This window comes from Streptomyces sp. NPDC002463, assembly GCF_042889835.1.
Taxonomy (GTDB): domain Bacteria; phylum Actinomycetota; class Actinomycetes; order Streptomycetales; family Streptomycetaceae; genus Streptomyces; species Streptomyces nymphaeiformis.
In genome coordinates this window covers 1-57,671 of the sequence record NZ_JBIARL010000034.1, presented here as the reverse complement: position 1 = coordinate 57,671, position 57,671 = coordinate 1, and the positions used below count along the sequence as shown (strand labels likewise).

The following is a 57,671-nucleotide window of genomic DNA, read 5'->3' as shown; positions in this document are numbered from 1 at the left end:
GTCGACACCTACAGCAGGTACCTGGCCAAGGAGCTGGGCGGACGCGGCATCAGTGTCAACACGGTCGCCCCGGGCCCGATCGCCACCGACTTCGGCGGCGGGGTCGTCCGGGACAACGAGGAGATCAACGCGTTCTGGGCCGGTAACACCGCCCTCGGCCGTGTCGGCCTGCCCGATGACATCGGCGGCGCGATTGCCGCACTGCTCTCCCCGGGCACCGGCTGGATCACCGGTCAGCGCATCGAAGCCTCCGGCGGAACCCTGATCTGACCATCTCGGCACGGCCGTGGCCGAGGACACCTCTTCACGGCCCCAGCCCGCGGAGGGCCGGGGCGGCGACAAGGTCGCCCCGAGCCCCGGGCGACCTCCCGGGAACGCACCACGTGAGACGCGGCCGAATGCAGTAGCCGCACCCGTCAGCCCACCTGGCCACGAGAGGATCGGACCATGGACCGCGCTCAGCTCGCCGACTTCCTGCGTACCCGCCGCGAGGCCCTGCAGCCCGAGGACGTCGGTCTGCCACGTGGGCTGCGTCGTCGCTCCCGGGGCCTGCGCCGGGAGGAGGTCGCCCAGCTGGCGGGCATGTCCACCGACTACTACGCGCGCATCGAGCAGCAGCGCGGCCCCACCCCTTCCGAGCCGATCCTCGGCGCGATCGCGCGCGCCCTGCGTCTGACACGGGAGGAACGCGACCACCTGTTCGAGATCGCAGGGCACCAGACACCCGGACCCGCTGCCCTGGCCGACCATGTCTCTCCGGGAATGATGCGCATCCTGGACCGCCTGGCCGACACCCCCGCCCAGGTGCTGACCGCACTGGATGAGGTCCTCGTCCAGACCCGGCCGGCGATCGCCCTCGTGGGCGACGATACGAGCCGCACCGGACTGGCCCGCAGCCTGATCTACCGCTGGTTCACCGACCCCCAGGCCAGGCGGATCTACCCCGAGGACGACCACCCGCAGCACAGCCGCGCCTTCACCTCCGACCTGCGCACCGCCTACACCCGCCAGGGACCGGGCTCCCGCGCGGAGGAGATCACCGACGCGCTGCTCGCCGAGAGCGCAGAGTTCACCGCACTGTGGGACAAGCACGAGGTCGGCGTCAGGCGCCCCGACAGCAAGCGCTTCACCCACCCCGACCTCGGCGTCCTCGAACTGCAATGCCAAACCCTTCTTGATCCGGGGCAGGACCAGACCCTCCTGGTCTACACCGCCACCCCGGGCACCGAGAACTACGACAAACTCCAGCTGCTCTCCGTCCTCGGAGACCGGCAACCCCATCGATAGCCAGGATTGCTGCCCTTCCTCGCGTATCCGGCCAGCCACTGGGGCAACGGCCCGACCCTCCGCGCCAATAGCGGCATCGTCTGACCAGTTCGTGCCCTTCCCCAGAACGGTGACAGCCGTGCGGCGCCGCACGCCCGCGCAGCCACAAGAACCCGGACGGGCCCAGGCCGCCCCCTACCGGCATTCCGCCTGAGCCCGCCCGAAGGACACGGCACAGCGACCACCCCCTGGTACCTGTGCCGTGCCTGTTCCGCACCAGCGGTCTGCCCACAGACCGCCTCCCCCTCCCCCCCCCACACGCAGAAGGACCATTCCTCATGAGTTTCGAAGGCAAGACCGCGCTGATCACCGGCTCCTCCAAGGGTCTGGGCCGGGCCATCGCACTGCGCCTGGCCGCCCAGGGTGCCAATGTCGTCCTGAACTACTCGCGCGACAAGGCCGCCGCCGACAAGGCACTCGCCGAGGTCACCGCACTCGGTGCGAAGGCCATCAGCGTGCAGGCGGACGTCTCCGACACCGCGCAGATCAACCGTCTTTTCCAGGAGGCGCTGGACTCCTTCGGCACGCTCGACATAGTCGTCGCCAACGCGGGCATCGAGAAGATCGACATCCCGGTGACAGAGATCACCGAAGAGGACTACGACCTGCTGTTCCGCGTCAACACCAAGGGCCCGTTCTTCGTCCTGCAGGCCGCAGCCCGGCACGTCGGCGACGGCGGCCGCATCATCAACATCGCCTCCAGTTCCACTGTCCGCCCCCAGCCCGGCATGGGCCTGTACGGCACGAGCAAGACCGCCCCGAAGTATCTGGTCCGTGTCATGGCCCAGGAACTCGGCGCGCGCGGCATCACCGTCAACTCGCTGATGCCCGGCCCGGTCGACGGAGCCGGCATCTTCACCGACTTCACCGACGACAACCCGTACAAGAAGATCCTGACCGACGCCGTTCCCCTGGGCCGCCTGGCCACCCCGACCGACGTCGCCAACGTCGCCGAATTCCTCGCCTCCGAGCAGTCCTTCTTCATCAGTGGCGAGGAGATCCTGATGAACGGGGCTGGCCGCGACTGACCCTGGTAGCGATGACGCTCACCCTCGTCCGCTTCGCGGGCGAGGGTGAGTTCTCCGAACCCCGCTCGAATACCGCTTGCTTCGAGTGACGCGCCCTGCCAGCTGGTGCGAACGGCTGGGACGCGAAGAGGCACGAGGCGTACGCTGCCAGCCGCTCGACGGCGCTCCGGCGGTCCCGGCCCAGCGCAAGGCCCGCCGCGAGTACGAGAACCAGGTCGGCACACTTGCGCCGCCCGGGCCATGATCAATCTCACCGGGATTTCCTGTACCCAACTACTCACACCCGGATTCAGCGGCGGGCGTCGCCCGGCGCGAGCAGGCTGGTCACCTCGGCGATGGCCTCGGCGGAGGGCTTGAAGTAGCGGCGGACGTTCTCCGCCTTCTTGTGCCGGGACTTGGCCATCAGCATCACCTCGGACGCGCCCCGCTCGCCGAGGTGAGTCAGAGAAGAGTGGCGGTACTCGTGCAGGTCCCAGCCGGTCCCCGGCCCCGCCAGCGCGGTGTGCTGGTCGAGCAGGGCGCGGGCCTGGCCGTAGGAGAGGCGGGCCAGGCCGGTGTCCGGGCAGACGTCGCGGGCGGAGACCACCTTGCCCGGCCCGGGGCGGCGGTGGGTGACGAACACCGGCCCGCGGGTGCGGTCCTTCAGCAGACGGGGCAGCAGACGGGCGGTGCCGGCGTCCCAGAACACCGCCTCCAGCACGTAGTCGGAGCGGGCGGCGCCGCGCCGGCGCACCTTCGGCTGGGCGCCCTTGGACTTCACCGGGCAGCGGCGGCCGGCCAGGTCCAGGTCCTCGATGTTGACGTCCAGGATCTCCTCGGAGCGGGCACAGGTTCGTAGAGCATCCGCCACAGGGTCTTCTCCCGCAGGTGGACCTCCCGGCGGGCGATCAGCCGGTCGATCGCCATCTTCGAGCGCACCGGGGTGTCCGAGTCCGGCGGTGCGATCCGCTTCGCCCAAGCCGGGACCGCCGGCCCGTCGTAGCCCCGCTCGGAGCACCAGCCCGTCCAGGACAGCACCGCGCCGCGGCGGGCGTTCCAAGTGTTCACCGCCGAACTGCCCCACAGCAGCTCCAGCGCCTCGCCGAGCTCGTCGTCCGCCACCGAGGCGAGCGGCCGGCCCTCGCCGATCCGATCGGCGGTCTTCCCGACGGCGATGCCGTAGTTCCGCACGGTGTTCGGGTTGGTGAGCGAGTCGAGGAAGGCGTCGGCGGCCGTGCGGACCGTCAGCATCTTCCCGGTCGGCAGCAGCAGGACCGCGGGCACCTTCTCTCCCTTGCCACAGATAACAGGGCCGCTTCACGCAGCGTGTGGAGAACGTCCCCGCAGGTCGCACTCAGTGATGTTGGTAAGGACGGCTGTTGGTTAGGGGTGAATAGCCCCGGGGGCCTGTCGTAGCGGGGTGCGACAATCCGTCCGTGTCCGAGGAGCTCTCACGTTGGTATCGGGGTCGCCTGGTGGGCGGTCCGTTCAGGCCGTTCGACCCAGGCGAGTGCGCCGCACTGGAACGGGAGATCGGGCTGCCCCTGCCTCCCGCGTACCGCTCCTTCCTGGAAGCCGCTGGCGGGGAGAGGCTGGACTACTCGGTCCGCCTCCCCGCGTGTGAACCGGAACCGGTCCAGGGCTTCGACGACCTCCACCAGTTGGGCCGTGACGACGCCGGCGAGTACGGCTGGGGCACCCTCCTGGGGGAATACCGGCGCAGTCGCAACGGGTGGCTCGCCGAGAGCGTCTCCCTGACCGGGCTACTGCCCATCGCCCGCAACGGCGGCAGCGACACCCTGTTCCTGGACCTGAACCCGGCCACTCATGGCCAGCTCCACGCCTTCGTCCACGCCATCGCCTGGCCGGGGTATCTGGGCAACCATGTCTTCACAAAGGTCGCCGACAACTTCGACGCCTATCTCGACAGCCTGTTCATCGACCCCGACATGGCGGAGGACGCCTGGGCCGACGTCGCAGACAGCGACCCCTCGGATCCTTGGCGGAGGACCGTCGAGGGGTGGCTGGACAAGGAACTGCCGGGGTGGCGTGCTGAAGCCTGGGCCACCTCCTGATCTGGAGGAGCTCGCCTCAAGCGTCTTCGGGCCCCCGGGGACTTCGCAGGGCCGCGTAGCCCAGGTAGTCCGTTCCGGCTCGCTCGGCGTAGCGCATCGCTGTCTGAGGGGTCACGCCAAGGGCGTCTGCCAGGACGGCCGGCGGGGCTTCGCGGACCATCTGGATCCAGGCTCTGGAGCGCGTAGCCAAGGCCGGGATCCCGGATTCACGGAGAATCGTCGCAACGCTGTAGACGTGCATCGTCCGCCCGGGCATCCGCCCGGGAAACACCAACGGGCAGTCCGGGTTCGCGGCCGTGCTCAGACCGGGGCGAGAAGCAAGATGGACCCTGATCACGGCGGCTGCCGCCTCCGGAACGTCGATCCAGTCTCTGCCGAGCTTCACCTCCAGCCCGTTCGGGCCTTCGCGGAAGTCGTCCATGCGCATCGTCACGACCCTGGCGAGGGGTTGTCCGAAGAGGACGAGCATGATGCCGATGGCCCGGTGGGCTGCTGGCAGGGTCTGATGGAGAAGCAGAGCGCGGAGCGCTTCGACATGGTCCTTCTCGCTCGCGAGTGGGCCGTTTCCATGAGGCGCCCAGGGAACGGCGAGCTCGCTGACCAGCCGCTGCTTGATAGCCCAGTAGAGAAAGTTGTTCGCGTGCCCGCGCGTGCTGGTGCCGTTACCGAACCAGGCATCGACGTCATGCTGACTGCACTCCTCCAAGCTCCTTCCGCGGTCCCCGAGCCATCGCAGGAACTGGATCGCGACGGTCGTGTGCTGCTTGGCACGTAGGAAGGCGTTGGCAGTCACGGGGTGTTGGTCGGAGTCGGCTCGTCGCATACGTCTCATCACGTGCCACCGCGTGTAGCGCTCGATGAGGCGCCGCTGATCAGCATCGGCGATCGTGTCGAGCTTCGAGGTGAGCCAGCGGCCGTAAGCGATCAGGTGTTCGTCGCGCCAGGGGAGGCAGCCGTGAGCGACGAGCAGACCCCTCAGGTATTCGATCGTTCTGGATCGCGGCAGTGAGTCGAGTGCGTCGTGACTGAGTTCGATGTCTCCAGCAGCCAGACCCCGTAGGAGTTCTGGCACGCGCCGGTTCATGTGGATCCAGGCCCATCCGCTGTTCGGCCGGGGCATCCCCGTGATCGCCTCCGCGAGCGGCCGCAGACTCTCGGCTATGTCCCCGTCCGGACCAGCGAGGAGCTTGTTGATCCTGTCCGTGAGCAGGCAGCGCCAGCAGATGTTGGAGTCGTTAGCCAGGTTCTCCTCGCCGCATCGCTTGCATCGCACGTCGAGCGGCACGTCGCAGCAGTGGACGCAGAGGGGACGCGCTTCGGTGTCGAGCCCCGGGAGGATGCCCTCGTGACCGCAGGCAGCGCAGGTTCCCTGGCGGTTCCGCGCTGCGCGCACGCAGTAGAAGCAGACGATGCCCTCGGGCCAGTGCCGGCTGGCGGGGTAGCAGGAGCCGCAACGCACACAGGACGGGTACCTGCTCGGATCGGACGTGTACTTCCGGGGTGCGGGCATGGTCAGTCCTCGATGATGCGAGCGCGCTCGGGACGGAAGTCGGTATTGATCTCGATGACGGCCGCTTCACCGGCTGTGCGCTTGCGTCGGTCTGCCTCGACGTACGGTTCGATGAGGTCGGCGGGCGAACAGGCGAGGATGTCGCAGAGCGCGGCCAGGACCGGCAGAGACAGGCGCTCGGGCCGGTCGGTGACCAGGCGGTAGACCTGCGCGGTGGACAGGTTGATGCCGCGCTCGCGCAGGAGGGGGATGAGTTCGGTGGTCTTCCAGATGTTGTGCGCGGCCATGATCCGTCGCAGGTGCCAGTGGTAGCTGAGTCGCCTGATCATCGCGGTCCTTCCCCGGTCGAAGTGCTGATCGCTCGGCCGATCGTGCCGTCCAGGACTTTGCGCAGCGTGCGGGTGCGAAAGTCCGAGGACACGGAGGTGTAGAGCGCGGTGGTGGACGCGTAGGAGTGCCCCACCTGCTGCTGGACGAACAGCGGGTCGTAGCCGGCTTCGATCAGGTGTGTCACGTAGGAGTGGCGCAAGCAGTGCAGCGTCAGCTCCTGCGGCAGCCCCAGTGCATCCCTGTAGGCGGCGAACCGGTCTCCAAGAGCCCCCATGTCCAGGCGCGGTGACCGTTCACTCGGCCAGAGGGCGTCGCTCTTCGCGGCGGTGTCGAACACGGCGCGGTAGCTGCCGAGCCATTGCTCCATCACCTTCACCGACCAGGGAAAGACGGTCAGCACGCTGCGGCGCTTGGGAGCGGAGCCCTTGGACGCCTTGCCCCAACGGACGTAGACCACGCCCAGGTCGCCGAACTCAGGAGCGTGCGGATTGTGTCCGAAGTCCGCGAGATCGAGCTTGATCACCTCGCGGCGGCGCAGCCCCCAGGCGTAGGTGGCCTTCATCGCGGTCGCGTCTCGCATGGCCGGGAGCCAGCCCTTGCGGCCAGAGGTTCGGGCGGCTGCCACTTGGTCGTCGGCGTAGTCGAAGAAGCGTTGAAGCTCGGCCTTGGTCAGAGCACGGCGTCCGGGCCGGCCTTCGTACTCGGCGGCGTGCACGGCGGTGTTCCACTCGAAGAACACCTGGGCTGGATGGCTGCCGAAGAGACGCTCACTGACCGCTGTCCACTCGTAGCGAGGGTCGGCGACGTACTCCAGGAACAACCGGACGTGGCCGTGATAGCCGCGGATCGTGGAATGTGACCGTTCCCGCCCGTCGCTCCGGAGGTGGGCGGTGTACTCCTCGACGTCCCTAGGGCGCCACGTCCACGGCCACTCGTTGGTGAAGCGCTGGAACCGCCGTACCGCCAGGAGCCGGTCGGCGATCGTGTCCTTGCTCAGGTTCCGGGCTAGCTGCTGATCACGCCATCCCGCCAACATGCCCTCGAAGACCTGGGTCTCCGGGTGCAGCAGCGGGGCACCGCCCACGATGAACAGCGACGGTGCCGCCCCCGGCACGTTCCATGAGGAACCGCCCACTCCAACCCCCAACACACTGCGAGAAGGGCGAATGAATCGTTCATTAGATGAGAACGAGCGGAGTCACCGCAGGTCACGCGAGCCGTCGACATGCGGTCGGGGCATATCGTCGGGGTCCCCGGGCTGTGAGCAGCCGACGCCTGCCTGCTCAGGCGCCCCTATCGGCCAGGGGTGAGTCCTCTCACCTGATGCAATTCACGGCGCTTAGCATTGCATAAAACGTTTTATGTCCATACGTTGAAGCGCGCCGCCCCCGCTGGCCTGCGGCCTCACCTGCCTCGAAGGAACGCGCGTGGAACTCCACACCCTCACCACCGAGACCACCGACCCCCGCGAGCGCGGGACCCTGCTCGGCACCCGGTTCGGCGCCCGGGTCCGGCGCGTCGCGGAGCTCTACCGGGAGCACTTCACCGTCCTCGGCCTGCCGGCGGACCAGGTCCGCGACCTCGCCGACCGCAGCCACGAGGCGCTCCGGGCCTGGGCGCCGCACCTCGCAGAGGAGTCGGACGCCTGCGCCGACGCCGCCGGCGTCGAGCGCTGGACGGTGGCCGCCGTCGGCGCCCGGACCGAGATCCTCGCCGCGTGCCCGGAGCCCGGCAGGGGCGAGTGCTCGACGGCGGTGTTCGCGCCCGCCGGGGCCGCGCCGCAGACCGTGCAGACCTGGGACTGGCACGACCTGCTCGTCCCGGACGCGCTGCTGCACGCGCTGACGCCGAGCGAGGGTCGCACGGTGAAGCTCTTCACCGAGTTCGGCGCCCCCGGCAAGATCGGCGTGAACAGCGCCGGTCTCGGCGTCCACTTCAACATCCTGTTCCACGCGTCCGACTCCGCGGGCGGCGTGCCCGTGCACGCCGTCGCCCGTCGCATCCTCGACGAGGCGGACACCCTCGACCAGGCCGTCGAGATCGCCTCGACGGCCCGCGTCAGCGCCTCCACCTCGCTGACCGTGGTCACCGCCGACTGCTCGGCGGCGAGCCTGGAGCTCTCGCCCGCCGGCCTCGCCGTGGTCCCGGCGGGGGAGGACGGCTGGCTGCTGCACACCAACCACTTCCTCGACACCGGACTCGCGGCGGGGGACACCGGACCGGCCGACTCGATGACGGCGGAGCGGCTCGCCCACCTGCACGCGGTACGCGCCGCGATGCCGGGCCTCTCACCCGCCGAGCGGGCGCGGGCCTTCTGCGGCGAGGGCGGGGCCGACGCCGTCGTCTGCATGCGGCCCGACGCGCACAAGCCCCCGCACGAGCAGTGGGGCACCCTGCTCACCGTCGGCCTCGACACCGCCGATTGCGCGATCGACTATCTGGCCGGCGCGCCGCACGAGGCCCCGGCGTCCGGCCTCGCGCGCTTCTGAAACGGTCTCCGAGGCAGCGGTTTCCAAGAAGGCGGCTACGAGCGGAGAAATGCGCGGACTCCTCGGGAGACGGCGTCGTCGCCGAGGAGCTCGTTGTGCTTGAGGCAGCCGGCGCCGTTGTCGACGGCGCCGGCCAGCGGCACGCTGCTGTCGGGGTTGATCACCTCGTCGCAGTTCGACCACCAGGTGGCGTAGCGCACGGCCCCGGGCGTCTCGTCGCCCTCCGCGAGCTTCTTCTGGACGTACGACCCCGGGCTCATGTCCCGGCAGGCCTGGTCCCACAGCGCGCACGCCCATGCCGTGGAGGTGCCGTGATTGGGGCCGGCGAGGGAGACCCAGTGGGCGACGGAGGACTGGCCCGCCGCGTCGAACTTCACGTACCAGCGGGTGACGAGGCTGCCGAAGGAGTGGGCGACGAGATCGACCCGGGAGGCCCCGGTCTGCCGCTTGACGCCCTCGACGTACGCGGCGAGCCGGCCCGACAGGACCTCGTTGACGGACTGGTGCGTGTCGTAGCCGAAGGAGAACAGCTCGGCGTCGGTGTATCCGTCGGCCTTGAAGTCCGCGCGCAGCCCGCCCCACACGCCCGGGTCGGCGTTGTAGCCGTGGACGAACACGACGGGGGTACGGGAGGACGCCTCGGCATGGACGGGTGCCGCCGGCAGGAACAGGGACGCGACGAGCGCGAGCAGTGCAACGACGATCCGGCCACGGAGCCTCAACACGCTTTCCCCTAAAATGAGTTACGCACGAGTAGTCAGCAGCATGGTGGGGGCTGAGGGGGCGGATGACCAGCCCCCTGCGCGGCTTCGCCGGTCCCCGGTGACCGTCGGGCGATCGTGAAGGGGGCGCACGTGCGGGGGAGATGGGGCCGCCGGGGGAGTGGCGGCGGGCGCGAAGACGACGTGGACGGCCTTCGGCGGGCCGCCGAGGCCGGGGACGTCACGGCGATGTTCCGGTACGGCCTGCATCTCGGTGCGCGCGACGACCGGGAGGGCGGCGAGCGGTGGCTGCGCCGGGCGGCCGCGGCGGGGCACCCCGAGGCAGGTGTGACCCTCGGCGTGCTGCTCCACGGCTGGCAACGGCACGCCGAGGCCGAGCCGTTGCTGAGGGAGGCCGCCGGGGCCGGGCACGTACGGGCGATGGAGATCGTCGCGTACCTCCTGCGGAAGCGGGGCGAGCACGAGGAGTCGGTCCTCTGGTACCGGCGTTCGGCCGAGGGCGGCAACCCGTACGCGATGGGCGTCCTCGGGGAGCTGAGCCGGGACCGGGGAGCGGTGTCCGAGGCCGAGGACTGGTTCCGGCGGGCCGCCGACGCGGGCCTCGCCGACGCCGCGTACCTCCTCGGGAAGATGCTCTACGAGCGGGGCGAGGCCGTGGAGGCCGAGCGCTGGTCCCGCCGGGCGGCGGACGGCGGCAGCACCGCCGCGATGAACGCCCTCGGGACGCTCGCGCTGCGGCGGGGGGACCGGGAGAAGGCGAAGGCCTGGTACCGCAAGGCCGGCGCGGCCGGTGACGAGGAGGGCGACCGCCTGCTCGGGAGGATGCTCACCAAGGCCGAGGTGGTCGTCGAGTACGAGAGGCGGCTGGCCGAGCGCGCCCGCAGGCGTGACGTCGACGCGTACGTGGCGCTCGGCCGGTCCAAGGAACTGGGCGGCGATCTGTACGCGGCGCAGGGCTGGTACGAGAAGGCCGCCAAGGCGGGGCACGTCGGGGCGATGCTCCATCTCGCCCGCATCTCGGAGGCGCAGGGCCACCTCCGTCAGGCGCGGGCGTGGCGCCGGAAGGCCGCCGAATCCTGAGGCGTCTGTGACGGATTGACCGTCTTTCGAAGGGGTCCGTCGGTGCTGCCGGCGAACTCATTCCGTCACAGGGGTTGTCAGTGCAATTTCACATTACTATGTTACACCGCACACGGCCCGGTGATCGACCGTCACCCGCCGTGCCCTACAGACCAGTTCGCGAACCGACCATTCGCGGACCATCCCCGCATCAACCCCCCTCATCAGCAGGAGTTCCGTTGTCCCTCCACCGACGTGTGCGCTCGTCCCTGCTCGCCTCCGCCATCGCGGTCACCCTCCTGGCCTCCGCCGGCCAGGCCGGTGCCTCCGCGGCGGGCACGGACGACAAGCCCGCCGCCCCGGCCCCCGCCCTCGGCGCGCCGGCGCCGCAGGCGCAGCCGGGAGCCAACCCCTTCGACGAGGTCGAGCACCGCGCCTCCGCCCCGCGCACCACCTTCGGCCCGGCCCCCGCCCCCGGCGGCCACACCGCCGGCCGCGTTCCCGGCCGGGCCGAGTCCGCCGCCACCGCACGCTCGTTCGCCGCGGCCGCCACCGACACGGCGGCCGGCGTCCCCTGCACGCTCGACGGGATCACCGGCCTCGCCCCCGAGCAGTTCGCCGACTTCCTCGCCGACCCGGCGGTCACCGCCGACGGCTGTCTGCGCGGCCTCATCTGGACCTGGGACGCCCGGCTCGCACCCGTGATGTCCGACGCCCACGTCCAGGCCGTGTCCCGCCGCATATCGAGCCTCGCCGCGTCCCACGACGGGCGGAACACCTCCCACCTGGAGGAGATGTTCACGTACCTGCACGCCGTCGCGTACCACGACTACTCGCGGGGCGAGATCGACATCACCGACGCGCCCACCGTGAACGCGATGCGGCAGGCGGTCGCCGACTTCGGCGCCGCCGCCCGCACCTTCGACGTCACGAAGAGCAACGCCAACACCCTCCGCGAGGCGCTCTACGCCGCGAGCGCGCCCGGCCTGCGCCAGTACCAGCTCGCCCTGATCAAGCGGGTCCTGGCCACCATGGATCCCGCGCACACCGCCACGAACCTGGACCCGGCCTGGGCCGGTGCCGCGCTCGCCGCGCTGTCCGTCAACTACCTGGGCGTCTACCCGGGCAACCAGGACGCCGCCTTCCACGCGGCGGCCGCCGCCGACCCGGCGTACCGCGCGGCCTTCAAGGCCTTCGGGGGCTACGGGCACCTGAAGGGGACCGCCAACGCCTGGGTCGCCCGCGACGCCCTCAGCGAGTACGGCCGCTTCGGTCAGATCGACGGACTCAAGGACGGCGTCGTCGCCGACCTCGGCGCCACGCTCACCACCGTCGTCGGCACGTTCGGCCGCGGCAGCGAGCAGTGGGCGAAGGTCGTCTCCTGGCTCAACTTCTACGAGGCCTGCAAGCCGTACGGCGTGTGCAAGGAGGACATCGAGAAGCAGCTCTTCCCGTACACGTACACCTACGACAACGGCGCCATCAAGGTCCGCACCGCCCTCGACCGGGCCACCGTCGACCAGCTCTACTACGCGAGCAAGCAGGTCAAGGCGCAGTACCACCGCGTCCTCGGCACCGACCAGCCGCTCGCGGGCGACGCCAACACCACCCTGAACATCGTCCTCTACGCGTCCCGCGCGGACTACGAGAACTACCACCCCATCCTCACCGGCATGGGCACCAACAACGGCGGCATCTACATCGAGCGCGGCGCCACCTTCTACACGTACCAGCGGCGCGTCCCGCAGGACTCCTCGCTGACCCTCGAAGAGCTCTTCCGTCACGAGTACACCCATTACCTGAACGGCCGCTGGGCCGTCCCCGGCTTCTTCGGCGAGGGCCCCTGGTACCAGGGCGACCGCACCACCGCCATGGACGAGGGCACCGCCGAGTTCTTCGACGGGGCCACCCGCGACAACGGCATCGCCGTCCGCAAGTCCCTCGTCCGCGGCATCATCAACGACACCGCCGGCGGCGGCCCCCGGATGAACCTGCGCCAGATCCTCCACGCCACCTACGACGGCGACGGCTTCCGCTTCTACAACTACGCGGGCACGTTCTTCGAGTTCCTCTGGACGGAGAAGCCCTCCCTGCTCCGCGAGATGTACACGCACCTGCGGGCCGACGACGTGGCGGGCTACGACGCCTGGCGCGAGCGGCTGAGCTCCGACGCGAACCTCCAGCGCGACTACGACCGCTTCCTCGACACGCAGATCGCCAAGGTCGACCAGCTGTACGTCCCCAACACCGCCTACACGCCCAACGCCCAGCTCCGCGACGCCGACATCGCGTCCGTGAGGTCCTCCTTCGCCACCGCCACCTACAACACCCCCGACTGCGTGGAGAACGGCGAGCCCGGCAAGCGCCGCTTCCTCTGCACCGGGCGGATCACCGCCAACCTGTCCAACTGGGCCAGCGAGGACCAGAACTTCAAGGACATGTCCGAGACCGTCGACTACTTCATCCTCGACCGGGCCGGCGCCGCGTCGAACAACCTGGCCGACATGAACTGCAGCTTCGGGTCGATCGACATCTGGTCCACCAAGGTCGCGGGCACGTCGAGCTTCAGCTGCGAGGGCCCCCTCCGCAGCTGACCGCACCCACCCGTCCGGGCCGGTCCTTCCACGGGGGGAAGGGCCGGCCCGGCACTCGATTCCCCTTCAGGAGGCCGTACTCCGTGAGCACCACCCCGCACTTGGTCCGCACCACCGACTACCACACCGCAGGCGAGCCGTTCAGGATCGTCGACGAGGACCTGCCGCCGATCCCCGGCGACACCGTCGCCGAGCGCCGCGCCCTCGCCCTCCGGCTGGGACCGCTCGACGAGCTGCGCCGCCTGCTTGTCCGGGAGCCCCGGGGACACTCCGGCATGTACGGCGGGTTCATCGTCCCGCCCGACGACGACGGCGCCCACTTCGGCGTCCTGTTCTGGCACAAGGACGGCTACTCCACCGCCTGCGGCCACGGCACGATGGCCCTCGGCGCCTGGGCCGTCGACACCGGCCGGGTCCCGGCACCCGACGACGGCGACGTCCCCGTCCGCATCGACGTGCCCTCGGGGCGCGTCACCGCGACGGTGCACCGCGAGGGCGGCCGCACGACCGGCGTCACCTTCCGCAACGTCCCGACGCGCGTCCTGGCGCGCAAGGTCCCGGTGACCACCGCGTACGGCACCGTCGAGGCCGACCTCGCCGACTCCGGCGCCGTCTACGTCTCCGTCCCCGCGCGCGCCCTCGGCCTCGACACGACCAGGGCCTCGCTGCCCGCGCTGGTCCGGGCCGGGCGGGAGATCCGTGCCGCGTTCCCCGAGCACGACGTGTACGGCGTCATCCTGTACGACGAGCTGCCCGACACCCCCACCGGGCCGCACCAGCGGAACGTCACCGTCTTCGCCGACGGGCAGGTCGACCGCTCGCCCTGCGGGTCCGGCACCTCCGCCCGCCTCGCGCTGCTCGGCGAGGACGGACGCCTCGGCCCCGGAGAGGTCCTCACCCACGAGTCCGTGGCCGACACCGTGTTCACCGGCCGGCTGCTGCCCGGCGGGATCACCGAGGTCACGGGAGCCGCCCACCGCACGGGCACCCACACCTTCGTCCTCGACCCGCACGACGACCTGGGCACGGGATTCCTGCTGTGACCGACCTGCTCGTCATCGACGCCCCGACCATGACCCGCCTCCTCACCCCGGCCGCGACGGCCGACGTCCTCGCCGACGTCCTGCACGCCGGACTCGACCCGGAGGCCGGGCCGCCCCGTACCGCCGTCCCCGTCCCGGCCGGTGAACTCCTCCTCATGCCCGCCGCCTCCGGCCCGTACGCCGGTGTGAAGATCGCGGGCGTCGCCCCGGGCAACCCGGCCCTCGGCCTGCCCCGCATCACCGGCTCCTACCTGCTCCTCGACGGTACGAGCCTTCGGCCCCTCGCCCTGCTCGACGGCGCGGCCCTCACCGAGCTGCGCACCCCGGCCGTCTCCGCCCTCGCCGTACGCCGTCTGACACCGGACGACCGGCCGCTGCGCCTGGTCCTCTTCGGCTCCGGACCCCAGGCGTACGGTCACCTCGACGCCGTCCTCGCGGTGCGAGAGCTCGCCGAGGCGGTCGTCGTCGGGCGCAGCCCGATCGGTGCGCGCGCCCTCGCGGGCTACGCGCGGTCGCTCGACGTCCCCGCCCGCACCGGGACGCCCGAGGACGTGGAGGGGGCCGACCTCGTCGTCTGCTGCACCACGGCCCGGGAACCCCTCTTCGACGGCGAACTGGTGGCCCCCGGCGCCACCGTCGTCGCGGTCGGCTCGCACGAGCCGGCGGCCCGGGAGACCGACACCGCCCTCGTGACCCGCGCCGAGGTGTACGTCGAGGCGCGGTCGGCGGCGCTCCGCGAGGCCGGCGACCTCCTCGTCCCGCTGGCCGAGGGGGCGATCGGCGAGGACCACATCGCGGGCACCCTCGCCGACCTGGTGAACGGCCGCGTCCCCTCGGGGCGTCCACGGCTCTTCAAGAGCGTGGGCATGGCCTGGGAGGACCTGACGGTCGCCGGTGCCCTGTACGGCGCGGCCCGCGCGGCCTGAACACGCCGAGGCGACTCAGGGGGTGCCGGCCGCCCCCCGGTGCCGCAGGTTGACGGCCGCGGCCTTCGCCACGGCCACGGGGTTCAGGAAGCGCAGCGGACCGATCAGGCGGGAAGCGAACATGTGCATGTGCCGGGCGAGGGATCCGTTCCGCGCCGCCGCCGAGAACATCAGCCGCTCCATGGGGTTGAAGGGGCGGCCCGTGGCGAAGTCCGCGGCCAGGAACTGGTGACCGCCCAGCCGGCGCCGGTGCCGGCGCGCGTACTCCGCGAGGGACCGGTCGAGGTCGCCCCGTCCGGCCGCCGCCGGGCCGACCGCCTCCGCCAGCCAGTGCGCGGACTGCAGGGCCCACCCGCAGCCCACTCCCCACAGGGGGTCACCGGTCAGGGCGGCGTCGCCGACGAGAGCGAGGCCCGGTGCGGTCGCGCCGCGGGTGCGCAGCGGGTAGTCGACCGCGCCGGTGATCTTCGTGACGCGCTCGGCGGAGTCGATGTCCGGTGCGTCGGGCAGGGAGCGGACGAAGTCGAGGAAGCTGCCTTCCAGGTCCTTCCGGAAGTCGGGAAGGCGCTTCTTCTCGGGGAGCACCGCGACGACCGTCACGCCGTCGTCGTTCGGGAACGCGTAGGCCATGTCGGGGACCAGGAACCAGGCGTGGCTGATCCCGTCGCGCAGCGGCAGGTTCCGGAAGTGCGCGAGATAGCCGAAGCGCGCGTTCTCGTGCTGTCGGGTGGGCACCCCGGCGAACTTGGCGACGGCCGAGTCCTTGCCGTCGGCGCCGACCACGAGACGGGCCCGGATCTCGCGCTCGCCCCCGGGCGTCGACGCACGCACGCCCACGGTCCGTCCGGCCTCCTGGACCAACCCGGTCACCTGGTGGCCGAGGAGCAGGTCGACGCCGGGGGTCTCGGCCGCGCGGGACCTGATGAGCGGGTCGAGGGTGCTGCGGCGGACGTTGTAGCCGTACGGCAGCTCGGGGCCGGGAGCGGCGCTCGGCTCGATCCAGCCCCAGCGGGTGTACCAGCGGGCCTCGTTCCGGACGGCCCCCGCCTTCTCCAGGGCGGGAAGCAGGCCGAGTTCCGCGAGGACCGGGGTGGCGTTGGCCGTGAGGGAGTGGGTGCACAGCGTCTTGTACGCCGCGGGGTCCGAGCGGCGTTCCAGGAGGGCGACGCGGGCGCCGCGCCGGGCGAGCAGGATCGCCGCCGCGCTGCCGGCGAGGCTCGCCCCGCTGATGACGACGTCGTAGTCGTGTCCCGTGCTCTCGGACTTGGTCATGCGCTGATCGTCCCCCCGTGATGTGGTCCCGCTTCTGTCAGGAACATGAGGACGAGGAAGGCGAGCGGTTGTCAAGAGACCAAGCCCGCCACGGGTCTTGGCAACCTGGGTGCCATGTGAAATATTACTGCCGTGCCCACGAGAAACACCTCGGATGTCATCGTCGTCGGCGCCGGCGTCGTCGGCGCGGCCTGCGCCCACTACGCCGCCCGAGCCGGCCTCTCCGTCACCGTCGTCGACCGCGGTCCCGTGGCCGGCGGCACCACGGGAGCCGGCGAGGGGAACCTCCTGGTCTCCGACAAGGAACCAGGGCCCGAGCTCGAACTCGCCCTGACCGCCACCGCGTCGTGGCGCGAGCTGTCCGATCGGCTCCCGCCCCAGGTCGAGTACGAGGCGAAGGGCGGCCTCGTCGTCGCCTCGGACGAGCCCGGGATGCGCGCCCTGCGCGCGTTCGCGGCCCGCCAGGAGAAGGCGGGCGTCACCACCCAGGAGGTCCCCGAGGACCGGCTCCACGATCTGGAGCCCCACCTCGCACCCACCCTGGCCGGCGGCTTCCTCTATCCCCAGGACGCCCAGGTGATGCCCGCCCACGCGGCCGCCCAGCTGCTGCGCGCCGGAGCCGAACGGATCCGGCTGCGCCTCGGTGAGGAGGTCACCGGCCTCCTCACCGGCACCGCCGGAGAGGTCCGCGGCGTGCGGACCGCGGCGGGCGAGATCCACGCCCCGTACGTCGTCAACGCCGCCGGAACCTGGGGCGGGGCCCTCGCCGAGCTCGCGGGCGTCCACCTGCCCGTACTGCCCCGCAGGGGTTTCGTCCTCGTCACCGAACCGCTCCCGCGCGTCGTGCGCCACAAGGTGTACGCCGCCGACTACGTGGCCGACGTCGCCAGCGGCTCCGCCGCCCTCCAGACCTCGGCGGTCGTCGAAGGCACCCCGGCGGGCCCGGTCCTGATCGGCGCCAGCCGCGAACGCGTCGGCTTCGACCGGACGCTCTCCACCGAGGTCCTGCGCCGCCTCGCCGCCGGAGCCACCGCCCTGTTCCCCGTCCTCGGCACCGTACGGGCCATCCGCACCTACCTCGGTTTCCGCCCGTACCTGCCGGACCACCTGCCCGCCATCGGACCCGACCCGCGTGTCCCCGGCCTGCTCCACGCCTGCGGCCACGAAGGCGCGGGCATCGGACTCGCCCCCGTGACGGGGCAGATCGTCGCCGCCTGCCTGACCGGGGACGAACCGCCCCTGGACATCCACCCGTTCCGTCCGGAACGGTTCGCCGACACCGGGAACTGAGTTCCGCGCACCCACCGTCACGAGAGGAGGGCCCGTGGCCCGCACCCCCGCCGACCTCGTCGGCGCACAGCCCGATCCGCCGTTCGAGATCACCTTCGACGGCCGTCGCGTCACCGCCCTGCCGGGCCAGACCGTCGCCGCCGCCCTCTGGGGCGCCGGCATCCTGGCCTGGCGCACCACCCGGGACGGCGGCCGGCCGCGCGGCGCCTTCTGCGGCATCGGCCAGTGCTACGACTGCCTCGCCACCGTCAACGGCGAACCCAACCGGCGCGCCTGCCTGGTCCCGGCCCGCCCCGGCGACGCGATCACCACCCAGGAGGGACACGGCCATGACCGCCTCGCCGTCTGAGCCGCGGGCGCGGCGCGAACCGTACGACCTTGCGGTCGTCGGAGCGGGCTCCGCGGGACTCGCCGGCGCCGTCACGGCCGCCGAACTCGGCCTCGCCGTCGCCCTCCTGGACACCTCCGCCCAGACCGGCGGCCAGTTCTACCGGCACCCGGCGCCCGCCCTGGGCGCCGTACGGCCCGAGGCCCTGCACCACGACTGGTCGGCCTACTCCGACCTCCGCCGGCGCCTCGCCGCGAGCGACGTCACGCACCTCGCCGGACACCACGTGTGGTCCACGGTGCGGGAGGACGACGGCACCTGGACCGTGCACGCGGTCACCGGAGCCGACGGGACCTCGGAGCGGCCCGCGCGGATCCGGGCCAGGGCACTGCTGCTCGCCACCGGCGCGTACGAACGCCAACTGCCCTTCCCCGGCTGGACCCTGCCCGGTGTCGTGGGCGCCGGGGGAGCGCAGGCGATGCTCAAGTCCGGCCTCGTGCTGCCGGGCCGGCGCATCGTCGTGGCCGGCAGCGGCCCTCTTCTGCTCGCCGTCGCCTCCTCCCTCGCCGCCGCCGGCGCCCAGGTGCCGGCCGTGGTCGAGGCCGCCGGGTACCTCCGGTACGCCCGCAGCCCCCGGGCGCTCCTGGCCAACCCGGCGAAGGCGGCCGAAGCCCTGCTGCACGGAACCGCCCTGCTCCGCCATCGCGTACCCGTCCGCCTGCGCAGCGCGGTCACCGAGGTGCACGGCACCGACCGCGTGGAGGCCGTCACGGTCAGCCGCCTCGACGCCGACTGGCGGCCCGTGCCGGGGACCGCTCGCCGGATCGCCTGCGACGCCCTGGCCGTCGGCCACGGCCTCGTCCCGCAGATCGAGCTGGCCACGACCCTCGGCTGCGCCACCCGACGGCTCCCCGACGGAACGCTGGGCCTCGCCCTGGACGACCTCCAGGAGACCTCGGAGCCCGGCCTGTGGGCGGCGGGCGAGACCGGGGGGGTCGGCGGTGCCGGACTCGCCCGTACGGAAGGCGAGTTGGCCGCCCGGGCGATCGCCGCACGGCTCCTCGGTCGCCGTGCGGGCCACGGGCGGATCGCCGGACTCCGGCGGCGGCGGGACCGGATGCGCGCCTTCGCCGACGTGATGTCCGCGGCCCACGCCCCGGGAGCCGGCTGGCAGGACTGGCTCGCCGACGACACGGACGTGTGCCGCTGCGAGGAGGTCGGTGCCGGGCGCATCCGCGAGGCGGTCGCCGAGCTCGGCGCGCGGGACGCGCGCACCGTCAAGCTCCTCACCCGGGCCGGCATGGGCTGGTGTCAGGGCCGGATGTGCGGGACGGCCGTCGCCTGCCTCGCCGCCCGCGGCGGCACGGCCGAACCACCCGCCGAACGCCGCCCGTTCGCCGTACCGGTCCGGCTCTCGACGCTCGCGTCGCTCGACGAGGACGCGGCCGATCCGGGCCCCGAGGCTTCATAGCGCGCGGAGGGGCCCGCTCGGGCCTCTCCTCTCCGAACCTTCTTCACCCCTTTGTAAAATGTCACACACCACAGAAAGGTCATCGGCATGACCGCCACCACCTGGAACACCGACCGGCCCTGGCGGGGCATCATGGTCGCCACCACCCTCCCCTTCCGCGAGGACCTCTCCGTCGACCACGACGCCTACGCCGAGCACGTCGCCTGGCTGATCGCCAACGGCTGCGACGGGGTCGTCCCCAACGGCTCCCTCGGCGAGTACCAGACCCTCACCGACCAGGAACGCGCCCAGGTCGTCCGTACCGCCGTCGAAGCCGCCGGGGACGGCGCGCGCGTCATGCCCGGCGTCGCCGCCTACGGCAGTGCCCAGTCCCGCCGCTGGGCCGAACAGGCCGCCGAGGCCGGCTGCGGCTCGGTCCTCCTCCTGCCGCCCAACACCTACCGCGCCGACGCGGCTGCCGTCCGCGCCCACTACACCGAGGTGGCCCGGGTCGGGATCCCCGTCGTCGCCTACAACAACCCCTTCGACACCAAGGTCGACCTCACCCCCGACCTGCTCGCACGGCTGCACGGCGACGGCAGCATCGTCGCGGTCAAGGAGTTCAGCGGCGACGTCCGCCGGGCGTACGAGATCGCCGAACTCGCTCCGGAACTCGATCTGCTGATCGGCGCCGACGACGTCCTCCTGGAGCTGGCCGTCGCGGGCGCCGTCGGATGGATCGCCGGCTACCCCAACGCCTTCCCCGCGAGCTGCGCCACGCTGTACCGCGCCGCCGTCGCGGGCGACCTGGACACCGCCCTCCCGCTCTACAAGTCGCTGCACTCGCTGCTGCGCTGGGACTCGAAGACGGAGTTCGTCCAGTCCATCAAGCTCTCCATGGACATCGCCGGCCGCCCCGGCGGCCCCACCCGTCCGCCGCGCCACCCGCTCACCGGCGCCGTCGAGGCCGCGGTCCGGACCGCCACGGAGAAGGCCGTGGCCGACGGCCACCGCTGACCCGCGCCACGGCGGACGCCCCACCGTCGACGCCCCGCCGCCGACGGCTGCCGTCGGCGGTCGCGCGCCCCGACCCGATCCTCACTCCAGGCGACCCCTTCCCCGGAGGCCTCCTCCCATGACCGACGTCCTTCCCACCCTCATCTCCCGCAACCCGGCCGATCCGACCGACGTGCTCCTGCGGATCCCCGCGCCCGGAGCCTTCGCGGCCGTCGACACCGTCGAACGAGCCCGCGCCGCGCAGCCCGGCTGGCTGCGGGCCGGAGCCGCCGCGCGCTCGGCCGCCCTGGGCGCGGTCGCCACCGCCGTCGAAGCCGCGGCCGGCGAACTCGCCGAGCTCGCCGTCCGCGAGGTCGGCAAGCCGCTCTCCGAGGCCAGGGCCGAAGTGGCCCGCGCCGCCGCGATCTGGCGCTACTACGCGCAGGCCCCCTTCCAGCCCACCGGCGAGGTCCACGAGACCTCGGCGGGCGGCGGACTGCTCCTGACCCGGCGCCGCCCGCACGGCGTCGCCGGACTCATCACCCCCTGGAACTTCCCCTTCGCCATCCCGACCTGGAAGGCCGCGCCCGCCCTCGCGGCCGGCAACACGGTCGTCCTCAAGCCCGCCCCCGAGGCCACGGCCTGTGCCCAGCGCCTGGCCGAGATCGTGCAAGAGGCCGTGTCGGAAGCGGTGTTCACCGTCCTTCCCGGCGGCGCCACCGAAGGCAACGCGCTCGTCTCGTCCGCCGACGTCGTCTCCTTCACCGGCTCCACCCCCGTCGGCCAGGCCGTGGCCAGGGCCGCGACCGCCCGGGGCATCCCGGCACAGGCCGAGATGGGCGGCCTCAACGCGGCCCTCGTGCTGCCCGACGCGGACATGGAGCAGGCGGCGGACCACATCGCCGCCGCCATCGCGGGGTTCGCGGGCCAGAAATGCACCGCCACCAGCCGCGTCATCGCCGTCGGCGCCGCCCTCGACCCGCTGCGCGAGGCGCTCTCCGAAGCGCTGCGGGCCCTTCCGGTCGGCGACCCCGCCGACCCGGCCACCGTGTGCGGACCGCTCATCCACGAGGCCGCCCGCGACAAGGTGGTCGAGGCCTGCCAGGGGCTCACCACGCTCGCCGGCGGCACCGCACTCGACAGGCCCGGCTGGTACGGCGCCCCCACGCTGGTCGAGAAGGTCGCCCCCGGACACCGGCTCCTTCGCGAGGAGGTCTTCGGCCCGGTCGCCTCCCTGCTCGCCGCCGACGACGTCGCCCACGCGATCCGGATCGCCAACTCCGTCCCGTACGGCCTGGTGACCTCGGTCCACACGGCCGACCTGAACACCGCCCTGAACGGCCTCGACCAGCTCGACACCGGGATGATCCGGCTCAACGCCCCCTCCACCGGAGTCGACTTCCACCTGCCGTTCGGCGGCACCAAGGCCTCCAGCCACGGACCCCGCGAACAGGGCAGGGCAGGCCTCGAGTTCTACACCTCGGGCCGGACGTACACCGTGGCCCCGGCCGGCCAGGGGGCATGACCTCGTCTCACGACGCCGTGGCGGCCCCGCCGCACAACGCCTCCCGGTACAGCGCCTTGACGGCGCCGTCGATGGGGTGGGGCTGCGGCCGCCCGGAGGCGTCCGGCCTGTTCCACCGGATGAGGTTGATCGCCACGGACATCTGACGCCTGCCGTCGGCGCTGGTCAGGGAGATGGCACCCGCTCCCCAGACGGTGCCGTCGTGCCCCCAGAAGGTGCCGCGGGGGGTCTCGACCTTGTGCAGCCCGAGACCGTACTGGATCGGCGACCCGTCCAGGGCGGTGGCCGGGATCGTACGCTGCATCTCCGCGAGCGACTCCGGGCCGACGATCCGGCCCGCGAACAGCTCGGCGTAGAAACGGTTGAGGTCCTCCGTCGTCGACACGAGACCGGCCGCCACCCCCACCCAGGACATGTCGTAGACGCTGTAGTCACGCGGCGGGTCGATCAGACCGTAGAACGCCTCGTAGAGCAGCGAGTGCGGTCCCTCGACGCGCGTCCCCTTCGGGAACCCGGTGTGCCGGAGCCCCGCGCGTTCGATGACGTTCCGGGTGATGCACTCCTCGGCCGGCATCCCCGTCAGGTGCTCCAGGAGCTCGCCGAGAAGCAGCCAGTTGACGTTCGAGTACACACCCACGGGTCCGCCGGGCTCGCCGGTGGGAGGTGCCGAGAGCCCGAGCTCGATCAGCTCGGCGGGACGCCACGTACGGAACCGGTTGTCGTCGATGCTCTGCGTCGAGACGTCCAGACGGGTGGGGAACCCGCGGAGCGACGGAAAGGCGTAGGTGAGGTAGTCGGGGATGCCGCTCGTGTTGTCGAGCAGCATCCGCACCGTGATCCGCTCGCCGCGCTCGCCGGGCACGAGCTCCGGCAGATGGTCCCCGATCGGCGTGTCGAGTCCGATCCGCCCCTGCTCGACCTGCTGCATCACGGCGGCGGCGGTGAAGGTCTTGGTGACGCTGCCGACGCGGTGCCGCATGTCGGCGGTGACGGGGCGGCCGGTGTCGACGTCGGCGACGCCCGAGGCGCCGCGCCAGGTCCGGCCGTCGTCCCGTACCTCGGCGAACACGCCGGGAACTCCCGCGTGGTGGACGGCGTCCAGAGCAGACTGCAGGGCGGCGGGGTCGAGGCCCGTGGACGTGCTCACGGTTCGGATGGTCATGACATCAGTCCTGTCCTTCGGAGGGTGAGGGTTCAGTCGGCGAGGGCGCGGCGCAGAACCGCGCCGAGTTCGGCGTTCTGCCGCTGCGAGACCTCGGCGGAGAGGATCGCCTGAGACCCGTGGAACGTCCCGGGCCACTGGTGGAGCTCGACGGACACGCCCGCCTGGAGCAGCCGGACGGCGTAGGCGATGTCCTCGTCGCGGTTCGGGCAGAGTTCGGCGGAGGCGACGTACGCCGGCGGCAGGCCGGACAGATCGGCGGCCCGCGCGGGAGCGGCGTACGGCGTGGCGGGCCGGGAGCCCAGGTAGTGGCCCCACGCGGCGGTCGCCTTGCCCCGGTGGTACCAGGGCGTGTCGGTGAAGTTCCGCGCCGACCACGTCTCGAGCCGGTCGTCGAGCCCCGCCTGGTTGAGGAGCTGGAAACGGATCGGCGGACCCTGCTCGTCACGCGCCCGCAGCGCCACCCCGGCCGCCAGACCACCGCCGGCGCTGTGGCCCCCGACCGCGATGCGCGCCGGGTCGATGCCGAGCTCGGCCGCGTGCCCGGCCGTCCACTCCAGTACGGCGTAAGCGTCGTCCAGGGCGGCGGGAAACGGGTGCTCGGGGGCCAGCCGGTAACCGACCGAGACCACCACCGCGCCGGAGCTCTCCGCGACGCGGGCGGCCCACGGGTGCTCGGTGTCCACGTTCCCCATGACGTATCCGCCGCCGTGCAGCCAGACCACGGCACCCTGCGCCCCGCGCGGCCGGTAGATCCGTACCGGCACGTCCGGATCGGCGGGCACCAGCACGTCCTCGACCTCCAACTCCGCGGTGTCGGGCGCCGGCACGGCGGCCGCGAGACCGGCGAAGTACGCGCGGGCGGCCACCGGGTCGGCCAGGTCGGTCTGCGGGAAGAAGGGGATGAAGGCTTCGAGTTCGGGATCCATGCCGAACATCCTGCGCGCGGGCCCCTGACGGGTCACCCGCCATCCGTCGCGCATCCCGCCCCGAACACGCGCCGAACGGCGCGCCCGGCACCTCGGCCCGTCTGCGATCCTTCAGCCATGGAGGCACTGGCCGTACGGCTCTCGGGACTCGATCCGTACGTCGACGGCGCGATGCGCATCGTCGCGTTCTACGACACCCTGATGCGCCGCAGGGTCGACCTCCCGGCACTCGCCCGCGCCTCGGCGGGCCTGGCCGAGTGCGTCGCCGGGACACGGCTCCACGGCACCGGCCGCGCGACCCGCGTCTCGCCCCACGGCACGGAGGCGGCCACGCCGCCGGCGCCCGCGTCCACGGAGGCGCCGATCATCCTCGACGAGGAGGAGATCGGCACGGTCTGGCTGGAGCGCCCGGGACCGCCCAACCCGCTCGACGAGGTCCTCCTCGACCGCTTCGCCCTCGCCGCCGCGGCCGCCGCCGAGCGCTACGGGCCGGCCCGCACCACCATGGCCGACCCCGCCCTCGTCGAACTGGCCGTCAGCTGCGACAGCGACGACGCCGCCCGGGCCCGGGCGCTGCGCCTCCTGGGCTTCGCCCCCGACCTCCCCGTCCACGTCGCCGCCGTCCGCACGAGCCTCCCGCTCGACCGGGTCGGCGCGCTGGTGTGCCCGGCCCGGCCGGTGAAGGCGGCCCCGCTCGCCGACGTGGGCGTCATCCTGGCCACGACCCTGGACCGTACGGCCTTCCCGCCAGGCGTACGGGCGGGCGTCGGCGCCGGCGACAGCCCCGACCGCTCCTGGCGCCAGGCCCGCACGGCCCTCCGCTTCACCACCCCGCGCGAACCCGTCGTCCACCACACCGACCTGGGCGCGCTCGCCCTCCTGGCGGACATCCCCGAGGAGGCCGCACGGGACAACCCCGACGTGACCGCGATCGACCGCCTGACCCCGGAGGACCTGGAGACCCTGGACACCTACTGCGCCACCGCCTCCGTCCGCCGTGCGGCCGAGGCCCTTCACCTTCACCACAGCAGCATCGCCCGCCGCCTCGACCACATCGGCAAGGCCCTCACCCTGGACCTCACCGCCCCCACGGGCCTCACCCGCGCCCGGCTCGCCCTCACCACCTGGCGCCTGCTCCACAGCTGAGCAGGCCCGGCGGGAGCGGGTTCGTTGACGCCACCGGACGGGGCTGAAAGGCTGCCCGCGATCAAGAACCGGCCGCTCTCGAGGGAGACATGCCCTACTTCAAAGCCGTGCTGTTCGACTGGGTCGGGACACTCGTGGTCCCCAAGTGGGGCCCGATCGCCGGGAGACCGAAAGGCGCCCACTGGATCGAACGCACCCTGCTCGGCCTCGGCCGCGACGCCCCTGATGCGGAGATACGGCGGATCAGCGAGGCCCTGAGCGAGGCGGGCCGGCTGCCGGAGGTGGCGCGCGGCTGGTCCGACGTCTCGGCCGACGCGCACCGCGACGGCTACGACGGGTGGGTCCGGGCCGCAGGGATCGAACCGGCCCTCGCCGACGCGCTCTACGCGACCCTCTCCGACCCCGTCGGCAACCCGTTCGCGACGGACGTCGCACCCACCCTGGCGGCGCTCGATGCCGCCGGCCTGAAGGTGGCCGTCATCAGCGACATCCACGTCGACATCCGGCCCGCCTTCGTGAACGCCGGCCTGGACACCCACGTCGACGCCTACGCCCTGTCGTTCGAGCACGGCCTGTGCAAGCCCGACCCCGCCTTCTTCGGCGTGGCCCTGGACGGGCTCGGGGTGAGCCCCGACGAGGCCCTGATGGTCGGCGACCGCTCCGGCCACGACTGCGGAGGCGTCGAAGCCGGCCTGGCGACCCTCCTCCTGCCACCCCTGACCGACACCACCGAGGAACGGCTGCACCTGGTGCTCGGAGCCTGCGGGCTCGCCGCCGGCGCGGGAGCCTCCCGATGACCCTCACCTACGAGTCGTTCGTCGAGATCGCCTCCGCCGACGCGGCCGTCGTCGGCCTGGTCCTCAAGGGGTCCCGGGCCCACGAGGGCATGACCACCCGGCACTCCGACCACGACCTGTACGTCGTCCTCGCCGACGGCGCACCGACCGACCTCACCCGGTTCGCGGGGCACCGCAGCCACGAGCTCGACCTCGTGATGCTCACCCTGGACGCGTTCCGGTCCGTCGGAATGCCGGGCTTCGAGCGCTACGCCCTCGCCCGCGCCCGGGTCGTGCTCGACCGGCTCGACGGCGGCATCGCCCGGATCCTGGCGGCCAAGGCCCGGCTCACCGCCGACGAAGCCTCCCGCGCCGCCGCCGAGTGGCTCGACGCGTACGCCAACTCCCTCTACCGCTCCCTCAAGAACGACCGGGACGGACTCGGGCTCGCGGCCCGGCTCGACGCCACCGACGGCCTCGGCCACCTGCTCGAACTGCTCTTCGCGCTCGACCGCCGCCCCCGCCCTTACAACAAGTACCTGGAGTGGGAGCTCGCCCGGTACCCGCTGCCCGGCTGGGACACCGGCACCCTGCTCGACGCCCTGGGGCGCATCGCGGAATCCGGCGACGCCTCCGCCCAGCGCAGGCTCTTCGCCCAGGTCGAGGCCGTCGCCCGGCAGCACGGACACGGCGCGGTGCTCGACGCGTGGGGCGACGACCTGGAGCTGATGCGCGGGCGGTAGCCCTTCCCGCGTCAGAGGCGCTTCGCGCTGCGGAGCGTCTTGGCGTAGTAGCCGTTGCCGTCGAGGCGGGAGACACCGCCGATGTCACCGATGGTGGGCCCGTTGACCTCCTCGCGGCTGGACACGAAGATCAGGTGCCCCTCTGTGTCGTACCCGAGGACCATGCCGACGTGGTCGAGCCGCTGCGCGGTGCGCGTGTCGAGCTTGAAGAAGACGAGGTCGCCCGGCTGGAGCTGGTCGATCGTGGAGGGGCGGTTCTCGGCGGCGATGCCGGTCAGCGGCAGGATGTCCACACCCCGGTCGGAGCGGGCCATGCCGTTCGCCGTGCGGGGCAGGCCGTCGCCGGACTTGTCCGAGGACATCAGCGGGTAGCGGGCACGGTAGCCGAGGACCATGCGCATGAAGCCGGAGCAGTCGAGGGACCGGACCCGCATGGCCTCGGGCGTACCGACGGAGCCGTCCCGGAAGGGGTAGCGGACACCGAGGTAGTCGTAGAAGTCGGACTGCTCCAGGCGGAGGTCGCCGCCCTCGGCCCCGGTGGTGTTCAGCGGCCCGAAGTTCGCGTCGCCCGCGATGACCTGGCCCTGCTCGTCCTTGCGCTGCGGCGCCCCCGCCACGTACTGGAAGGCGAACGCGAAGACGTCGTCCTCCTTGCTGTCCGCGTTCTCCGCGTACCAGTCCTTGAACCACTTCTCGTTCTCCGCGCCCTTGGCCCAGGGCTTCGGCATGAGACGGATCCAGTCGGTCGTGGAGACCTTCGACGCCGTGGAGGTCGGCTCGGCGAAGGTACGGGCCGGGCCCGTGAGCTTCGCGGTGCGCGCGCCGTCCGTCAGGACCGCCGCCACCTGGCCGTCGGCGCCGCGGAGCACGCTGCGCGCGGGGTTCTCCAGGCGGGACCAGCGCTCCCCGCCCGTGGCCTCGGTCCTGGGCTTGGTCCCGTTGAGCACGCCGACGTTGCGCACCTCGGTGACGCCCTGGTCGTCCTGCTTGCGCAGCTCCACGGTGAGGTAGCCCGAGGTCGCGACGAGCCCGAGTACCGCGAGGCCCGAGAGGAGCGTGCGTGACTTCTTCTTCCCTGCCATGGTTCTTCCTAGATTCTCAGGCGGCGGTTCGCCGACGACGGTTCTCAGGCGGCGGCGGGCATGACGCCGAGCAGCAGGCCGGCGGCGACGACGATGTAGGCCAGCATCGAGACGGAGGCCGTCGCGAGGAGCGTGGGCCCCTTGGGCTGGCGGACGAGCTGGTAGGCGATGAGGCCGGGGACGATGAACCCGAGGGTCTGGTTGCCGTACATCAGCGGGAACTCGATCGACAGGACGATCATCACCGTGGCCTGGAGCAGCACCCCGAGGAGGACCACCGCGGCGAACAGCCGCTTGCCGTACAGGATCACGAGCCGCTGCATGAGCTTGGTGCCCGCGTACGTCAGGGCGGTGACGCCCACGACCATGGCCGCGCGCTGGAGGTCCTCGATGAGGGTGAGGGCGATCCAGCCCGGGGTGATCATCCCGCCGGGGGAGAGGTTGGTGGTGAGGTAGCACAGCAGGGAGAACAGCAGACCGATGGCGATGCCCAGGGCGGCCATCTCGGGGGTCAGGGCGGCGGTGGTCAACGGGGGCTCCGGGCGCGGTTACGGGTGGTGAGGCGGATGGGCGGCGTCGGGTCAGGGCTGCGGATGGGTCCGCTCCCCGTCGTCCTGCTGCGGAGGCTGGTGGAACCAGCCGAACGACTCCTCGGGCTCGGGGACGGACCACCCGTCGTCGGGACCGCGACGGGCCGTCAGCACCACGGGACCGGGGTGCTCGTCGACCGGCTGGAGGGGGATCCGCACCATGGGGATCTCCTGGGTCTGTGAGGCCTGGTACCGCTCCTCGTAGGCCGCCGGGTACGTGGCGTACGGGTCCAGGCGCTGCGGCCGGCCGTATCCGTACCCCGCCGGAGCCGCGTACGGACCGGTCTCGTCGGCGACGGCGTAGGAGTCGTCGTAAGCGTCGTCGTAAGCGCCGTCGTGGGCGCCGTGGTCGGCCTCGTGGACGGTGCCGTGGTCCGCGCGGGGGTCGGCGCTCTCGTCGGCCGGGAGTTCGGCGAGGTACTCGAGCAGCTCCTCGCCCTGGCCGTGGATGTTGCCGATGGCGACGAGCGAGGACCCGTCGGGCATCCGGCCGAGCAGCGCGGGCATGAAGTCCTCGGCCGGCCGCCGGTCGCCGCCGAGGTCGATCGCCCGGTCCCGCCACTCGGCGGGGATGGCGTCGATGGCGCTCTTCGAGGGGTGGCCGATGACGAACACGTTGTCCGGCTGCAGGTCGGGGACGATCTCGCCCATCTGCCCGTTGCGTTCGACGCGGTCGGGACGGCAGTTGATCACGACGTTCAGGGGGCGGCTGATGGCGCCGAGGTCGAGCAGCTGGTTGACGTTCATCAGGGTCGACTCGGGGTCGTTCGCCGCGAACACGTTCGCGAAGGCGAGCCGCCGGTTGTCGGGCGTGACGTAGCGCTCCACGGACAGGACACCCGGGTCCGGCGGCGCGTCGTACATGCCCTGCAGCGCGACCTGCCGGTCGATGCCGAGGAGCTCCGCGACGGCCAGGGCGATCGCGACGTTCTCCTTGAAGGTGAACCAGCTGAAGCCGCGCAGCTCGGCGTCGCTGACCGAATCGGGGTCGGCGTAGACGAGCCGGCAGTTCCGGGCGTCCGCCTCCTCCTGGAGGATGTGGAACCGCTCCTTCTCCGCGGTCACGCAGATGCCGTCCTCCGGCATCGAGCGGCACAGCGAGCGGGCCACGTCGTCCAGGGTCGGGCCCATCTCGGCGAGGTGGTCCTCGCGCACGTTGCACAGGACGCCGATCGTGGAGCGGATCAGCTTGCTCTGGTTGACCTCCTGCAGGGCGGGCATGACCGCCATGCACTCGATGACCAGGGCGTGCGGCCGGTAGGTGGCGGCCCGGCGGACGATGCCGATCTGCTCCACCACGTTGGCGATGCCGAACTTCCGGTAGACCGGCTCCTCGGTCGCGTCGGGGTGGATGAAGCGCGCCGCCGTGCCCGTCGTCTTCGCGACCGTCACGAGGCCGCCGCCGCGCAGGGCTCCGGCGCACAGCCGGGTGATGGAGGACTTGCCCCGGATGCCGTTGACGAGCACCCGGGTCGGGATCGTGTGGAGGGCGGCGTAGTGCCTGCGCTGTTCCACGATGCCCGCGATCAGCAGGAGAACCCCGCTGATCAGCAGGACGAAGTAGAGGTAGAGCACGGCCTTGTCACCTTCCGCCGACGCCGGGCCCGGTCTCCGCGGACCGGCGCGCCTGGTTGTGTCTGAGGGCCTGCGCCTGCTGGCGCAGCAGTTCGAGGCTGCGGACGACGGCGCCCACCTCGTCCTGGTAAACGGGGTACAGCACGGTCTTGAGGTCGCCGTCCACGAGCTTCTCGGCACTGCCGGCGAGGGCGCGCAGCGGCCGCACGACCACCAGATAGACCCAGCCGAGGCAGAAGATGATCGCGGCGAGGCCCAGCATTCCGGCGAGCACGCTGCGGTCCTCGCGCTCGTACGGGGCGATCTGGAAGCGGGAGGCGTCCTGCTCGCTGACGACGGTCCAGCCGATGTCGGCCGTGACGCCGCCGCCGGAGAACGGGGCGGCCGCGGCGACGGTGACGCCGCTGCCCTCCCGGATGAGCAGGCCGTTCTCGACGGGGCCCGCGCCGACCGGCAGGCCGGCGGCCCGGACGAGGTCGGTCAGGGCGCCGTCGGGGAGCTTCTCGAACGCCAGGAAGCCGTTGCCGGCGGCGATGGTCCGTGCTTCGGAGTCCACCACACGGACGTCCCCGAGACCGGGCCGGGCGAGCAGCGAGTTGAGGAACTCCACCCGGATCTCGCCGACCAGAGTGCCGTCCTCGTGGTCCGGCAGCGGTGCGCCGGCCTGGACGATCGGCTCCTTGCCGCCCTCACCGGAGACGCGGACCAGCGGCAGGTCCTCGCCACGGGTCCAGTCGTGGGGCTCGGTGCCCGCCCGGGCGGTGATGCCGCCCTCGGCGTCGACGACGTACAGGGCCTGGTAGCGGGGGTGCTTGAGGAGGGCCTCCTCGAGGATCCGGCCGGTGTCCTCGTGGTTCTCCTCGCCGATCAGGCGGGAGGTGGAGACGACGTCGGCCTGGGCCTCGTTGAGCGCCCTGCGCAGGCGGTCGGCGATCAGGTCGGTGCGGTCGCGCTGGTCGTTGACCATGGTGGCGGGCACGCTGACCGAGTCGTCCGTACGGTTCAGGAGGAGGCCGACGGGCACGCACCAGACGAGCAGCAGCACGGCAGTGACCACGAGCGGGCCGCGTCCGCCGACCCGGACCCGTCGGCGCGGGGCGTCGTCGGAGTCCGTGCCGTCACCGGCGAGCTGCCGGCGCAGCCGTTCGAGGGCGGCGCCGATGCGGGCGGCCTCCCCCCAGCGGGGCACGGAGACCGGCCGGGTCAGATCGCCGCGGGCGAGCCGGCGCGACTCCAGGAACAGACGCAGCAGCGGCCGCTGCACGGTCGCCCAGAGGACGGTGACCGCGAGCAGCCCGAGCAGGACGAGGACGCCCGCGGCCGCGAGGCCGTACAGCTGGCGGCCCTGGTCGGCGGTCTTCTGCTCGACGACGGGAAGCAGGGCCACGACCGTGAGACCGAGGCCGGCGGCCTGGCTCGGCTTCTCGTCGGGGTTGGCGGAGGCGAGCGAGGCGTAGCCGGCGGTCGCGATGCGGCCGTTGTACCGGCCGCCCAGGAGGGTGCCGCTGACGCCGGGGTAGCCCCGGGAGCCGGGTTCCTTCGCGCGGACGGGGTGCTCTTCGGTGCGCACCGCGGCCTGGTCGGCCAGCCGGGTCATCTGCTTGTGGAGGAAGGAGAGCTCCTGGCGCTCCTGGTCGGAGTTGAGCGCCTCGGCCTGCTCGAAGCCGGCCGTGCCGAGGACCTCGCCGCCCCTCGCGACCACGGCCATGGTGCGGAACGGGCCGAGGTTGATGGCCGGCACGGAGAGACTGCTCGACGCGAGCAGCAGTTGCTGCGGCCGGTCGGACCAGTCCAGTACGGCCATGGTCATCAGGCGGACGTCGCCGGTCTCGAGCCGGACCATCCGGGGCGTCAGGGCCTTCTTGCCGGTGAGGACGTCCTTGTCCAGCCAGGACAGCGGAATCGCCTCGCCCCGCTCGGCGAGCACCTCCCCGCTCTCCAGGTCGACCACGGAGGTGCCGGTCCACTTCTGGTAGGTCCGGCCCAGGTCCGAGAGGACCCGCTCGGGCTTCACGGGGCGCCCCGCGCTGATCGCGGTCGCGGTTCGCTGGAGGTCGGTGACCCGCTCGTCGATCGAGGCACGCAGCGCGATGGCCCCGTCCTCCGCGAAGTACTTCTGGGACGACAGCACCGCCTCCGACACGACCGCGTCGTCGCCGGGGCCCAGCACCTTCGCCGTCAGGCCGGCCAGGGCGAGGACCAGCACGCACAGGACCGCGATCGGCGGACGGATGCCGCCCAGGAGCGGCATGTCCGCGCGCCTGCGGCTGCGTCGCCGTCCCCCTCGCACGCGGTACGCGGCATTACTCGATGTCACTGCTGCTCTTTCCTGGTTCTACGGCCACCGCAGTTCCCACGGCCCCCGCACACGAGGGGCCGCCACGGGCGCGGGCCCGGCGACGCGGTCACGAACGCACGAAACGGACGGGGTAACGGCTCAGTACGTCAGGGAGAGCTCGGCCAGGCCGTCGCCCCCCGGAGCACCCCGGTTGAAGAGGAAGCCACGCGTCCGCTCGGCCGCGAGGCGGTAGCGGGCGAGCCGGTCCGGGGGCAGGTCGCCCGGCGCGTCGAGCACGTGCCGGACGTCGACGACCCGGTGGTCGGTGACGGCGCCGTCGGGGAGCTTCTCGCCGGGTTCGGCGTCGGGCGGGATGTCCACCAGGGTGGTGCGGTAGCGGGCCTGCACGTCCCACCCGCCGGTCTCCGTCTCGTGGAACTCGAACCAGCCGATGGCCCCCTCCTCGGTCAGTCCCGTGGGGGAGCCGTGCCGGGCGACCTCGTTGCCGAGGCTGAAGGCGACCCACTTGCCGTTCAGCTTCTGGATCGGCTGCACCACGTGCGCGTGGTGGCCGATGATCAGGTTGATCCCCGTCTCCTTGGTGAGACGCTCGGCGAGCTGCACCTGGGGGACGCTCGGCTCGTTGTAGTGCTCGAGGCCCCAGTGGAGCGAGAGGATCACGACCTCGGCGCCCTGCGCCCGGGCCTGCTTCTCGGCCTTCTTGATCTCGTCCGTGTTGATCCGGTTGAACGACCAGCGTTCCTTCGCGGGCGTGGGGTTGAGGAAGGACTCCCACGAGAAGGCCAGGTGCGCCACCTTGACGCCCTTGACCTCACGGATGTTGATCTTCTGCGACTCCTCGGGCGTACGGGCCGAACCGGTGTGACCGAGGCCCGCCCTGTCCATCGCGTTCAGGGTGCCGCGGATGGCCTTCAGGCCGTGGTCGTTGGTGTGGTTCGAGGCCGTCGAGCAGGTGTCGTAGCCCACGTCCTTCAAGGTCGTGAGGATCTGCGGCGGCACGAGGAACTCCGGGTACCCCGCCCAGGGCCCCCGGGGGGAGCCCACGGGCGTCTCCATGTGGCAGATGGCCAGGTCGGCCTTGCTGATCACCGGCTTCACGCCGGCCATCAGCGGGCCGAAGTCCAGTCCGTCCTTCCCCTTGCCCGTCTTCTTCGCGTCACGGGCCGCCTGCTCCACCAGCTCCGGGTGGATGAGAACATCTCCGGCGGCGGCGACGGTGAACGAGCGGCCGCCGGGCTTGGTCTGCGACTCCGTGGGCGTGGACGCACAGCCGGCGGTGAGCACGGCGAGGGCCGCCGTCACTGCCAGTGCACGACCTATGGGGAGAGAATCGCAGAATGTCACCAGCCGATCTTCACATGAGTCCCAAGATCGACTATCCCCAGGGCGTTACGAGATCATCACTTTTTCTTTATGTCCTCACTATCGTCGCAATGGCGCTCACTCTCGTCGGATGCCATGACGCGGCGCGCGACAGCGAGCAGGCAGGACATGGCGGCCCCCGTGAGCTCGTGAACGTGAACGACCGGATCGTCGAGTACGCGAAGCAGGCCGCAGACCGCGCGCCGTACACGCCTCCCAGCAGGGTTCAGCGGGAACGCCTCGCCCTGGGCGTCGGTCAGCTCCTCGACCGCGAGGACGCCGAGGCCGAGGAGACCTTCGCCTCCGTCGGCTTCCACGTGACCCGGCTCACCGATGCCGCCACCAACCGCCGCTACGACGAGGTCGCCGCCCGGAAGCCGGGGGCCGAGGCGGGCTGGGGGCGGCTGTACGTCAGCGCCGACTCCGCCGTCCGCTGGAGCGTCCAGGTGCCGCACCCGGTGGCCGACCGCGGCACCGAGTCCCTCGGCGCCCGGCTCCTGGAGAAGACGACGGGCGGCGCCCTCGTCGTCGCCGGAGCCCACCGCACCTCCGGCCGGGGAGACGCGGCGGACGTCGCCCACCGCACCGACAGCGCCTTCCACGCGATCATCACGGAACTGCAGAAGCGCGGCGTTCCGGGCCTTCAGCTGCACGGCTTCGCCAAGGGCCCGGACCGTCCGTACGACGCCATCCTCTCCACCGGCGCCGCGCAGGCCGCACCCGAAGAGGCCGCGGCCCTCGCCTCCCACATGAAGACGCGCGGCCTCCGCGTCTGCCGGGGCTGGGCCGACCGCTGCCCCCTGGAAGGCACGACGAACGTCCAGGGGAAGTCGGCGGAGGGCCACCACGCCACCTTCATCCACGCCGAACTCGCCCCGGCGGCCCGCGCCGAGGACGGCAAGAAGGCCGCACAGGCCCGGGCCGCTCTCACCGACCTCCTCGACGTCTGGTCGGACACGCCCGCGGGACGCTAGAACGGGGCCGTGTCCGGGCGTCCGGTCTGACCGGGAACGGTGGGCGCCAGGAACTGGCGGGCCTGCAGCTCGTACGCCTCGCGGAAGGCCCCCGTGCCCCGGGCCGGGTCCATGAGCTGTTCGAACGTGCCGTGCTCGACGACCCGGCCCCGCTCCATCACGTAGATGAGGTCCGCGTGGCGGACGCTGTGCAGCCGGTGGGTGATCAGGACGGTGGTCTGGCCCGTGCCGGCGAGCCGGTGGATCTGGTCGAAGACCCGCTGCTCGGCCACCGGGTCCAGGGCACTGGTCGGCTCGTCGACGACCAGGACCTGCCCGTTCCGGTACCGCGCCCGCGCGAGCCCGATCTTCTGCCACTGCCCGCCGGAGATCTCCTGGCCGCCGCGATAGCCGCGGGCCAGCAGCGTGTCCAGACCGCGCGGCAGCCTCGCCACCACGTCGTCGGCCCCCGCGTACGCGGCCGCGGCGCCGACCTCGTCGTCGTCGATCGCCCCGCCGGGCCGGCCGATCCCGATGTTCACCCGGGCGGTGAACGGCCACCGCTGGAAGTTCTGGGCGACCATCGCCACCCGCGAGAAGAGCCGGGTCCGGCAGGCCTCCGCGGCGTCCACCTCGCCCCACATCACCCGGCCGGCCGCAGGCATGTGCAGGCCGCACAGCAGCTTGGACACCGTGGTCTTGCCCGACCCGTTCGCCCCCACCAGAGCCACCGTCGAGCCACGGGGGATGACGAGGTCCACCTCCCGCAGCGACGGCTCCTCGGCACCCTGGTAGGAGAAGGTGACCTTCTCGAAGCGGATCGCGTCGAAGTCCTCCGGCAGGTCGAGGCCGACCTCCGGGATCGCCCGCCGCTCGGCCTCGGCGCACAGCCGCTCCAGGTCGGCGACGAAGAGGGATTCCTCCTGGATGTCGGTGATCCTCAGCACCAGGTCGGTGATGCTCGCCGACCCGGCCCGGATCGCAAGGACCGCCGTACCGCCGACCGCGAGCTCCATCTGTCCCTTCCACAGGAGCAGCCCGAGGACGGCGTACGCGGCCACCGTCGCCACACCACGGGCACCGTCGGCGAACAGGCCCGTGCGAGCCCCCACCCATGCGAGCCGGGTCTGTTCGCGCTCGCTGGTCTCCGCCATGCCCCGGAAGTGCTCGAGCAGGAACGGCCCCACGTCGTGGACCCGGACCTCGCCCGCCGCCTGCTGGTCGATCAGGAGCCGGCTGATCAGCTGCGCCGCCCGCGCGTGCTGGACGAACCGGTGCCAGCTCTCGTACCGCGCCCTGGCCATCGTCAGGGATCCCCACGCGCTCGGCAGCGCCATCGCCACGAGGAGCGGCAGCAGCGCCACGTGCAGGACGGTCAGCACGCTCGCGGCGGCGATCAGGGAGATCGCCGAGGCGACCACGGCCGTGCAGTACCCCACCATCCTCATGGCCCCGTTGGCGCCCCACTGTGCCGAGTCCATCAGTTTGTGGAAGGCGTCGTCCTCGATCGCGTCCATCTCCACCCGGGCGACGAGTTCCAGGTACCGCTCGGTGGCGACCCGTTGGACCCTGGGCTCCAGGATCCCCGTCGAGGCGGTCGACGCCGACTTGAGCAGCGAGGACACCACGGCGAGCACCGACACGAGCACCAGGGACGGCAGAGCCGCCCGCAGCCGGTCGACCAGGATTCCCGACGACAGCAGTTCGGTCAGCAGCGCGTTCACCGCCACCAGCGAGTAGGCCTGCGCCACACCGCGGCCGATCTCGCCGGCCGCCACGGTGTACAGGGCGCGGGGGTCGGCCTGCCGGGCCAGCCGCACGGCGATCCCGACCTGCCGGGGAAAGCTCGCGGCCATCCGCCACATGCCGAGCTTCACCCAGGTCCCGCTGTGCTGGCTCCAGCCCATGTCATAGGCGAGTTCACCGCCGAACAGCAGCCGCTCGGAGGCCGAGACGGTCTCCGTCGGGGCTGTGGTGGCCGTGTCGTCAGGGGTGGATGTCATGCCGCCCCCCGCGAGTCCGGGCGTGGTCGGCGGGGGACCACGGGAGAAGGGGTGTCGACGCGGTGGGGAAGGGGGTGCATGGCGCTCTCCGGGAGCAGGTGGCTGGGCTGTCGGAGAGCTCAACGAGCAGGCCGGGCAGGTCGAACACATGTGTTTCGGACGCCGAGCGGACCCCGTGGCGGCACGAATGCACGTTCGTGCCGGGTGCATCGACCCTTGCGGCGCGCGGGTCGCGCCCCCACGGGTGAGTGGCCGAAACGCCGACGGAGGGCCTCCCGGGTCGGACATCGACGACCCGGGCGGCCGTGACCCCGGCTCCGCCGGACCTCAGGCCCCCGCCAGTTCGGCGTTCGCGCGATCCGTGATGAGGGCCAGCACGCGGCCGGCGGCCGCGAGGTCCTCGGCGGGAATGCCCTCGTACAGCCGGGCGGCGATCTCGGCGCTCTCGGCGGTGGTCGTCTCGTACACCTTCCGTCCGGCGTCGGTGAGCCGCAGCCGGGAGGCCTGTGCGGGGACCCGCTCCAGGAGTTGCGCGGCCGTCAGCTCGTCGACCACGCCGTGCACGACGGACGCGTCGGTCTTGAGCGAGCCGATGACGTCGGTGACGAGCGCGTCCCGGTCGACGGAGTCGCCCGCGACCGAGACGACCCGGAGCGTGACGCTCTGCTCGAACGTGATTCCGTGGCGGGCCAGTATCCGCTCCAGGAGGGCGCGCGGGGCGTAGTGGGCCAGGGCGATGACGCGGCCGTTGACGGTGGGTGCGGTGGTGGTCATGACTGCTCCTCGTGGTTCTCGGCGTGCGGATCAAGAGGTGCTTCGAGCAGGGCCGCGAGGTCGCGGGTGAACTGCTGTGCGCGCGGGCTCTTCTGCCCCCCGAGCGGCTCCAGCATCTGGTCCAGGAGGCCCTGGACCACCGTGATGGCGCGGCCCGTGACGTCGTGCCCCTGCTCGGTGAGCGTCAGCCGCATGGCGCGCGGGTCGTCGGGGTCCCGGGTGCGGGCGACGAGTCCGGCCGCCTCCAGCGCTCGGGCGAGCTTGGAGACGTACAGCGGTTCGAGCCCCGTGTGGTCGGCGAGCTGACGCTGGCTCGGCTGCCGGCCGGAGCGCGCCATGTCGTACAGGGACCCCATCAGTGCGTACTGGGCATGGGTCAGGCCCAGCGGTGCGACCGCCCGGTCGACGGCCACGCGCCACTTCATCGACAGGCGCCAGACCAGGAAACCGGCCGTGGCGCTCTCGTTTGCTGAACTCACGAGAAATACAGTACATGGCTACTATGTACATGGCTACTATTTTCTGGATCGCATCCGGCGAGCACCGCCGCCCCTCCCGGAAGGGCGGCGGGCTACCGTCCCTTCGCGCTCAGCGCCACCAGGCCGTCCATCCCCATCACGTACACCTGGCCCCCGCCCGCCCAGAACGCGCGCGGCGGTCCGGTCTGCAGGGTCGTGCTGAACCGGTACCGCCAGCGGGCCTTGCCGTCCGCCGCGTCCAACGCCCACATCTGGCCCCCGGCGGCGAGGTAGAGGGTGTCGTCCGCGCTCTGGAGGACGGGCAGGCCGCCCTTCATGTCGGGGATCATGCCCGCCCAGCGCACGGCGCCGGTCCGGGAGTCGAAGGCGTAGACGAGGATCGACAGTGCCGTGCGGGCGCGGGCGGCGGCGAAGACGGTCCGGCCGTCGGTACTCGCGACCACGGCCCTCAGAGCGACCTCGGGGGAGGTCCAGACGACGTGACCGTTCGCCGGGTCGACCGCGTGAAGGCGGTCGGTCACATGGAGGAAGAGGCCGCCGGCCGAGGAGTGCGGGCCGTCGCTCCAGTGGTCGTAGCGGCCGCCGGACAGCCGCTCCATCGGATCGGTCGCGGCGCCCGGAGAGGGCTGTTCCCACGCGAACTTCCGCGTGCGGACGTCGATGGCCGCGATCTTCTGCGCGCTGCCGTCGGTGTTCTCGGTCGCCCAGAGCAGACGGGTGCCCGAGGACGGTACGAAGAGACGGCCCTGGGGGTACTTGACCTCCGGATCCGTGAGGATGCTCTTCCATCCCGTCCGCTTCGCCACGTCCACGGCCCAGATCATCGGGCCGGCGATGATCTGGAGGCCCTTCTCCGGGTCGATCACGCTCGCCCCGGCCGTGCCCGTGACGTACACCTTGCCGTCCAGCACACCCGTCACCCCCACACCCGTGGGGGACTTGTACGGGGCGGGGAGGGTCCAGGCCTCGGCGCCGGTGTCGAGGCGGATCGCCCGCAGCGCCTTGTCCAGCTCGCCGGCGCCCCTGCGGAGCACGGCGTACGCCATGCCGCCGCTCACGGCCGCGATGCTTCCCTCGACGGCCCCCGTCGCACTGTCCGGCAGGTGGGCCACCGGGCCCCAGCGGCGTCGGCCCGCGGGGTCGAAGGCCCAGACGTGCTTCGCGCTGAACGCGACGACCGTGCCGCCCTCGCCCGCGAGCTGGACCAGGGGCTCGGAGACGGGCGCGGTCCACAGCGGTTTTGCCTCGAACCCGTCGCCCAGCACCCGGGCCGGATCCGTGCGGGCGGGGGCGGGAGCCTTCGCACCGGAGGCCGGCTTCGGCTCCGGCGGATCGTCCCGCCCCAGCCACAGCCCGAACCCGGTGCCGCCGCCCGCGAGCGCCACGGCCCCGCCCGCGAGCCCGAGCCGGAGGAACCGGCGCCGGCCGGGGCCCGCCGGGCCGTCCCCTGCGGCCGGCGGCCCGTAAGGGGGCACATACGCGGACCCGTACTGAGAGCCGTACGGGGACCCGTACGGAGCTACGGAAGGCGGCGGTCCCGGCGGCAGCGGAGGCAGCGGCACGGTCGACGATCCGGCCGACGGCGGCGCCGGCGCGGGTACCGAGGGCGCCATGACCGCCGCCGCCCGTTCGATCGCGGCGATCAGCGCGGGCGGCAGCCACGCCTCGGAGGTACGCGGGGTCCCCGCCGTACGGACGATGTCGACGACCTGCCGAGGAGTGGGACGGTCGCCCGGGGTCTTCGCCAGACAGGCGGCGACCAGGAGCCGCAGCCCCTCGGGGACCGCCGACAGGTCCGGCTCCTCGTGCGCCACCCGCCGCAGCACCTCCTGCGGCTGCCCGGCGCCGTCTTCGCCGTCGAAGGGGCCCGCGCCGCTCGCGGCGAACACCAGGGTCGTGCCGAGCGAGAACACGTCGCTCGCCGGGGTGAGCGGCTGCCCGAAGGCCTGCTCGGGCGACATGTACGCGGGCGTGCCGAGGATCATCCCGGTGGCCGTGAGCGCCGTGCCGTCCGTGGCGCGCGCGATGCCGAAGTCGATGACGTGCGGCCCGTCCAGGGCGAGCAGCACATTGCCCGGCTTGAGGTCACGGTGGACCAGGCCCGCCCGGTGGATCGACTCCAGGGACTCGGCGACCCCGGCCGCGAGCGCCCGCAGCGCGGGCTCCGGGAGCGGTCCTTCGAGGGCCACGGCCCGGCCGAGCGAGACGCCGGGGACGTACGCGGTCGCCATCCACGGCACCGGGCCGTCGGGGTCCGCGTCGACCAGGGGTGCGGTGAACGCCCCGGAGGCGGCCCGGGCCGCCGTCACCTCGGCGCGGAACCGCGCCCGGAACCCCGGGTCGGCGGCGAGCTCCGGGCGGATCAGTTTCACCGCGACGGTCCGGCCGCCGGGCGATCTCCCCAGGTACACCGCGCCCATGCCGCCCTCGCCCAGACGCCCCCGCAGGGAGTACGGGCCGATCGCGGGCGGATCGGTCGGCCGCAAGGGCTCCAGAGGGGACATGGTCAGGCTCCGTTCGCGTCCAGCGCGGCGACGGTCGTCGCCCCGGTGTCGGAGATGCACAGCCGCCGATCGCCGGCGGCCCAGGCGAGGTTCGCGGGCGCGATCCCCTTGAACCCGCCGTACTTCCAGCGGGGCTTTCCGTTCGCCGCGTCGAAGGCCCACAGCATCCCGTCGGCCCCGATCCGGTACACGTTCCCGTCGGCGTACAGCAGCCGGGCGCCCGGGGCGGGCGAACCGGGGGCGTCGGCCGGGATCGGCCGGCGCCACCGGGCCCTGCCCGTCGCCGCATCGAGGGCGACCAGGGAGAGACCGCCGTCCGCGTCCCGTGCCAGGACGTACGCGACGGTGCCCCGCTCGTCGGTGGCGACGCCGTCGCCGAGCCGGGAGGCACCGAGGACGTCCGGCACGGTCCACGCCCGCTTGCCGGTCGCCGCATCGAACGCGGCCAGGGTGCCGTGGTCGTCGACGACGAGGTAGTACGGTCCCGCGGCACCGGCCAGGGCCGCCTTGAACTCCTTCGACCAGGCCACCGTGCCCTTCGCGCCCACCGCGACGATCCGTTCGGTGTCGGCGTACAGCAGCCCGCCGCCGGACCGGGGAAGGCTCCAGAACACGGGCATGGCGCGCGCCTTGTGCAGCCAGGCGGTGCGGCGGCCGACGAGGTCGAGCGCCCACACGTTCAGCTCGCCGACGGTGCTCTCGTCCCTGGTGAGGGGCAGGACGTAGGCGCGGCCGTCGCGGACGCCGGGGAAGCCGAGGGCACCGGCGGAGTCGTGCCCCGCCAGGGTCGCCGTCCAGGGCTCCTTGCCGTCGGCCATGCGGACCGAGAGCACCGCCGCCTTCACACCGGCCCGCGCCGCCGTCGGCGTCAGCCCGGCGGACCCCGACACGTACAGCCGGTCGCCGTCCACGGCGGCGACCCGCAGGGCGTTGGCGCCCATCACGGAGAAGTACATGTCGTGGTCGGCGCTCTTCACCGTCCACGCCGTGCCGCCCCGCCGGTCGAGGCCGACCAGCTGCTCCAGGGTCACGCAGGCGACGATCCCGTTCCCGGGGAGCACCTGGACGGCGGCGGACGGAAGCTTCGTCTGCCAGGTGAGCTTCGCGTCGGGCACGCTGTCGGGCTTGGGGCGGGAGGGGCCCGGTGTGCTGCCGGAGGCCCCGCCGCTCCGGCCGTCGGCGGCCTCGGAGCCGCCGTGGTCCAGCGCCCATAACGTGCCGCCGCCGGCGAGGGCGAGCGCGCCGCCGGTCAGCCCGAGGAGCAGCGTCCGCCGGCCCGGCGCCCGTCCGGGTTCCGCCGGGGGAGGGAGGAGGTCCTCGACCGGGCCGGTGAGCGGGAGCGTCGGGTCCGGCACGGGCTCCGGAGCGGGCTCCGGCTCTGGCGGTGCCGCGAGGGCCGCCCGCAGTGCGAGGACGTCCGCCGCGACCTGACCGGGGAGCCAGCCGGCCGCGTCCGCGGGCCGGTCCGCACGGGGGCCGTGGCCATGGCCGAGGCGCGGGTCGGGGTGGCGGGTGATCCCCTCGACGTACGCGATCACCTCGCGCGGGGACGGCCGCCGCTCGGGTTCCTTGGCCAGACACCGTTCGATCAGGGGCCGTACGCTCGCGGGGACGGCCGACAGATCGGGTTCGGTGTGCACGACCCGGAAGAGGACCGCCGCGCTCGCGCCCTCCCCGAACGGGCTCTCCCCGCACGCGGCGAACGCGACCGTGGTCCCCAGCGAGAACATGTCGCTCGCCGGGGTGAGGTGTCGGCCCAGGGCCTGCTCGGGCGACATGTACGGCGCCGAGCCGATCACGGAACCGGTGGAGGTCAGGGCCGTGCCGTCGGTGGCGCGGGCGATGCCGAAGTCGATCACGTGCGGCCCGTCCAGGGCGAGCAGCACGTTCGCCGGCTTCAGGTCCCGGTGGATGACCTCCGCCGCATGGATGCCCACCAGGGCCTCGGCGAGGCCGGCCGTGAGCATCCGCAGCGCGTCCTCGGGCAGCGGGCCGCGCGTTCCGACCGCGCGGTGCAGCGAGACCCCCACGACGAACGCCGTGGCCATCCAGGGCGCGCGGGCGTCCGGGTCGGCGTCCACGACCGGCGCGGTGAAGGCCCCCGAAACCCGCCGCGCGGCCGCGACCTCGCGGCGGAACCGGTCCCGGAAGGCGTCGTCGACGGCGAGGTCGGGCCGCACCATCTTCACGGCGACCGTCCGTCCCCCGGACGACCGCCCCAGGTAGACCGCCCCCATGCCGCCCGTGCCGAGCCGCGCGACGAGCGCGTACGGCCCTGCCTCCCGCGGATCGTCCGCGCGGAGTCGCTCCATCGTGGCCCCTCTTCCTCGACGGCCCCACAGGTTACCGGCGCGGGAGGGGGCCGCGTCCTGGTTCGCGAACTGTTCGGACGCGGAGCTCCTCGTAGGTCCGCTACGCCTTCTTCGCCCTGGCCGCAGGGGAGTCGGGGGCGCAGGCCGTACGGGCCGCCGCTACGGCCGCTTCGCCTTCCTTCGCGTTCGTGATCGGGGCGGAGCACTCCACGACGCCGGAGCCGTCCGTGGTCCAGCCGGTCGCGCGGCCCACCGCTCGCTTCCCGTCGCCGCAGGTGTACCGGAAGTCGGCGGTGACCTGTCGTACCCAGGCGAAGTCGACGAAGGTTCCGGCGCCGTCGACGCTGGTGGTGCGGGACCGGAGGGCCGGTCCGGGCCTGTGGACGTCGGCGAATCCGACATCGCCTTCGGCGGCGTCCGTGTCGCCGATGTGCGTCGCCAGCGAGCGGAGCGTGGCCTTCGCGTCGACCCGCGGGCCGTCCTCGAAGGTGACGGCGGTGACCGGGGTGTGGAGCCGTGACAGCCGGTGCGTCAGCGCGCCGCCCCCCTTGCCGAGCTTCTGCGGCTCGGCGACGCCGGTCAGCACCTCCCGCGCGTCGACGTTGAACCAGGTGTACGTGCCGTTCGCGCATGCCGTGGTGATCGCCTGTGTGGCCCGCTCGGCCGTCCCGCCGGCCTGGTCCGTGCAGGCGGCCGTGCCGGTGAGCAGCGCGGCGACGGCACACGCGGAGAGGCCGATCTTCGTGATCTTCATGCTGGTGTCCCCCTGATACCTCGCGCCATTGGTCGATGGCGGACTCGATCCTGTTCGCCGAGGCGCCTGCGGGACAAGGGACTTGAGTCACTTCTGAGCTCGGGGTCATGAGACCGCGGCCCCCGCCCCCTGTCCCGAGGGCTGCGTCAGGAAGGGAGGGCGCCGAGCTGGCGCAGCTGGGTGAGGACGTCCACGACGCCCCGGACCTCGGCGATCCTGCCGTCCACGAAGCGGAAGACGAAGATCTCGCCGTAGGCGACGGGCCTCCCGGTGGGCGGCAGGCCCCGGTACTCGCCCAGGTGGGTGCCGGTCACCGTGTTCCGGGAGACGACCTTGTCCCCTTCCGCGACCGTCTCCTCGACGGTGACCCGGATGTCGGGGAACGCGCACAGGAGCGCCGCCCACACCCGCTTCAGGGCCTCCGCACCCGTCCCGCCCATCGGTACGGGAGCGTGGAAGACCAGGTCCGGGGCGGTGAACTCGTCGATGGCCCGCGCGACCCGTTCGGGGTCGCCGCTGTTCGTGGCGGCGTGGAACCGTTCGAGCACCGCGATGTTGCCCGCTGCCTCGGCTGCCGACATGGATCTCTCCTCCTGCTCGGTGGACGGGACGTCTCGGTGGTACGACGGCACGGCGGCCGGGAACGTGACATCGCGCAGACCGGCGCAGAGGCCGCATGGGACGGGTCTGTCCGATTCGCCCGGTATTCCAGCATGTGGATCGGCGGTAAAGCGCGGGAAAAGTTGTCCCGGCCGGGCTGCGGTTCCCGCACGGAGCGTTTCGGCAGTCTTGACGCGTTCTTGGCGCCCCGGCACCCCGATCCGGCGTGTCGGAACAACGGATTCCGCAGCTGGTAGGGCATTGACCTGCGGTTCTGCTCACGCTTCCATTCAGCCCGGGAGCCCACGGAACCACCTGATCATCAGCCGCCCCGGAGGCGATACCGCTCCCGCTCAGAATCACCGTACGCATCGATCGGAACCGCCTGATGACCGACACCCTCAGCGCACCGCACGCGTTGGCCCCTCAGACCGGCCCCGTGCCGCAGAAGCTCAAGCGTTCCATCGGTGTCGTGGGCGGCACATTGCTCACGCTGTCGTGCGTGACGCCCGCCTCCACCCTCTTCGTGGTCGTACCCGACCTGTTCGACGGCGTGGGCACGTACGCCGCCCTGACCATCGCGATCGGCTCGCTGCTCTGTATCGGCGTGGCGTTCTGCTACTCCGAGCTGGGCACCCTGATCCCGAGCGCGGGCGGCGAGTACGCCATCGTCTCCACCCTCTCGGGCCGCCTGGCGGGCTGGCTGGTGTTCGTCCTGTCCCTGCTGGTGGTGATGATCGTGCCACCGGTGATCGCCATGGGGACCGCCGACTACCTCGCGCCCCTGGTCCACATCCCCGCCCCGATCGCCGGCGCCGGCGTCATGCTCCTCGCGACCCTCGCGGGCCTCCTCGACCTGCGCGCCAACGCCTGGATCACCGGCATCTTCCTGGTCCTCGAAGTGGTCGCGGCGGGCATCGTCGCCATCCTCGGCTTCGCCCACTCCCAGCGGGGCGTCGGCTCCCTGGTCCACGGCGAGGTCGCGCACGCCGGCGGCTCGCACTCGCTCGTCACCGGTGCCATGGTGGTCTCCGGCCTCGCCATCGCCCTCTTCATCACCCAGGGCTTCTCGACGGCCGTCTACCTCTCCGAGGAGCTGGAGAACCCGCGCAGGTCCGTGGCCCGCACCGTGCTCGCCACCCTCGCCATCTCGACCGCCGTCATCCTGGTGCCCGTCGTCGCCATCACCCTGGGCGCCGGTGATCTGGAGACCCTCACCGGCGGCGACATCAGCGGCATGATCAACGCCTGGTCCAACTCCGCCGTCGGCACCTTCATCAGCCTGTGCGTCGCGCTGGCCATCATCAACGCCGGCATCGTCATGGTGATCCAGAACTCCCGCGTGCTGTTCGCCTCGGCCCGCGACAAGGCCTGGCCCGAGCCCGTCAACAACGCCCTCTCCCGCCTGGGCCGCTTCGGCTCCCCGTGGGTGGCCACCCTGGTCGTGGGCGTGCCGGGTGCGGCCCTCTGCTTCGTCAACCTCGACACCCTCTACGGCGTCACCGGCGTCTCCGTCACCGGCATGTACCTGCTGGTGGCCGTGGCGGCGCTGTTCAGCCGCAGGGGCGCGCACCGCGAGGTCGCGGCGTGGCGCATGCCGCTCTGGCCGGCCGTCCCGGTGGTCCTGATCGCCGTGCTCGCGTACGTCCTGTACATGCAGGACGTCGAGTACCTGCTGTGGACCGGCGGCATCACGGCGGGGGCCACCCTCTACTGGGCCCTGTACCTGCGGCCGCGCAAGGACACCCGCTGGCTGGTCAGCATCCCGGAGGACGAGCAGGTCTGATCCTGCCGGAACCATCCCGCCCGAGGGCCGGAGCGCTGCGTGCGCCCCGGCCCTCGGGCGTTCCGCCGCGTGGGCCGTTCGTGTCGCGCGCGCCGTACGGCATCGGGGGGACGATCACTCCGTACGGGGGGTGGACGGGAGCTCCCGCGTGTCGTGACGGGTGCCGTGGGATGCGGAAACGTATCTGTGCATGCATGACCGCTGACATGGAACACCTGTTGAACGTACGCCTGTGCGAGCGCTTCGGTGACGCGGCCGAGTGGGCCGAGGTCACCGCCTTGACCGCCTCCCACCTCCGGGTCGTCGTCTCGGCGCTCGGCCCCGAGGACGCCATGACCTTCCTGGCGGCCGCGCGTCGGGCCCTGGACGAGGAGGAATCCCGGGCAGGAACGATTCATCTCGGCTTCGGCGCCCACCTCTGGACCCACCTCGAAGACGTCCCGATGGGTGCCTCGCCCCTGGCCAGGGCGTCCGCCTGGGACGCGATGCTGACCATGCACCGCCTCTCCGTCCTGGACCCGGACCCGGGCCTCGGTGCCCACGTCGACAGCGCCCTGGACGCCTGCCGCCTCCGCCTCGTGCCGACCGCCGCGGGGTTCTGAGCGGGGCGAGGCGTGGGTGCGCGGGACTCGGGCCTGTCTTTCGGATCATGCAGGGCTCGCGGGGCCTGGCACGTGCGCTCGCCGCGTCGTCGCCGGTCGGCGACTCCCCCGTAGCCCTTCGGGCACGGGAGGTGCCCCCGCCGCGTCGACTCCCTCCTCCGCTTTGCGGTCGCGCTCGGCATCCGAAGGATGGATCAGGGAGCCGAGACGGAGCGAGCGAAGCGAGTGCAGTGTGCCGGGCCCCGCTCCCTGATCCGGCCTGATCCGAAAGACAGGCCCTGGGGCCCGCGCACCGGCGCCGCGCCTCGGTGCGGCGCCCCGACCGTCCGGAGACACGCGCGGTCGTCCGCGCCGAGCAGGAACGGCACGGCCGTCGGCATGGCCGCGCTCATGTGCAGGACGCCGTCCAGGAGAGCGTTGCCGAGCAGGCGGAGAGCCTCGGGACCCGCCTCCTCGTCGAGCGGGCAGGGGAGGAGCGCCGGGATCCCGGACGCCGCCCCGGTCGAAGGCGTTCTCGCCCGACGCGGCGCCGCGCGCAAGTACCAGGATCGACCAATCACCCAAACCCTGATCGAAATTCGATCAATCGACGAGAACGCATTGACTTGATCACCGGCCGCACCTACTTTCTGGCCGCATCCGACCGCCGGAAAGGTTGTTGCGTCATGACCATCAGAGCTTTGCCCAAGCGCCAGTCGACGGTCCGTGGGCTCCTCGCCGCCGTCCTCGCGTTCGGCGGAACCGCCGCCCTCCCCGGTCCGACCGCCGAGGCCGCGGGAAGCGTCACCTACGTGGACTGCTCACGGGCGACCGCCGGGGACGGCAGCCAGACCGCGCCGTTCAACAGCATCGGACAGGCCAACGCGAAGGCGTACGGCCCCGGTGACACACTCGCCTTCGCCTCCGGCACCACCTGCACCGGCGCCCTCGCACCCCAGGGCAGCGGCACCGCCACCGCACCCATCCAGCTCACCGCTTACGGCTCCGGCGCCCTGCCCGTGATCGACGGCGGCGGCGCCCCGAACGCGGTCTCCCTCACCAACCAGGACCACTGGCGGATCGGCAACCTCAAGATCACCAACCCCGCCGCCGCCCTCGCCCGCCGCACCGGCCTGCGGATCTCCGCCACCGACGGCACGGCGCACCGGGGCTTCGACATCGGCGGCCTCGTCATCGACCGGGTGGCCGGCCAGACGAACAAGAACAGCCCGACCACCGAGGACTACGTCCAGTCCGCCGGCATCGTCACGGGCGCGACCGGCACGAACTCCACCCTCAACGACGTCCACGTCCACGACAACCAGATCAGCAACACGGGCGGCGGCGGCCTCAAGATCCGCGTCGGCGCCATGGCCGTCAAGGGCACCGGAGTCCTCATAGAGAACAACACCCTCAAGGACGTCGGCGGCGACGGCATCATCGCCAGCTACGCCGAAGCGCCCATGATCCAGTACAACAACGCCTCCGGCGTCGGCAACGGCGTCTACCCCTTCTCCGGCGGCAACTTCGCCGGCATCTGGGTGCTGGGCGACCACGACCCGACCATCCAGAAGAACGCCGTGTACGGCATCACGCGGATGTCCGTCGCCGACAGCCAGGCCTTCGACTGCGACTGGGGCAACACCGGCACCTGCACGATCCAGTACAACTTCAGCCGCGACAACATCGGCGGCTTCTTCCTCGACTGCGACGGCTGCGGCACCATCGGCGGCGCCCAGCAGGTCATCCGCTACAACATCTCCGAGAACGACTGCCGCATGAGCAGCGTCAGCGCCGGACGCTCGGCCCTGCACCTCTACAACAACGTCCTCTACTGCACGGACAAGAAGTTCAGCATCACGCTCCCCGACGAGAGCGTCGTCGAGAACAACATCTGGGTGGGGACCACCGACTCCCGGCTGCCCACGGCGGCCGGGATCTCCTGGCTGTGGAACGTCTTCCAGGGCGTGCCCCGGCCGACCGCCAACGGCATCGTCGGCGACCCGCAGTTCGTGAACCCCGGCACCGGCGGCGACACCATCCACTCCGCCGACGGCTACAAGCTGCGCTCCACGTCCCCCGCCCTGAACAACGGCTCCGTCATCAGCGGCAACGGAGGCCGCGACTACTGGGCCAACCCGGTGAGCACCACCACGAAGCCGCACCGCGGCGCGTACGACGGCCCGGGTCTGTAGCCTTCTCGACGCCCCCCGAGGACGGGTGGGGTCCGTCCTCGGGCACGGCTCACGGCGCCACGTGGTAGTACCGGGTGCAGGCCAGGACCATGCCGTCGTCGGCGATCGTGAACAGGTCGACGAAACGCAGGTCCTGCCCGTCCGTGCCCGGCACCACGCGGCGCCCCGTGGCGACCACACTGCGGTCCTGGCCGACGACCCGGTCGATCGCGTAGCGGGCCGTCGGCAGGGTGTGCCCGAAGTGGGTGTGCAGGACGGCCGCCCGGCCGTGGAACGCAGGCAGGCCCGGCAGTTCGAGGACCACGTCCTCGTGCAGCAGGGAGGCGCACGAGTCCAGGTCACCGGCGTCGAGGTAGTCGTAGACCAGGCGGACGTGGTCGATTCCCGCGGCGGTGACCAGGTCGGCCGGTCCCGGCAACCCGGTGCTCGTGTCTTCTTGGCGGTTCAACGGCTGAGCCCCTTTCACTCTCGGCCAGGATTCTGGGGGGAGCCGCCAACTCCACGTTATCCCCCCTCTATCTCCGACCGGGATCTTCACGGCATGGACAAGGCGGGGGTGGTTGTGGAGACTGTCCACACTTGGTCCTGAAGTGTCAACTCGTTTCTTTGGTGGGGGAATCGGTGACGGACGACATCGGGGACAGATCCCAGGAGCTCCCGGACCTGTCACCCCTCGTCTTCCGGGTCCTGGGGCCGCTCCAGGTCCACGGCCCCGTCGGGCCGCTGCGGCTCCCTCCGGGCCGCCAGGAGGTGATCCTCGCGGCGCTGCTCCTCGAGGTGAACCGGGTGGTCAGCACCAACCATCTGGTGGACCTCATCTGGGAGGACAACCCGCCGGAGACCGCCCGCACCCAGGTCCAGATCTGCGTGTCGCGGCTGCGGAAGCTCCTCGCGGGCGCGGACGGCGAGGTCTCGATCACGACCCGCCCCCCGGGGTACGTCCTGCACACCGACGCCGGCAACGTGGACGCGGCGCTCTTCACCACCCTCGTCTTACGGGCCCGACGGCTGCGCGAACGCGGAGAACTCCACGAGGCCGTGCGGCTGTTGAGGGACGCGGTGACGCTCTGGCAGGGCGACTGCCTGTCCGGCCTCGACAGCGGCCCACTGGCCAACAAGGCACGCCAGCTCAACGAGGAACGCCTGACCGCCGTCGAACTCCGCATCCAACTGGAGCTCGAACTCGGACGCTACGACGGCCTTGTGGGCGAACTGCAGAGGCTCGTCCACGAACACCCCCTCCGGGAGAAGCTGCGCGGCCAGCTCATCCAGGCGCTCTACTGGTCGGGACGACAGGCCGAGGCCCTGGAGGCCTTCCGCACCGCGCGACGGTTCCTCGCCGAGGAACTCGGCCTGGAACCCAGCCGCGAGCTCAGGGAACTGGAGGCGGCGATCCTCGCCGGCCGACTGCCCGCGCCCGCCGCACCCACACCCGTACCCGCATCCGTACGCGTCTCGGCGGACAAGGCCGAGGAGCAGACGGCGGCACCGGAGACGGAGGAGGAGCCCGAGCCGACGGCCCCGCCCGCCCCGGAGTCCGTACGCCAGGACGCCGTCCCGCACCAGCTGCCCGCCGCCGTCGCCGACTTCGTCTCCGACGCCGGCCAGCTCGCCGCGCTCGAAGAGGCGCTCACCGGACGGCCCGGCCGCACCACCGTCGGGCTCGCCGCGATCACCGGCAAGCCCGGCACCGGCAAGTCGACCCTCGCCGTGCACGTCGCCCACATGCTCTCCGAGACCGGCTTCCCCGACGGTCAGCTCTATTGCGACCTGCGCGGCACGACCGGCACCCCGGCCACCCCCGAGGAGGTCCTCGGACGGTTCCTGCGCGCCCTCGGCATCCCCGGCCAGCTCATCCCGCAATCCCTGGACGAGCGGGCCGAGATGTACCGCACCCGACTCGCCTCCCGCCGCGTCCTGGTCGTCCTCGACGACGCCTGCGGCGAAGGCCAGGTGCTGCCGCTGCTGCCCGGCAGCCGCGGCTGCGCCGTCCTCGTCACCGGCCGGGCCCGCCTCACCGCGCTGCCCGGCGCGCACCGCGTGGAACTCGACGTGCTCGCCGAGGACCGCGCCCTCGAACTGCTCTCGCGGATCATCGGACGCGAGCGGGTCGCGGGCGAGGCCGCGGCAGCGGAGGCCCTGGTCCGCACGGTCGGACGCCTCCCGCTGGCCCTGCGGATCGTCGCCGCCCGCCTCGCGGCGCGCCCGCACTGGACCCTGGCGTCCATGGTGCAGCGGCTCGCCAACGAGCGGCACCGGCTCGACGAACTGACGCACGGCGAGATGACCATGCGCGCCAGCCTGTCCCTGACGTACGAGGGCCTGGGCCCGGACGACCGCCGGCTGCTGCGCCTCCTGAGCATGGCGCAGGCACCGACCCTGCCGAGCTGGCTGGCCGGCGCCCTGCTCGACGACCGCCGCCCCTTCCCCTCGGACCTGATGGAACCGCTGGTCGACGTGCAGATGCTGGACGTCGCCGGAGTGGAGCGGACCGGCGGTTTCCGGTACCGCTTCCACGAGATCATCCGCGTGTACGCCCGGGAACAGCTGGCGGCGCACCACACGCCCGAGGCACAGCAGGAGGTGCTCGCCCGGATGGCGGGCGGCTGGATGCACCTGGCCCAGCAGGCCCACCGCAAGGTGTACGGCGGCGACTTCACCGTCCTGCACGGTGACGCGCCCCGCTGGGAACCCCCGGACTCCTACACGGACGAGGTGCTCGCCGACCCGCTGGCCTGGCTCGACGCCGAACAGGCCTCCCTGTGCGGGATGGTCGAGCACACCGCCGACGCGGGCCTCCACGACCTCAGCTGGGACCTCGCGACCTCGCTCGTCACGCTGTTCGAGGTGCGCGGGCACTACGACCTGTGGGAGCAGACCCATCTGAGCGCGCTGGCCGCCGTCCGCAAGGCGGGCAACCTGCGGGGCACCGCCGCGATACGGGCCTCGCTCGGCTCGCTCTACATGAGCCGCAACCAGTTCGACACGGCCCGGCAGTCCCTGACCTCGGCGCTCGACGTCTTCCAGGCACTCGACGAGCCCATGGGCGAGGCACTTTGCCGCCGCGACATGGCGCTCATCGCGCGCACCAGCGGCGACGACTCCTCGGCCCTGGAGCTGTACCGGAGGTCCCTGGCCGACTTCGACCGGGCCGGCGACGTCGTCGGCCGCGCGATCGTCCTCACCCAGAGCGCCCACATCCGGATGCGGCAGGGCGAGACAGCGGCGGCGCAGAGCCAGCTGGACGAGGCGCTCGACATCTACGAAGGGGTCGGTTACACGGGCGGCCGGGCGCGCACACTGCGGCGCGTCGGGCAACTGCTGCTCGAACAGGGCAGGAGCGACCTGGCGGTCCTGACCTTCACGGAAGTACTGGAACTCTGCCGGGACTCCGGCGACGTCATCGGAGAAGGCCATCTGCTCCGCGACCTGGGACACGCCTTCGTCATCATGGGCCGTCCCGACCGGGCCCGGGACTTCTTCGACCGCGCGGTGACCGCGCGGGAGGGCGTCATGGATTTTAGCGGGGGCGCGTTGGCGCGCCTGGACCTCGCCCGTCTGCTCGACGCGGAGCCGGGGCGGTCGAGGGAGCTGCTCGTCCCGGCGGTCGAGGTGTTCCGCGAGCGGCGGATGGGACGCGAACTCGCCGAGGCGGAAAGGCTGCTCGCGACCGGTTACTGAGGAGGGGACCCGCCTGAGGTGGGGGTCGGCCTGATGCGGAGGCCGGCCTGACGGGGGTCAGTCCCAGGGGTTGTTGTCGCTGCTGCACGTGGTGATGGTGGCGCCGGTGGCGTCGACCGTGGTCGTGCAGACCGGGGTGGTGCTCGTCGTGCTGCCCGTCGTCCCGTCGGCCCAGCTCGCCTGGACGCCCGCCCCGGTCAGGATCACGATCAGCGCGGCGGTCACGGCGGCGCGGACGGAGGTGCGGGCGGCGGTGGTGGAGAAGTACGACATCGGATCCTGCCTCTCGTTGGTGTGCGGCGTTTCCTTCTGACCACCAACTTAGGAACACGCGGATTCACGGCACCGCTCGCTGCCTTATCACCCCGCTATCACGGAACCGATCCCCGCCCGCACCGCTATCACGAGTGACCATGCCGCTATCGCCGGGCACCGAGGCCCGGGCATCTCCACGTCCGGAGGGACGGTGGCCGGTTAGTGCCGGGATGCCCCCTGAATAGTCGCGTCCGGACGATGGGTTCCAGCAGACGGCGAGGCGCAGCCCCCGGCCGGCGGCCCGATCGGGCGGCCGCCCGGGGGACCGCCCCAACTCGACCAGCGGGAGCTTCTCATGACGACCAGTCTCTCCCCGGAGGACACCGTGACGGCCACCGCCGCACTCGGCACCCTCATACGCGGCCACCGGCTCCGCATCGGCCTCACCCAGCAGGAGCTCGCGGACCTCTCCACCATCAGCGTCCGCGCCATCCGCGACCTGGAGAAGGGCAAGGCGCAGCGCCCGAGAGCCGACACGATCCGGCTGATCGCCGACGGCCTCCGGCTCGGCCCCCGGGCCCGTGCGGCCCTGGAGGACGCGGTCCGACGGGGACACGGACACCGGGGCGGCATCGGGACCGGCCACTTCGCCACCGAGCGGCCGGCCCCGCCCGTACCGCTGCACCCGCTGATCGAACGGGACGCCGAGTCCACCGTCCTCACGGAGGAACTGCGCTCCGGAGCCGAACGGCTGATCACCGTCGTCGGGCTGAGCGGCGTGGGCAAGACGAGAGTGGCTCTGGAAGCGGCGGCCCGACTGTATGACGCGGGTCTCCCGGTGCTGTGGCACACCGCCCCCGGCGCGGTCGCCGACTGCCTCCCGTCCTGCGACGGCCGACCCGCCGCCCTCACCGCCGACTGCGCCTCCTTCCTGCACGGCGACGGCCACGCGGACGACCTCCTCCCCGAACTGGCCGGCGCGCTCGGCGACCGCGCGGCCCTCCTCGTCCTCGACGGCGTCGACACCGCGCTGCTCGACTTCCAGCGCCTCAGCCGGCTGCTGCGCGAGCTGCCCGGACTCCGCCTCCTCGTCACCGCCGACGAACCCTGGAACGTCCCCGGTGAACGCCTCTTCCTCCTCTCCCCGCTGGAGGCCCCGGACCCTTCCGAGGGCATCCGCCCCGACGCGCCCGCCGCCCGGTTCTTCCTCAGCCGGCTCCGCCACGTCCGCCCCGACATCGTTCCCGACGACCGGGTCCTCGCGGACATCGCCTGGGTCAGCCACCGGCTCGACGGCCACCCTCTCGCGCTGGCCGCCGCGGCCTCCTGGCTCACCGTCTGCGACCTGACCACGCTGCGCGCCATCGTCGAGTCCGACCCGGCATCCCTGCTCGACCACCTGGCCGACGGCCGGTCCGGCTCCCGCCTCCGCGAGCGCGTCGCCCGCACGCTCGCCGCGCTCCCCGACAGCCACCGGGACCTGATCGGCGCGCTGTGCGCCGCGAGCGGGGAGGCGTTCGTCCTGGAGGACGTCGTCCGGCTGACCGGCATGCCCCTGCCGCACTGCGGCCGCATGGTCCGCGACCTGCTGGTCAGCGGCGCGATCCGAGCCGGCTCGGACGGCGGCCGCTCGGCGTTCCGGGTGCTGCGCGTGGTGCGGGCACTCGCGGGGGACGTGAGTGCGGTGACGACCCCGTCCTCGTGACGGGCGGCACCGCGACCGCTGCCGCCCGACTGCCGATCCACCGCCGCACCAACTGCCGCTCCACCGCCGAACCGCTGGCGTACCGCCGGACCAACTGCCGCTCCCGGCCCCGGCCCACGGGTTGTATGGCGACTGCCCCGCCACGCTCTCCCCTTCGAAGAAGACCTCCCCTCCTCCGTCGTGACTTCCACAGGAGCCCCTCATGCCGTTCGACACGCCCGTCGCACCCGCTCCGGCTGCCGTCCGGTTGCCGCTCTCGGTGGCCCAGCGTGACATCTGGACGGCACACGCCCTCGACCCCACCGGCGTGAAGTACAACGTCGCCGAGTGCCGCGAGATCAACGGCTCCGTGGACCCGCAGCTGATGGCCGCCGCCTGGCGCCGGCTCGTCGAGGAGGCGGACTTCCTCCGCATCCGCCGCTTCGAGGACGACGGCGAGCAGGTGTGGCAGCTCGTCGACACCGACGCCGGCGCGCGCAGCCTGCCCTTCACCGACGTGAGCGGCACCGACGACCCGGAGGCCGAGGCCTGGCGGATCGTCGACGCCCTGATCCGCGCCCCCTTCGACCTCACCGACCAGCCGCCGGTCCGCTGCGCGCTGATCAAGCTCGGCGAGGAGAGGTACTTCTACTTCTACGGGTTCCACCACCTGGTCGTCGACGGCGTGGGCGTCTCGATGGCGCTGGCGCGACTGGTCGAGCTGTACGAGCAGGCCGTCGCGGGCGAGCCCTGGGGACCCTCCCCGTTCGGGAGCCTGGCGGAGCTGCTCGCCGAGGACGCCGAGTACCGGCTTTCCGAGGAGGCCGCCGCCGAGCGTGCCGCCTGGCGCGAGCACCTCGCCGGAGCCCCGGACGCACCCGCCGGTCTCGTCCGGGGCACCGGCCGGGCGACGGCCGCGCACGGCGGACTGCCCTTCGCCCGCCGGAGCGTACGGGTGTCCCCGGCGGATGCCGACCGGCTCCGCTCGGTCGCACGCGGCGAGCGCGCCACGTGGTCCGTCCTCCTCGTGGCCCTCTTCTCGGTCTACCTGCACCGCGTCACGGGACGTACGGAGCTGGTGATCGCCCTGCCGGTGACCGGCAGGACCTCCAAGCTCGCCCGCAGCACCCCGGGCATGTCGTCGAACGTGGTCCCGCTGAGGATCCGGGTCCGGCCCGAGGACTCGCTCGGCGCTCTCGTCCGCTCGGTGGGAGCCGAGGTCAAGCACGGTCTGCGTCACCAGCTGACCCGGTACGAGGACCTGTGCCGCGACGCCGGTGTCATCGACGGCGCCCGCAGGCTGGCCACCCCCGTCCTCAACATCATGGGCTTCCACGGGGAGCTCACCGTGTGCGGCCACCCGACGGTCAACCACAACGTGAGCAACGGTCCCGTCGACGACCTCAGCGTCGCCGTGCTCGACCTGGGCGCCGCGAACGGCCTGCGCATCGACTTCGACACCCCCGTCGACGGCGTCGACGTGACGGCCGTCGCCGACCACCAGGACCGGTTCGCCGCCTTCCTCTCCTCCGTCCTCGCCACGGAGCGACCGGGCGATCACAGGGTCGCCGACCTCGACGTCCTGTCGGCGACGGAGCGCGAGCTCCTCACGGGCGAGTGGGCCGGGCCCGTGGCGGACGCCGTACACACGACGCTCGTGGAGCGGTTCGAGGAGCAGGCGGCGCGCTTCCCCGACAGGGTCGCGCTCATCGACGAGACGGGGGAGGTCACGTACGCGGAACTCAACGCCGCCGCCAACCGCTGGGCCCGCCACCTCCGCTCCCGCGGCCTCGGACGCGGCGACATGGCCGGCATCCTCTTCGAACGCGGCACCCGCTTCGCCACCGCCCTGCTCGCCGTCCTGAAGACCGGCGCCGCCCACGTCCTCCTCGACCCCGACTTTCCCGACGACCGACTGCGCTCGGCGGCCACCGACGCCGGAATCAGCCACCTCGTCACCCGCCCGATGCTCGCCGAGCGCGTCGACGGACCCTGGCAGACCCACACCGAGGCCCCGGGCGAACTCCTGGCCCACAACCCCGGCGACCTCGGCCTGCCGCTCGGCCCCGACGACCCCGCCTGCCTCATGTTCACCTCGGGCTCGACCGGCCGGCCGAAGGCCATCCTGTCCTCTCACCGCAACCTGGTGGCGACCCTCATCGGCCAGCCCTACCTGCCGGTGGGACCGGAGCAGGTGTACCTCCAGTGCTCGCCGGTGTCCTGGGACGCGTTCAGCCTGGAGTTCTGGGGCGCTCTCCTCCACGGCGGCACGGCGGTCCTCCAGCCGGGACAGAAACCCGAACCCGCCCTCGTGACCGACCTCGCACGCCGCCACCGCGTCACGACGCTCCTGCTCTCGGCCACCCTCTTCAACTACCTCACCGACGAGCACCCCGAGGCCTTCGAGACCGTCACCACCGCCTTCACGGTCGGCGAGGCGGCCTCCCCGGCGCACGTCCACAAGCTCCAGCGGCTCAGGCCCGGCATCACCGTCCTCAACGGCTACGGACCGGCCGAGGTCATGATCTACGCCACCACCCACACCGTCGAGCCCGGGGACGAGCCCCACGCGGTGATCCCGATCGGCACGCCGCTCGTCAACAAGCCGGCGTACGTCCTGGACGCACAGCTCAACCTGTGCCCGCCGGGCGTGACGGGCGAGCTGTACGTGGCGGGCGAAGGCCTCGCCCACGGCTACCTGGGTCGGCCGGACCTGACCGCCACCCGCTTCGTACCCGACCCCTTCGGCCCCGCGGGCGGCCGGCTCTACCGGACGGGCGACCTGGCCCGGTTCGACCGGGACGGACGCCTCCTGTACGAGGGCCGGGCGGACGACCAGATCAAGATCCTCGGCTTCCGCATCGAACCCGGCGAGACCGAGGCCGCGCTCCTGACACATCCCCAGGTCACCCAGGCCGTCGTCACCGTCCACCAGAAGCGTCTGGCCGCCTACATCGTCGTCACGGACGGAGACGCCGATCCTGAGGACATCCGCCGGCACGTCGCCGACCGACTCCCCGAGCACCTCGTCCCCACGTACCTGACCACGCTCGACCGCCTGCCCGTCACACCCAACGGAAAGATCGACAAGCGGGCCCTTCCCACGCCGACGAAGGCGCTGACCACGGCCCGCGCCCCGCGCGACGAGACCGAGGAGATCCTCGCCGCGCTGTTCACCGGAACCCTGGACACGACCGCCCAAGTGGGCATCGACGACAGCTTCTTCGCCCTCGGCGGCCACTCGCTGCTCGCGGCCCGGCTGACGAACCACATCGCCGAGGCCTTCGGGGTACGGCTGACGATCCGGGACGTGTTCGGGCACCCGACGGTGGCGGGGCTCGCGGAGCTGGTCGCCGAGCAGAGCGGGGTACGGGCCGTCCCGCAGCTGATCGCGGGGGAGGGGGACGGTGACACGGCTCCGGTCTCGTTCGCTCAGCGGCGACTGTGGTTGCTGGCGGAGTTGGAGGGGGGCAGTGCGGCTTACAACGTGCCGATGGTGGTGCG

The 57,671-nt window shown here is 72.3% G+C and carries 45 protein-coding genes and 1 pseudogene (1 of these 46 running past the window's edge); 24 read left to right on the top strand and 22 right to left on the bottom strand.

The features are described 5' to 3' along the window. The 3 genes from ACFYX3_RS39390 to ACFYX3_RS39380 form a co-directional block, all read left to right on the top strand. Positions 1–270, top strand: the final stretch of a protein-coding gene (locus ACFYX3_RS39390) for an SDR family NAD(P)-dependent oxidoreductase (protein WP_389024625.1). It extends 492 nt beyond the left edge of the window; 270 of the gene's 762 nt are visible here — the last part of the coding sequence; its start codon lies beyond the left edge, outside the window; it ends in the stop codon at positions 268–270. Positions 271–447: 177 nt separating this feature from the next. Continuing rightward, positions 448–1,287 (top strand): helix-turn-helix transcriptional regulator, encoded by an 840-nt coding sequence (locus ACFYX3_RS39385; protein ID WP_389024615.1) that lies wholly within the window; start codon positions 448–450, stop codon positions 1,285–1,287. Positions 1,288–1,604: 317 nt separating this feature from the next. Further along, positions 1,605–2,354 carry an SDR family NAD(P)-dependent oxidoreductase gene (locus ACFYX3_RS39380; RefSeq protein WP_389024613.1) on the top strand — a complete coding sequence of 250 codons (750 nt, stop codon included), beginning with the start codon at positions 1,605–1,607 and terminating at the stop codon, positions 2,352–2,354. A gap of 289 nt (positions 2,355–2,643) precedes the next feature. On the opposite strand, the pseudogene ACFYX3_RS39375 reads toward ACFYX3_RS39380, so the two are convergent. Next, positions 2,644–3,584 (bottom strand): annotated as a pseudogene (locus tag ACFYX3_RS39375) (tyrosine-type recombinase/integrase). A 185-nt stretch (positions 3,585–3,769) separates the two neighbouring features. On the opposite strand from ACFYX3_RS39375, the gene ACFYX3_RS39370 reads away from it, so the two are divergent. After that, complete coding sequence (locus ACFYX3_RS39370; RefSeq protein ID WP_389024611.1) at positions 3,770–4,408, top strand: SMI1/KNR4 family protein; 639 nt, start codon at positions 3,770–3,772, stop codon at positions 4,406–4,408. 16 nt (positions 4,409–4,424) lie between these two features. Here ACFYX3_RS39370 and ACFYX3_RS39365 read toward each other — a convergent pair whose 3' ends face one another. The 3 genes from ACFYX3_RS39365 to ACFYX3_RS39355 all read right to left on the bottom strand — a co-directional run bounded on the left by ACFYX3_RS39365 (position 4,425) and on the right by ACFYX3_RS39355 (position 7,332). Beyond that, a complete protein-coding gene (locus tag ACFYX3_RS39365) occupies positions 4,425–5,693 on the bottom strand; it encodes a hypothetical protein (protein WP_389024610.1) in 1,269 nt (422 codons plus the stop codon). Positions 5,694–5,920: 227 nt separating this feature from the next. Continuing rightward, positions 5,921–6,247: a helix-turn-helix domain-containing protein gene (locus ACFYX3_RS39360; protein ID WP_389024608.1), complete on the bottom strand. Its 327-nt coding sequence runs from the start codon at positions 6,245–6,247 to the stop codon at positions 5,921–5,923. Further along, positions 6,244–7,332, bottom strand: coding sequence for a tyrosine-type recombinase/integrase (locus tag ACFYX3_RS39355; protein ID WP_389024606.1), 1,089 nt, complete (start codon positions 7,330–7,332; stop codon positions 6,244–6,246). Before ACFYX3_RS39355 ends, ACFYX3_RS39360 begins: the two co-directional genes overlap by 4 nt. Positions 7,333–7,675: 343 nt before the next feature. Here ACFYX3_RS39355 and ACFYX3_RS39350 point away from each other — a divergent pair, with 343 nt between their 5' ends. Beyond that, on the top strand, positions 7,676–8,737 hold the full coding sequence (locus ACFYX3_RS39350; protein WP_389024604.1) for a C45 family autoproteolytic acyltransferase/hydolase: 1,062 nt from the start codon (positions 7,676–7,678) through the stop codon (positions 8,735–8,737). A 35-nt stretch (positions 8,738–8,772) separates the two neighbouring features. Here the strand turns inward: ACFYX3_RS39350 and ACFYX3_RS39345 are convergent, their stop codons facing one another. After that, positions 8,773–9,462, bottom strand: coding sequence for an esterase/lipase family protein (locus ACFYX3_RS39345; RefSeq protein ID WP_389024602.1), 690 nt, complete (start codon positions 9,460–9,462; stop codon positions 8,773–8,775). 180 nt (positions 9,463–9,642) lie between these two features. Here ACFYX3_RS39345 and ACFYX3_RS39340 point away from each other — a divergent pair, with 180 nt between their 5' ends. The 4 genes from ACFYX3_RS39340 (at position 9,643) to ACFYX3_RS39325 (ending at position 15,081) form a co-directional block, all read left to right on the top strand. Continuing rightward, positions 9,643–10,539 (top strand): tetratricopeptide repeat protein, encoded by an 897-nt coding sequence (locus ACFYX3_RS39340; protein WP_389024600.1) that lies wholly within the window; start codon positions 9,643–9,645, stop codon positions 10,537–10,539. A 218-nt stretch (positions 10,540–10,757) separates the two neighbouring features. Beyond that, the gene (locus tag ACFYX3_RS39335) at positions 10,758–13,112 is read left to right on the top strand and encodes a collagenase (RefSeq protein ID WP_389024598.1); all 2,355 of its coding nucleotides are present in this window, start codon (positions 10,758–10,760) and stop codon (positions 13,110–13,112) included. An 83-nt stretch (positions 13,113–13,195) separates the two neighbouring features. After that, positions 13,196–14,155 (top strand): proline racemase family protein, encoded by a 960-nt coding sequence (locus ACFYX3_RS39330; protein WP_389024596.1) that lies wholly within the window; start codon positions 13,196–13,198, stop codon positions 14,153–14,155. A 29-nt stretch (positions 14,156–14,184) separates the two neighbouring features. After that, positions 14,185–15,081, top strand: coding sequence for an ornithine cyclodeaminase family protein (locus ACFYX3_RS39325; RefSeq protein WP_389024623.1), 897 nt, complete (start codon positions 14,185–14,187; stop codon positions 15,079–15,081). Positions 15,082–15,096: 15 nt separating this feature from the next. Here the strand turns inward: ACFYX3_RS39325 and ACFYX3_RS39320 are convergent, their stop codons facing one another. Further along, positions 15,097–16,353 (bottom strand): NAD(P)/FAD-dependent oxidoreductase, encoded by a 1,257-nt coding sequence (locus ACFYX3_RS39320; RefSeq protein WP_389024594.1) that lies wholly within the window; start codon positions 16,351–16,353, stop codon positions 15,097–15,099. A gap of 132 nt (positions 16,354–16,485) precedes the next feature. Here ACFYX3_RS39320 and ACFYX3_RS39315 point away from each other — a divergent pair, with 132 nt between their 5' ends. The 5 genes from ACFYX3_RS39315 (at position 16,486) to ACFYX3_RS39295 (ending at position 21,942) form a co-directional block, all read left to right on the top strand. Then, the gene (locus ACFYX3_RS39315) at positions 16,486–17,643 is read left to right on the top strand and encodes an NAD(P)/FAD-dependent oxidoreductase (RefSeq protein WP_389024591.1); all 1,158 of its coding nucleotides are present in this window, start codon (positions 16,486–16,488) and stop codon (positions 17,641–17,643) included. A gap of 34 nt (positions 17,644–17,677) precedes the next feature. Next, positions 17,678–17,992, top strand: coding sequence for a (2Fe-2S)-binding protein (locus ACFYX3_RS39310; protein WP_367826841.1), 315 nt, complete (start codon positions 17,678–17,680; stop codon positions 17,990–17,992). Further along, positions 17,973–19,442, top strand: a complete 1,470-nt coding sequence (locus ACFYX3_RS39305; RefSeq protein WP_389024586.1) for an FAD-dependent oxidoreductase — start codon at positions 17,973–17,975, stop codon at positions 19,440–19,442. Before ACFYX3_RS39310 ends, ACFYX3_RS39305 begins: the two co-directional genes overlap by 20 nt. 87 nt (positions 19,443–19,529) lie before the next feature. Next, positions 19,530–20,438, top strand: coding sequence for a dihydrodipicolinate synthase family protein (locus ACFYX3_RS39300; protein ID WP_116163230.1), 909 nt, complete (start codon positions 19,530–19,532; stop codon positions 20,436–20,438). 118 nt (positions 20,439–20,556) lie between these two features. After that, the gene (locus tag ACFYX3_RS39295; RefSeq protein WP_389024582.1) at positions 20,557–21,942 is read left to right on the top strand and encodes an aldehyde dehydrogenase family protein; all 1,386 of its coding nucleotides are present in this window, start codon (positions 20,557–20,559) and stop codon (positions 21,940–21,942) included. A 7-nt stretch (positions 21,943–21,949) separates the two neighbouring features. Here the strand turns inward: ACFYX3_RS39295 and ACFYX3_RS39290 are convergent, their stop codons facing one another. Together ACFYX3_RS39290 and ACFYX3_RS39285 are read right to left on the bottom strand one after the other, a co-directional pair. Then, a complete protein-coding gene (locus tag ACFYX3_RS39290) occupies positions 21,950–23,089 on the bottom strand; it encodes a serine hydrolase domain-containing protein (protein ID WP_389024579.1) in 1,140 nt (379 codons plus the stop codon). Positions 23,090–23,136: 47 nt separating this feature from the next. After that, on the bottom strand, positions 23,137–24,033 hold the full coding sequence (locus tag ACFYX3_RS39285; RefSeq protein ID WP_389024577.1) for an alpha/beta hydrolase: 897 nt from the start codon (positions 24,031–24,033) through the stop codon (positions 23,137–23,139). A gap of 117 nt (positions 24,034–24,150) precedes the next feature. Here ACFYX3_RS39285 and ACFYX3_RS39280 point away from each other — a divergent pair, with 117 nt between their 5' ends. The 3 genes from ACFYX3_RS39280 (at position 24,151) to ACFYX3_RS39270 (ending at position 26,698) form a co-directional block, all read left to right on the top strand. Then, the gene (locus ACFYX3_RS39280) at positions 24,151–25,179 is read left to right on the top strand and encodes a PucR family transcriptional regulator (RefSeq protein ID WP_389024574.1); all 1,029 of its coding nucleotides are present in this window, start codon (positions 24,151–24,153) and stop codon (positions 25,177–25,179) included. A gap of 89 nt (positions 25,180–25,268) precedes the next feature. After that, complete coding sequence (locus ACFYX3_RS39275; protein WP_389024571.1) at positions 25,269–25,976, top strand: HAD family hydrolase; 708 nt, start codon at positions 25,269–25,271, stop codon at positions 25,974–25,976. After that, entirely contained in the window at positions 25,973–26,698 is a 726-nt protein-coding gene (locus ACFYX3_RS39270; protein WP_389024568.1) for a hypothetical protein, read from the top strand. Before ACFYX3_RS39275 ends, ACFYX3_RS39270 begins: the two co-directional genes overlap by 4 nt. Before the next feature lie 11 nt (positions 26,699–26,709). Here the strand turns inward: ACFYX3_RS39270 and ACFYX3_RS39265 are convergent, their stop codons facing one another. From ACFYX3_RS39265 to ACFYX3_RS39245, 5 genes are all read right to left on the bottom strand, one after another. Then, positions 26,710–27,780: a C40 family peptidase gene (locus ACFYX3_RS39265; RefSeq protein ID WP_382656937.1), complete on the bottom strand. Its 1,071-nt coding sequence runs from the start codon at positions 27,778–27,780 to the stop codon at positions 26,710–26,712. A gap of 44 nt (positions 27,781–27,824) precedes the next feature. Beyond that, on the bottom strand, positions 27,825–28,310 hold the full coding sequence (locus tag ACFYX3_RS39260) for a poly-gamma-glutamate biosynthesis protein PgsC/CapC (protein ID WP_184930657.1): 486 nt from the start codon (positions 28,308–28,310) through the stop codon (positions 27,825–27,827). A 51-nt stretch (positions 28,311–28,361) separates the two neighbouring features. Then, positions 28,362–29,945, bottom strand: a complete 1,584-nt coding sequence (gene pgsB, locus ACFYX3_RS39255; RefSeq protein WP_389024563.1) for a poly-gamma-glutamate synthase PgsB — start codon at positions 29,943–29,945, stop codon at positions 28,362–28,364. A 7-nt stretch (positions 29,946–29,952) separates the two neighbouring features. After that, complete coding sequence (locus ACFYX3_RS39250; protein ID WP_389024560.1) at positions 29,953–32,196, bottom strand: HAMP domain-containing protein; 2,244 nt, start codon at positions 32,194–32,196, stop codon at positions 29,953–29,955. Positions 32,197–32,382: 186 nt separating this feature from the next. Continuing rightward, complete coding sequence (locus tag ACFYX3_RS39245) at positions 32,383–33,552, bottom strand: CapA family protein (protein WP_389024621.1); 1,170 nt, start codon at positions 33,550–33,552, stop codon at positions 32,383–32,385. 125 nt (positions 33,553–33,677) lie between these two features. On the opposite strand from ACFYX3_RS39245, the gene ACFYX3_RS39240 reads away from it, so the two are divergent. Beyond that, positions 33,678–34,580: a hypothetical protein gene (locus tag ACFYX3_RS39240; RefSeq protein WP_389024557.1), complete on the top strand. Its 903-nt coding sequence runs from the start codon at positions 33,678–33,680 to the stop codon at positions 34,578–34,580. Here the strand turns inward: ACFYX3_RS39240 and ACFYX3_RS39235 are convergent. From ACFYX3_RS39235 to ACFYX3_RS39205, 7 genes are all read right to left on the bottom strand, one after another. Further along, positions 34,577–36,562, bottom strand: coding sequence for an ABC transporter ATP-binding protein (locus tag ACFYX3_RS39235; protein WP_389024554.1), 1,986 nt, complete (start codon positions 36,560–36,562; stop codon positions 34,577–34,579). The genes ACFYX3_RS39240 and ACFYX3_RS39235 overlap by 4 nt on opposite strands. A gap of 327 nt (positions 36,563–36,889) precedes the next feature. Next, positions 36,890–37,336, bottom strand: a complete 447-nt coding sequence (locus tag ACFYX3_RS39230; RefSeq protein WP_389024551.1) for a MarR family winged helix-turn-helix transcriptional regulator — start codon at positions 37,334–37,336, stop codon at positions 36,890–36,892. Further along, positions 37,333–37,815 (bottom strand): MarR family winged helix-turn-helix transcriptional regulator, encoded by a 483-nt coding sequence (locus tag ACFYX3_RS39225; protein ID WP_389024548.1) that lies wholly within the window; start codon positions 37,813–37,815, stop codon positions 37,333–37,335. Before ACFYX3_RS39225 ends, ACFYX3_RS39230 begins: the two co-directional genes overlap by 4 nt. 92 nt (positions 37,816–37,907) lie before the next feature. Then, positions 37,908–40,319, bottom strand: coding sequence for a protein kinase (locus ACFYX3_RS39220; RefSeq protein WP_389024545.1), 2,412 nt, complete (start codon positions 40,317–40,319; stop codon positions 37,908–37,910). Positions 40,320–40,321: 2 nt separating this feature from the next. Continuing rightward, positions 40,322–42,631 (bottom strand): serine/threonine-protein kinase, encoded by a 2,310-nt coding sequence (locus ACFYX3_RS39215; RefSeq protein ID WP_389024542.1) that lies wholly within the window; start codon positions 42,629–42,631, stop codon positions 40,322–40,324. 100 nt (positions 42,632–42,731) lie between these two features. Continuing rightward, on the bottom strand, positions 42,732–43,385 hold the full coding sequence (locus tag ACFYX3_RS39210) for a hypothetical protein (protein WP_389024539.1): 654 nt from the start codon (positions 43,383–43,385) through the stop codon (positions 42,732–42,734). A gap of 146 nt (positions 43,386–43,531) precedes the next feature. Next, entirely contained in the window at positions 43,532–43,966 is a 435-nt protein-coding gene (locus ACFYX3_RS39205; protein WP_389024536.1) for an ester cyclase, read from the bottom strand. A 407-nt stretch (positions 43,967–44,373) separates the two neighbouring features. On the opposite strand from ACFYX3_RS39205, the gene ACFYX3_RS39200 reads away from it, so the two are divergent. The 3 genes from ACFYX3_RS39200 (at position 44,374) to ACFYX3_RS39190 (ending at position 48,547) form a co-directional block, all read left to right on the top strand. Next, entirely contained in the window at positions 44,374–45,771 is a 1,398-nt protein-coding gene (locus ACFYX3_RS39200) for an APC family permease (RefSeq protein ID WP_389024533.1), read from the top strand. A gap of 206 nt (positions 45,772–45,977) precedes the next feature. Then, complete coding sequence (locus tag ACFYX3_RS39195) at positions 45,978–46,373, top strand: hypothetical protein (protein WP_389024530.1); 396 nt, start codon at positions 45,978–45,980, stop codon at positions 46,371–46,373. 665 nt (positions 46,374–47,038) lie between these two features. Beyond that, positions 47,039–48,547 (top strand): right-handed parallel beta-helix repeat-containing protein, encoded by a 1,509-nt coding sequence (locus ACFYX3_RS39190; protein WP_389024527.1) that lies wholly within the window; start codon positions 47,039–47,041, stop codon positions 48,545–48,547. A 49-nt stretch (positions 48,548–48,596) separates the two neighbouring features. On the opposite strand, the gene ACFYX3_RS39185 is transcribed toward ACFYX3_RS39190, so the two are convergent. Beyond that, positions 48,597–48,995, bottom strand: coding sequence for a nuclear transport factor 2 family protein (locus ACFYX3_RS39185; RefSeq protein WP_389024524.1), 399 nt, complete (start codon positions 48,993–48,995; stop codon positions 48,597–48,599). Positions 48,996–49,210: 215 nt separating this feature from the next. Here ACFYX3_RS39185 and ACFYX3_RS39180 point away from each other — a divergent pair, with 215 nt between their 5' ends. Then, on the top strand, positions 49,211–52,228 hold the full coding sequence (locus tag ACFYX3_RS39180; RefSeq protein ID WP_389024619.1) for a BTAD domain-containing putative transcriptional regulator: 3,018 nt from the start codon (positions 49,211–49,213) through the stop codon (positions 52,226–52,228). 57 nt (positions 52,229–52,285) lie between these two features. On the opposite strand, the gene ACFYX3_RS39175 is transcribed toward ACFYX3_RS39180, so the two are convergent. Then, on the bottom strand, positions 52,286–52,501 hold the full coding sequence (locus tag ACFYX3_RS39175) for a hypothetical protein (RefSeq protein ID WP_376588212.1): 216 nt from the start codon (positions 52,499–52,501) through the stop codon (positions 52,286–52,288). Between the two features lie 337 nt (positions 52,502–52,838). Between ACFYX3_RS39175 and ACFYX3_RS39170 the strand changes: the two genes are divergently transcribed. Then, complete coding sequence (locus ACFYX3_RS39170; protein WP_389024520.1) at positions 52,839–54,188, top strand: helix-turn-helix domain-containing protein; 1,350 nt, start codon at positions 52,839–52,841, stop codon at positions 54,186–54,188. A 202-nt stretch (positions 54,189–54,390) separates the two neighbouring features. Next, positions 54,391–57,671 (top strand): amino acid adenylation domain-containing protein (locus ACFYX3_RS39165; protein ID WP_389024517.1); only part of this gene is annotated, 3,281 nt, incomplete at its 3' end.

Excerpts from the sequence above, each read along its gene's own strand:
- ACFYX3_RS39385 (WP_389024615.1), top strand. The coding sequence starts at position 448 with ATGGACCGCGCTCAGCTCGCCGACTTCCTGCGTACCCGCCGCGAGGCC.
- ACFYX3_RS39380 (WP_389024613.1), top strand. The coding sequence starts at position 1,605 with ATGAGTTTCGAAGGCAAGACCGCGCTGATCACCGGCTCCTCCAAGGGT.
- ACFYX3_RS39360 (WP_389024608.1), bottom strand. The coding sequence starts at position 6,247 with ATGATCAGGCGACTCAGCTACCACTGGCACCTGCGACGGATCATGGCC.
- ACFYX3_RS39325 (WP_389024623.1), top strand. The coding sequence starts at position 14,185 with ATGACCCGCCTCCTCACCCCGGCCGCGACGGCCGACGTCCTCGCCGAC.
- ACFYX3_RS39320 (WP_389024594.1), bottom strand. The coding sequence starts at position 16,353 with ATGACCAAGTCCGAGAGCACGGGACACGACTACGACGTCGTCATCAGC.
- ACFYX3_RS39305 (WP_389024586.1), top strand. The coding sequence starts at position 17,973 with ATGACCGCCTCGCCGTCTGAGCCGCGGGCGCGGCGCGAACCGTACGAC.
- ACFYX3_RS39300 (WP_116163230.1), top strand. The coding sequence starts at position 19,530 with ATGACCGCCACCACCTGGAACACCGACCGGCCCTGGCGGGGCATCATG.
- ACFYX3_RS39295 (WP_389024582.1), top strand. The coding sequence starts at position 20,557 with ATGACCGACGTCCTTCCCACCCTCATCTCCCGCAACCCGGCCGATCCG.
- ACFYX3_RS39285 (WP_389024577.1), bottom strand. The coding sequence starts at position 24,033 with ATGGATCCCGAACTCGAAGCCTTCATCCCCTTCTTCCCGCAGACCGAC.
- ACFYX3_RS39280 (WP_389024574.1), top strand. The coding sequence starts at position 24,151 with ATGGAGGCACTGGCCGTACGGCTCTCGGGACTCGATCCGTACGTCGAC.
- ACFYX3_RS39275 (WP_389024571.1), top strand. The coding sequence starts at position 25,269 with ATGCCCTACTTCAAAGCCGTGCTGTTCGACTGGGTCGGGACACTCGTG.
- ACFYX3_RS39270 (WP_389024568.1), top strand. The coding sequence starts at position 25,973 with ATGACCCTCACCTACGAGTCGTTCGTCGAGATCGCCTCCGCCGACGCG.
- ACFYX3_RS39265 (WP_382656937.1), bottom strand. The coding sequence starts at position 27,780 with ATGGCAGGGAAGAAGAAGTCACGCACGCTCCTCTCGGGCCTCGCGGTA.
- ACFYX3_RS39250 (WP_389024560.1), bottom strand. The coding sequence starts at position 32,196 with ATGCCGCTCCTGGGCGGCATCCGTCCGCCGATCGCGGTCCTGTGCGTG.
- ACFYX3_RS39240 (WP_389024557.1), top strand. The coding sequence starts at position 33,678 with ATGGCGCTCACTCTCGTCGGATGCCATGACGCGGCGCGCGACAGCGAG.
- ACFYX3_RS39235 (WP_389024554.1), bottom strand. The coding sequence starts at position 36,562 with ATGACATCCACCCCTGACGACACGGCCACCACAGCCCCGACGGAGACC.
- ACFYX3_RS39230 (WP_389024551.1), bottom strand. The coding sequence starts at position 37,336 with ATGACCACCACCGCACCCACCGTCAACGGCCGCGTCATCGCCCTGGCC.
- ACFYX3_RS39220 (WP_389024545.1), bottom strand. The coding sequence starts at position 40,319 with ATGTCCCCTCTGGAGCCCTTGCGGCCGACCGATCCGCCCGCGATCGGC.
- ACFYX3_RS39215 (WP_389024542.1), bottom strand. The coding sequence starts at position 42,631 with ATGGAGCGACTCCGCGCGGACGATCCGCGGGAGGCAGGGCCGTACGCG.
- ACFYX3_RS39210 (WP_389024539.1), bottom strand. The coding sequence starts at position 43,385 with ATGAAGATCACGAAGATCGGCCTCTCCGCGTGTGCCGTCGCCGCGCTG.
- ACFYX3_RS39205 (WP_389024536.1), bottom strand. The coding sequence starts at position 43,966 with ATGTCGGCAGCCGAGGCAGCGGGCAACATCGCGGTGCTCGAACGGTTC.
- ACFYX3_RS39200 (WP_389024533.1), top strand. The coding sequence starts at position 44,374 with ATGACCGACACCCTCAGCGCACCGCACGCGTTGGCCCCTCAGACCGGC.
- ACFYX3_RS39195 (WP_389024530.1), top strand. The coding sequence starts at position 45,978 with ATGGAACACCTGTTGAACGTACGCCTGTGCGAGCGCTTCGGTGACGCG.
- ACFYX3_RS39190 (WP_389024527.1), top strand. The coding sequence starts at position 47,039 with ATGACCATCAGAGCTTTGCCCAAGCGCCAGTCGACGGTCCGTGGGCTC.
- ACFYX3_RS39175 (WP_376588212.1), bottom strand. The coding sequence starts at position 52,501 with ATGTCGTACTTCTCCACCACCGCCGCCCGCACCTCCGTCCGCGCCGCC.
- ACFYX3_RS39170 (WP_389024520.1), top strand. The coding sequence starts at position 52,839 with ATGACGACCAGTCTCTCCCCGGAGGACACCGTGACGGCCACCGCCGCA.